47 protein-coding genes and 1 pseudogene (2 of these 48 running past the window's edge) are annotated in these 57,514 nt (G+C 60.7%); 27 read left to right on the forward strand and 21 right to left on the reverse strand.

Annotated features, from left to right (window positions below; all coding sequences use genetic code 11):
* The 6 genes from V5F23_RS27800 to V5F23_RS27825 form a co-directional block, all read left to right on the forward strand.
* Window positions 1-492, forward strand: partial view of an SURF1 family protein gene (locus tag V5F23_RS27800; RefSeq protein WP_047735715.1) — the 3' portion only. 246 nt of this gene lie to the left of the window's left edge; 492 of the gene's 738 nt are visible here — the last part of the coding sequence; the start codon falls outside the window, past its left edge; its stop codon occupies window positions 490-492.
* Window positions 458-1,051, forward strand: coding sequence for a hypothetical protein (locus V5F23_RS27805; protein ID WP_047735713.1), 594 nt, complete (start codon window positions 458-460; stop codon window positions 1,049-1,051). The genes V5F23_RS27800 and V5F23_RS27805 overlap by 35 nt, the downstream gene beginning before the upstream one ends.
* Before the next feature lie 10 nt (window positions 1,052-1,061).
* The gene (locus V5F23_RS27810) at window positions 1,062-2,141 is read left to right on the forward strand and encodes a COX15/CtaA family protein (RefSeq protein ID WP_123579253.1); all 1,080 of its coding nucleotides are present in this window, start codon (window positions 1,062-1,064) and stop codon (window positions 2,139-2,141) included.
* Window positions 2,129-3,028 carry a heme o synthase gene (gene cyoE, locus V5F23_RS27815; RefSeq protein ID WP_042730494.1) on the forward strand — a complete coding sequence of 300 codons (900 nt, stop codon included), beginning with the start codon at window positions 2,129-2,131 and terminating at the stop codon, window positions 3,026-3,028. The genes V5F23_RS27810 and cyoE overlap by 13 nt, the downstream gene beginning before the upstream one ends.
* Complete coding sequence (locus tag V5F23_RS27820; RefSeq protein WP_212803161.1) at window positions 3,025-3,660, forward strand: SCO family protein; 636 nt, start codon at window positions 3,025-3,027, stop codon at window positions 3,658-3,660. Before cyoE ends, V5F23_RS27820 begins: the two co-directional genes overlap by 4 nt.
* Window positions 3,661-4,427: 767 nt before the next feature.
* The gene (locus tag V5F23_RS27825) at window positions 4,428-4,790 is read left to right on the forward strand and encodes a DUF6124 family protein (RefSeq protein WP_047735707.1); all 363 of its coding nucleotides are present in this window, start codon (window positions 4,428-4,430) and stop codon (window positions 4,788-4,790) included.
* Between the two features lie 188 nt (window positions 4,791-4,978).
* Here V5F23_RS27825 and V5F23_RS27830 read toward each other — a convergent pair whose 3' ends face one another.
* From V5F23_RS27830 to V5F23_RS27860, 7 genes and pseudogenes are all read right to left on the reverse strand, one after another.
* Window positions 4,979-5,680 carry a DUF2290 domain-containing protein gene (locus V5F23_RS27830; RefSeq protein ID WP_338497109.1) on the reverse strand — a complete coding sequence of 234 codons (702 nt, stop codon included), beginning with the start codon at window positions 5,678-5,680 and terminating at the stop codon, window positions 4,979-4,981.
* Window positions 5,673-7,808, reverse strand: a complete 2,136-nt coding sequence (locus V5F23_RS27835) for an ATP-binding domain-containing protein (RefSeq protein WP_338497110.1) — start codon at window positions 7,806-7,808, stop codon at window positions 5,673-5,675. Before V5F23_RS27835 ends, V5F23_RS27830 begins: the two co-directional genes overlap by 8 nt.
* A 35-nt stretch (window positions 7,809-7,843) precedes the next feature.
* Complete coding sequence (hxsC, locus tag V5F23_RS27840) at window positions 7,844-9,040, reverse strand: His-Xaa-Ser system radical SAM maturase HxsC (RefSeq protein ID WP_338497112.1); 1,197 nt, start codon at window positions 9,038-9,040, stop codon at window positions 7,844-7,846.
* Complete coding sequence (hxsB, locus tag V5F23_RS27845) at window positions 9,034-10,491, reverse strand: His-Xaa-Ser system radical SAM maturase HxsB (RefSeq protein ID WP_338497114.1); 1,458 nt, start codon at window positions 10,489-10,491, stop codon at window positions 9,034-9,036. Before hxsB ends, hxsC begins: the two co-directional genes overlap by 7 nt.
* Window positions 10,484-10,789, reverse strand: coding sequence for a His-Xaa-Ser system protein HxsD (hxsD, locus tag V5F23_RS27850; RefSeq protein ID WP_338497115.1), 306 nt, complete (start codon window positions 10,787-10,789; stop codon window positions 10,484-10,486). Before hxsD ends, hxsB begins: the two co-directional genes overlap by 8 nt.
* Window positions 10,789-11,094 carry a His-Xaa-Ser repeat protein HxsA2 gene (hxsA2, locus tag V5F23_RS27855; protein WP_139641547.1) on the reverse strand — a complete coding sequence of 102 codons (306 nt, stop codon included), beginning with the start codon at window positions 11,092-11,094 and terminating at the stop codon, window positions 10,789-10,791. The genes hxsD and hxsA2 overlap by 1 nt, the downstream gene beginning before the upstream one ends.
* 251 nt (window positions 11,095-11,345) lie before the next feature.
* Window positions 11,346-11,713: pseudogene (locus V5F23_RS27860) on the reverse strand (KR domain-containing protein); the annotation flags it as partial.
* 151 nt (window positions 11,714-11,864) lie between these two features.
* Here V5F23_RS27860 and V5F23_RS27865 point away from each other — a divergent pair.
* The 5 genes from V5F23_RS27865 to V5F23_RS27885 all read left to right on the forward strand — a co-directional run bounded on the left by V5F23_RS27865 (window position 11,865) and on the right by V5F23_RS27885 (window position 16,143).
* A complete protein-coding gene (locus tag V5F23_RS27865) occupies window positions 11,865-12,227 on the forward strand; it encodes a metalloregulator ArsR/SmtB family transcription factor (protein WP_338497120.1) in 363 nt (120 codons plus the stop codon).
* A 67-nt stretch (window positions 12,228-12,294) separates the two neighbouring features.
* A complete protein-coding gene (locus V5F23_RS27870) occupies window positions 12,295-12,765 on the forward strand; it encodes an arsenate reductase ArsC (RefSeq protein ID WP_338497122.1) in 471 nt (156 codons plus the stop codon).
* Window positions 12,765-13,499 (forward strand): arsenical resistance protein ArsH, encoded by a 735-nt coding sequence (arsH, locus tag V5F23_RS27875; protein WP_053150441.1) that lies wholly within the window; start codon window positions 12,765-12,767, stop codon window positions 13,497-13,499. The genes V5F23_RS27870 and arsH overlap by 1 nt, the downstream gene beginning before the upstream one ends.
* A 500-nt stretch (window positions 13,500-13,999) precedes the next feature.
* Complete coding sequence (locus V5F23_RS27880; protein ID WP_047735700.1) at window positions 14,000-15,031, forward strand: histone deacetylase family protein; 1,032 nt, start codon at window positions 14,000-14,002, stop codon at window positions 15,029-15,031.
* 11 nt (window positions 15,032-15,042) lie between these two features.
* Complete coding sequence (locus tag V5F23_RS27885) at window positions 15,043-16,143, forward strand: polyamine ABC transporter substrate-binding protein (protein WP_123579259.1); 1,101 nt, start codon at window positions 15,043-15,045, stop codon at window positions 16,141-16,143.
* 278 nt (window positions 16,144-16,421) lie between these two features.
* On the opposite strand, the gene V5F23_RS27890 is transcribed toward V5F23_RS27885, so the two are convergent.
* Window positions 16,422-17,576 carry an IS481 family transposase gene (locus V5F23_RS27890; protein WP_338497125.1) on the reverse strand — a complete coding sequence of 385 codons (1,155 nt, stop codon included), beginning with the start codon at window positions 17,574-17,576 and terminating at the stop codon, window positions 16,422-16,424.
* Window positions 17,577-18,035: 459 nt separating this feature from the next.
* On the opposite strand from V5F23_RS27890, the gene V5F23_RS27895 reads away from it, so the two are divergent.
* Window positions 18,036-22,649 carry a DUF6543 domain-containing protein gene (locus V5F23_RS27895; RefSeq protein WP_042732555.1) on the forward strand — a complete coding sequence of 1,538 codons (4,614 nt, stop codon included), beginning with the start codon at window positions 18,036-18,038 and terminating at the stop codon, window positions 22,647-22,649.
* A 218-nt stretch (window positions 22,650-22,867) separates the two neighbouring features.
* Here the strand turns inward: V5F23_RS27895 and V5F23_RS27900 are convergent, their stop codons facing one another.
* The gene (locus V5F23_RS27900) at window positions 22,868-24,475 is read right to left on the reverse strand and encodes a PLP-dependent aminotransferase family protein (RefSeq protein ID WP_042730038.1); all 1,608 of its coding nucleotides are present in this window, start codon (window positions 24,473-24,475) and stop codon (window positions 22,868-22,870) included.
* Between the two features lie 99 nt (window positions 24,476-24,574).
* Here V5F23_RS27900 and V5F23_RS27905 point away from each other — a divergent pair, with 99 nt between their 5' ends.
* Genes V5F23_RS27905 through V5F23_RS27915 form a run of 3 tightly spaced genes read left to right on the forward strand, consistent with a single transcriptional unit; the run spans window position 24,575 to window position 26,350 of the window.
* Window positions 24,575-25,216 (forward strand): FMN-binding negative transcriptional regulator, encoded by a 642-nt coding sequence (locus V5F23_RS27905; RefSeq protein ID WP_042730037.1) that lies wholly within the window; start codon window positions 24,575-24,577, stop codon window positions 25,214-25,216.
* Window positions 25,217-25,218: 2 nt separating this feature from the next.
* Entirely contained in the window at window positions 25,219-25,665 is a 447-nt protein-coding gene (locus V5F23_RS27910) for a GNAT family N-acetyltransferase (RefSeq protein ID WP_042730036.1), read from the forward strand.
* 10 nt (window positions 25,666-25,675) lie between these two features.
* Complete coding sequence (locus V5F23_RS27915; RefSeq protein ID WP_042730035.1) at window positions 25,676-26,350, forward strand: GNAT family protein; 675 nt, start codon at window positions 25,676-25,678, stop codon at window positions 26,348-26,350.
* 58 nt (window positions 26,351-26,408) lie between these two features.
* On the opposite strand, the gene V5F23_RS27920 is transcribed toward V5F23_RS27915, so the two are convergent.
* Window positions 26,409-31,361, reverse strand: a complete 4,953-nt coding sequence (locus V5F23_RS27920; protein WP_237614153.1) for a hypothetical protein — start codon at window positions 31,359-31,361, stop codon at window positions 26,409-26,411.
* A gap of 237 nt (window positions 31,362-31,598) precedes the next feature.
* Complete coding sequence (locus tag V5F23_RS27925; RefSeq protein ID WP_042730033.1) at window positions 31,599-32,498, reverse strand: homocysteine S-methyltransferase family protein; 900 nt, start codon at window positions 32,496-32,498, stop codon at window positions 31,599-31,601.
* A gap of 112 nt (window positions 32,499-32,610) precedes the next feature.
* On the opposite strand from V5F23_RS27925, the gene V5F23_RS27930 reads away from it, so the two are divergent.
* The 3 genes from V5F23_RS27930 (at window position 32,611) to V5F23_RS27940 (ending at window position 36,603) form a co-directional block, all read left to right on the forward strand.
* Window positions 32,611-33,432 carry an ABC transporter substrate-binding protein gene (locus tag V5F23_RS27930; protein ID WP_042730032.1) on the forward strand — a complete coding sequence of 274 codons (822 nt, stop codon included), beginning with the start codon at window positions 32,611-32,613 and terminating at the stop codon, window positions 33,430-33,432.
* Window positions 33,429-34,265: an amino acid ABC transporter permease gene (locus tag V5F23_RS27935; protein WP_042730031.1), complete on the forward strand. Its 837-nt coding sequence runs from the start codon at window positions 33,429-33,431 to the stop codon at window positions 34,263-34,265. The genes V5F23_RS27930 and V5F23_RS27935 overlap by 4 nt, the downstream gene beginning before the upstream one ends.
* 208 nt (window positions 34,266-34,473) lie before the next feature.
* Window positions 34,474-36,603, forward strand: a complete 2,130-nt coding sequence (locus tag V5F23_RS27940) for an autotransporter outer membrane beta-barrel domain-containing protein (protein WP_042730030.1) — start codon at window positions 34,474-34,476, stop codon at window positions 36,601-36,603.
* Window positions 36,604-36,800: 197 nt separating this feature from the next.
* On the opposite strand, the gene oadA is transcribed toward V5F23_RS27940, so the two are convergent.
* Window positions 36,801-38,609 (reverse strand): sodium-extruding oxaloacetate decarboxylase subunit alpha, encoded by a 1,809-nt coding sequence (gene oadA / locus V5F23_RS27945; RefSeq protein ID WP_042730029.1) that lies wholly within the window; start codon window positions 38,607-38,609, stop codon window positions 36,801-36,803.
* 12 nt (window positions 38,610-38,621) lie between these two features.
* Window positions 38,622-40,037, reverse strand: a complete 1,416-nt coding sequence (locus tag V5F23_RS27950; protein ID WP_042730028.1) for an acetyl-CoA carboxylase biotin carboxylase subunit — start codon at window positions 40,035-40,037, stop codon at window positions 38,622-38,624.
* Between the two features lie 187 nt (window positions 40,038-40,224).
* Between V5F23_RS27950 and V5F23_RS27955 the strand changes: the two genes are divergently transcribed.
* Complete coding sequence (locus tag V5F23_RS27955; RefSeq protein ID WP_047735410.1) at window positions 40,225-41,187, forward strand: LysR family transcriptional regulator; 963 nt, start codon at window positions 40,225-40,227, stop codon at window positions 41,185-41,187.
* On the opposite strand, the gene V5F23_RS27960 is transcribed toward V5F23_RS27955, so the two are convergent.
* A complete protein-coding gene (locus V5F23_RS27960; RefSeq protein ID WP_018613928.1) occupies window positions 41,129-41,338 on the reverse strand; it encodes a hypothetical protein in 210 nt (69 codons plus the stop codon). The genes V5F23_RS27955 and V5F23_RS27960 overlap by 59 nt on opposite strands.
* Before the next feature lie 154 nt (window positions 41,339-41,492).
* Window positions 41,493-42,359 (reverse strand): transcriptional regulator HexR, encoded by an 867-nt coding sequence (gene hexR, locus V5F23_RS27965; RefSeq protein WP_003187110.1) that lies wholly within the window; start codon window positions 42,357-42,359, stop codon window positions 41,493-41,495.
* Window positions 42,360-42,750: 391 nt separating this feature from the next.
* Here hexR and V5F23_RS27970 point away from each other — a divergent pair, with 391 nt between their 5' ends.
* The gene (locus V5F23_RS27970) at window positions 42,751-43,065 is read left to right on the forward strand and encodes a hypothetical protein (RefSeq protein ID WP_042732062.1); all 315 of its coding nucleotides are present in this window, start codon (window positions 42,751-42,753) and stop codon (window positions 43,063-43,065) included.
* Between the two features lie 63 nt (window positions 43,066-43,128).
* Here V5F23_RS27970 and V5F23_RS27975 read toward each other — a convergent pair whose 3' ends face one another.
* On the reverse strand, window positions 43,129-45,993 hold the full coding sequence (locus V5F23_RS27975) for an EAL domain-containing protein (protein ID WP_042732061.1): 2,865 nt from the start codon (window positions 45,991-45,993) through the stop codon (window positions 43,129-43,131).
* Between the two features lie 261 nt (window positions 45,994-46,254).
* On the opposite strand from V5F23_RS27975, the gene uvrD reads away from it, so the two are divergent.
* The 3 genes from uvrD (at window position 46,255) to V5F23_RS27990 (ending at window position 50,100) form a co-directional block, all read left to right on the forward strand.
* Entirely contained in the window at window positions 46,255-48,435 is a 2,181-nt protein-coding gene (gene uvrD, locus V5F23_RS27980) for a DNA helicase II (RefSeq protein WP_042732060.1), read from the forward strand.
* 244 nt (window positions 48,436-48,679) lie between these two features.
* Window positions 48,680-49,552, forward strand: a complete 873-nt coding sequence (locus tag V5F23_RS27985; RefSeq protein WP_047735401.1) for a Tim44 domain-containing protein — start codon at window positions 48,680-48,682, stop codon at window positions 49,550-49,552.
* 140 nt (window positions 49,553-49,692) lie between these two features.
* Window positions 49,693-50,100: an SMI1/KNR4 family protein gene (locus V5F23_RS27990; protein WP_042731763.1), complete on the forward strand. Its 408-nt coding sequence runs from the start codon at window positions 49,693-49,695 to the stop codon at window positions 50,098-50,100.
* Window positions 50,101-50,120: 20 nt separating this feature from the next.
* Here the strand turns inward: V5F23_RS27990 and V5F23_RS27995 are convergent, their stop codons facing one another.
* Window positions 50,121-51,884 carry a cation:proton antiporter gene (locus V5F23_RS27995; RefSeq protein ID WP_338497129.1) on the reverse strand — a complete coding sequence of 588 codons (1,764 nt, stop codon included), beginning with the start codon at window positions 51,882-51,884 and terminating at the stop codon, window positions 50,121-50,123.
* A 274-nt stretch (window positions 51,885-52,158) separates the two neighbouring features.
* Here V5F23_RS27995 and V5F23_RS28000 point away from each other — a divergent pair, with 274 nt between their 5' ends.
* Window positions 52,159-52,644: an acyl-CoA thioesterase gene (locus tag V5F23_RS28000; protein ID WP_042731761.1), complete on the forward strand. Its 486-nt coding sequence runs from the start codon at window positions 52,159-52,161 to the stop codon at window positions 52,642-52,644.
* 67 nt (window positions 52,645-52,711) lie between these two features.
* On the opposite strand, the gene pdxY is transcribed toward V5F23_RS28000, so the two are convergent.
* Window positions 52,712-53,584, reverse strand: coding sequence for a pyridoxal kinase PdxY (pdxY, locus tag V5F23_RS28005; protein ID WP_042731760.1), 873 nt, complete (start codon window positions 53,582-53,584; stop codon window positions 52,712-52,714).
* 119 nt (window positions 53,585-53,703) lie between these two features.
* On the opposite strand from pdxY, the gene V5F23_RS28010 reads away from it, so the two are divergent.
* Window positions 53,704-54,126 carry a DUF3301 domain-containing protein gene (locus V5F23_RS28010; protein ID WP_338497131.1) on the forward strand — a complete coding sequence of 141 codons (423 nt, stop codon included), beginning with the start codon at window positions 53,704-53,706 and terminating at the stop codon, window positions 54,124-54,126.
* A gap of 12 nt (window positions 54,127-54,138) precedes the next feature.
* Here V5F23_RS28010 and V5F23_RS28015 read toward each other — a convergent pair whose 3' ends face one another.
* Window positions 54,139-55,104, reverse strand: coding sequence for a CobW-like GTP-binding protein (locus V5F23_RS28015; protein ID WP_338497132.1), 966 nt, complete (start codon window positions 55,102-55,104; stop codon window positions 54,139-54,141).
* A gap of 27 nt (window positions 55,105-55,131) precedes the next feature.
* On the opposite strand from V5F23_RS28015, the gene V5F23_RS28020 reads away from it, so the two are divergent.
* Complete coding sequence (locus tag V5F23_RS28020) at window positions 55,132-55,485, forward strand: NADH:ubiquinone oxidoreductase (RefSeq protein WP_338497133.1); 354 nt, start codon at window positions 55,132-55,134, stop codon at window positions 55,483-55,485.
* On the opposite strand, the gene V5F23_RS28025 is transcribed toward V5F23_RS28020, so the two are convergent.
* Both V5F23_RS28025 and zigA read right to left on the reverse strand, forming a co-directional pair.
* The gene (locus V5F23_RS28025) at window positions 55,482-56,129 is read right to left on the reverse strand and encodes a DUF1826 domain-containing protein (protein ID WP_042731756.1); all 648 of its coding nucleotides are present in this window, start codon (window positions 56,127-56,129) and stop codon (window positions 55,482-55,484) included. The two genes, V5F23_RS28020 and V5F23_RS28025, sit on opposite strands and share 4 nt — an antisense overlap.
* Window positions 56,129-57,337, reverse strand: a complete 1,209-nt coding sequence (gene zigA, locus V5F23_RS28030; RefSeq protein WP_338497135.1) for a zinc metallochaperone GTPase ZigA — start codon at window positions 57,335-57,337, stop codon at window positions 56,129-56,131. The genes V5F23_RS28025 and zigA overlap by 1 nt, the downstream gene beginning before the upstream one ends.
* A 144-nt stretch (window positions 57,338-57,481) precedes the next feature.
* On the opposite strand from zigA, the gene V5F23_RS28035 reads away from it, so the two are divergent.
* A protein-coding gene (locus V5F23_RS28035; RefSeq protein ID WP_080922143.1) for a glutamine synthetase crosses the window boundary here: on the forward strand, window positions 57,482-57,514 show its 5' end (the start). It continues 363 nt past the right edge of the window; only the first 33 of its 396 coding nucleotides appear in the window; it begins with the start codon at window positions 57,482-57,484; its stop codon lies off the right edge, out of view.

Below are 57,514 nucleotides of genomic sequence, written 5' to 3' on the forward strand. Positions count from 1 at the left end.
AACCGCCAGCACGACGGCCAGGTCGGCGTCGAACTGCTGCAACCGTTTCTCGACCGTGCAACCGGCGCATGGCTGCTGGTCAATCGCGGCTGGCTGCCATGGCCTGACCGCCGCACGCCCCCCGTCTTCAGCACCCCGGAGCAACCGGTGAGCGTTCAGGCCTGGGTCTATGTCGCACCGGGCGCCACCTTCCAGCTCCACGCCGACCCGGTGGCCGCTCCATGGCCGCGCCTGGTCACCGCCATCGAACCGGACAAGCTCTGGGCGGAACTGGGGCGCAGCGGTTTCAGCTATGAACTGCGCCAGCAAGGCGGCCCGGGCGCCTATCGGACCGACTGGCCGGTGGTGAGCATGGGCCCGGAAAAACACCTCGGTTATGCCGTGCAGTGGTTCGCCATGGCGGCGGCGCTGTTCGGCCTTTTTCTTTATCTCGGATGGCACAACGCAGGGAGACCGCATGGGAAGCACCATGAATCCAACCAACACGTCTGAGGCACCCGCCACGCCCAGCCGGCGCAAAGGGCGCCTGCAACTGCTGCTGATCGTGTTCGGCGTGATCGGGCCGATGATCCTCGCCACCGGCATGTACAAGTTCCAGTTCTGGGTGCCCGACAGCCGCAGCTACCACGGCGAGCTGATCGGCAACGGCCAGACCCGCGCCGAGATCGGCGTGCAGGCCGACGAGCAGCGCTGGCAGATCCTGGTCACCGCCCCGCAGGCGTGCTCGGTGGATTGCCGGCAACTGGTGTACCTGGCCCGGCAGGTGCAGATCGGCCTCGGTCGCGATGCGTCCCGCGCCAGCCATGCCCTGGCCATCGCCCAGCCGCTGGACGCCGAGTACGACGCCCAATTGCAGCGCGAGTATCCGCAACTGCAGCGCTACCCGCTGGACCTGCCGGCCTACCGCAAAGGTGCCCAGGACACGGGCGGCGCCCAGCTGTGGATCATCGACCCCCACAGCAACCTGGTGCTGCGCTACGACGCCCGCGTCAAGGGCAAGGACCTGCTCAACGACCTGCGTCACCTGCTGAAACTGTCGAACATCGGATGAGGGCATCGACATGGCCAAACCTGGATTTCGCCTTGCGCTGTTTGCCACGCTGCTGGCACTGATCGTCGTATTGCTGGGCGCCTACACCCGCCTGACCCACGCCGGCCTCGGTTGCCCGGACTGGCCCGGTTGCTACGGTTTCATCAGCGTGCCCAAGAGCGAAGCCCAACTGGCCCATGCCGAGCTGCATTTTCCCGACGCCCCGGTGGAAGCCCATAAAGGCTGGAACGAGATGGTCCACCGCTACTTTGCCGGGACCCTCGGGCTGCTGATCACCGTGCTCGCCGCCCGGGCCTGGATGAACCGTCGGCACCCCGGCCTGCCGTTGAAACTGCCGCTGTTCCTGCTGGCCGTGGTCTTCGCGCAAGCGGCGTTCGGCATGTGGACCGTGACCCTCAAGCTTTGGCCGCAGGTGGTCACCGGGCATTTGCTCGGCGGCTTTGCCACCCTGAGCCTGTTGTTTTTGCTGACCTTGCGCCTGTCCGGCGTGTTGCCGGCACTGACCGTGCCCAAGCGCCTGCAACACTGGGCCACCGCCGGGTTGTTGCTGGTGATCGGCCAGATAGCCCTGGGCGGTTGGGTCAGTTCCAACTACGCCGCGGTGGCCTGTATCGACTTCCCCACCTGCCACGGCCAATGGCTGCCGCCGGCGGATTTCGCCAACGGCTTTCACCTGACCCAACACATCGGCCCCAATTACCTGGGCGGGCAGCTCGACAGCGATGCCCGCACCGCCATCCACCTGACCCACCGCATTGGCGCGCTGCTGGTCACGGTGGTGCTGCTGGGGTTGGCCTGGCAGTTGAAGACGGTCGGCATGACCCGCCTCGCCGGCCTTGTGCTAGTGGCGCTGGCGGCGCAAATCACCCTGGGCATCAGCAACGTGCTGTTCCATTTGCCGCTGCCGGTGGCCGTCGCCCACAACGCCGGGGGCGCCGCGCTGCTGCTGACCCTGGTGCTGGTCAATTATCACGCCCGGACCAGCCTGGTCCGGGTCAGGCATCAGGTGCCGCTGCGCTGGCGGTTCACGCCGCATAAGCACGGCGCCAGCCCCATCACGATAAAAGGAGAGATGCCATGGCAACCCTGACCGGTGAACGCCACAGCCGGGCGATCTGGCGCGATTACCTGGAGCTGACCAAGCCCAAGGTGGTGGTGCTGATGCTGATCACCTCGCTGGTAGGCATGTTCCTCGCCACTCGCGCGGGCGTACCGTGGACGGTGCTGGTGTTCGGCAACCTGGGGATCGCCTTGTGCGCCGGTGGCGCGGCGGCGGTCAACCACGTGGTGGACCGGCGCATCGACGCGGTCATGGCCCGTACCCACAAACGGCCACTGGCCGAGGGCCGGGTGTCCCCTGCCGCCGCCCTGACCTTCGCCCTGGCCCTGGCCGTGGCCGGGCAAGCGCTGCTGCTGGCCTTCACCAACCCGCTGACCGCCTGGCTGACCCTGGCCTCCTTGCTGGGCTACGCGGTGGTCTACACCGGTTTCCTGAAACGGGCGACGCCGCAGAACATCGTCATCGGCGGCTTGGCCGGCGCCGCACCGCCGCTGTTGGGCTGGGTGGCCGCTACCGGTCACGTCAGCGCCGAACCGCTGCTGCTGGTGCTGATCATCTTCGCCTGGACCCCACCGCACTTCTGGGCCCTGGCCATCCACCGCAAGGAGGAATACGCCAAGGCCGACATCCCGATGCTGCCGGTGACCCACGGCGAGCACTACACCAAGGTGCATATCCTGCTGTACACCCTGGTGCTGCTGGCGGTGAGCCTGATGCCATTCGTGATCCAGATGAGCGGGATGCTCTACCTGGTGTGCGCACTGGTGCTCGGCGCGCGGTTCCTGCAATGGGCCGTGGTGTTGTACCGTGGCAGTCGGCCGCATGCGGCGATCAACACCTTCAAGTACTCTATTTACTACTTGTTCCTGCTGTTCATCGCCCTGCTTGTAGATCATTACTTACTGTTGAGCCTATGACTCGAACTCAGAAAACCGTCTTCGCCCTCGTGGCCGTGATCGCGCTGATCCTCGGCCTTACCGTCAACAAGGTGCTGTCCGGCAAGGGCGAAGGCGACCCGACGGGGCTGATCGACGCCGGCATCATCCTGCTGCCCCAGAGTCGCAACCTGCCGGACGTGAAAATGACCGACCAGGACGGCCAACCGGTGACCGTCAACGCATTGAAGGACAAGTGGAGCCTGCTGTTCTTCGGCTACACCTTCTGCCCGGACATCTGTCCGACCACCCTCGCCCAACTGCGCCAGATCAAGAGCGAACTGCCGCCCGCCGCGGTGGACAAACTGCAGATCGTGCTGGTGAGCGTCGACCCGAACCGCGACACGCCCAAGCAGCTCAAGCAATACCTGGGCTACTTCGACCCGCAGTTCAAAGGCCTCACCGCCTCTTCCATCGAAGACCTGCAAAAACTCGCCAATGCGGTGAGCATTCCGTTCATTCCAGCGGACACCAGCAAGCCCAACTACACCGTCGATCACAGCGGCAACCTCGCCGTGATTGGACCCGACGGCACCCAACGCGGGTTTATTCGTGCGCCGTTGAATAATCAGAAACTGGTGGTGCAGTTGCCGGAGATGTTGAAACGTAAATAACCCCACCAATCCCCTGTGGGAGCGAGCTTGCTCGCGATGAATTCAACACAATTCCCATGGCGAGGGAGCTTGCTCCCGCTCGACTGCGCAGCAGTCGCAAAACCAGAGAACGCGGTTTACCTGAAGAAACACCGGGGCCTGCTACGCAGGCCAGCGGGAGCAAGCTCCCTCGCCACAGGTGGTTGTGTCGAGCCGAATATCCAGCCCAACACCACCACTGTGGGAGCGGGCTTGCTCGCGAAAGCGGCGGGTCAGCTTGCATCGATACTGAATGTGCCACCTCTTCGCGAGCAAGCCCGCACACACTGGGCGGCGGTGAACACAGCATCCGCAACAGCCCGGTCCCCCTGTGGGAGCGAGCTTGCTCGCGATAAAAACGACACGGTTTCAGAACAGAACACCCCACCCGATTCGCTAAAAAACCTCTCTCCTACAGCCCCCACCTACACCCCTCCATCAAGCTACGCATCCTTGCGCCTTTACCTACAACTACGCCAGAATCCGCCCGCTTGTGCGCTTTGTTCCTGGGTTCTATTGTCGTTCCTGCCACTGCCCATCAGTGGTCGGGTTTAGTAGCCCGGTTAAGGATACGGTCGCATGAGTCTCATCAGTCGGGCATTGCCCGCACTCGATGGTGGCTGTGCGCATGGCGCCTTCGGGCGCGCCGGGTTTTCCGTTTTCCTACCGGTCTACTAACTTGCGCACAGCTGCCTCCCTTTCGTTTAGTAGCGAGACGGTAGCGGCCTACTAACAAAGGAAACGTGAAAATGTTCAAAGCAACTCCAAATCCCCCAGATTCGGCCCCTACCCCGCAATCCGCAAAATCCAAAGCCAAGAAGCAAGACGAAACCACCAAACGCGTGCTCGATCACTACTTGCTACCGAAGCCGGATCAACCCAAAGACGAGCCGAAACCTGGGCAGGTTTTTACCGTCGTGAAAGGCCTCGATAACGAGTGCATGCTCGCTAACCTCAGTGAAACGCTGGCTTCAGCCGATGCCATGGTTAGTGATCTGGCGTTTGACCTGGATGGCTCGCGGCGCCATTTGGCGCTGGGGATTCAGCAGTTGATTGAGCTGAGTTCGTTGTTGGCGAATCGGGTGTTGGATAATGTGGAGCCGGGGCGGTAGGTAGACGGTTCCCAATGGCAAAACCCGGCGCGTTGCGCCGGGTTTTGGTGCGTTCATCTATATATGTGGATGAACAATCTCTAAATAAGAAATTTTCCAACAGCAACCGTTCCTCACCTCCCACAGCCCTTTCAACAAAAAGCTGCAACGACTAATGGCGGACGCTCGAAGCGTTCTATGACAAAAGGCTAGGAAAAGAAAAATGCCTGTTCTTCTATTTTTTCGAATAAATCATCAGGAACGATGTGGCAGTTTTGGCGCTCCCGGATCAATGCTCTCTCAAATGAGTTGCCAATTTCAGGATCGTCGTCATCACCGAACGCCCTCCAAGCTTCTCCGTAATATTGTTTGAAAACCAACATCGAGAAGGCTAGAGGGGTAAGAGTTCTCTTTAGTGGCCAGCGATTTTCAGAATGGAATCCAATATGAAAATGTGAGCATGGATGAAAAAAACGCTTGCGTTGATCAGGAGCGTTCTCGTATCTCCACATAGGCTTTCCGTTCAAGCTCTTCTTGCTGTCTAAGAGGCTAAGATACTGCTCATGGGAAATAAACTCGTTTTCTAAAAGCTCAGTGAGCTTTTTGAAAGACGTGGTGTCTGATTCTTTTCCTGAAATAAAAGGATTGGGATAATAGGCGTAGCGCACGTAACCGTCACGTTCCATACTAAATTGAAAGTATGAATAGTCAGACAAAATAATATTGTGATGAGATAAGTTCATCGCTACGAGATAGACGTCGATGTACGTGCAATCTGCCGAAAGAATCGCGTCTCGAAATACGGTATTTAGTGGTAGTAGGTTTGGATTACTAAATGCTGCAGCCAGTCCAAGCTTATCCGCTAAATTCCAACTTTTGTGGATTCCTGACTGAATATCCTGTCTATTCATCATCGTAGTCCAAGTCGGCGTCTTCTTCAGACAACCCTTCACGACGAAGACTTTCTAAATACTCAGCTCTTAATTTTTTGGCTTTGATAGAGCGCTGACCGAGATCTCGCTGGATCATATCGAGCTTGGAAAGATCAGGCATAGTGAAACGTAAAGCAGGGAAGTTTTTCTCTGCCTCATGCATCTCATGAATAATTTGACTAGTAGACCCCTGCATTCCAGAGACACGAAGCCACGCTTTCGTACGGGTAAGCGCTGTAAATAACTTGTTACGATCTCCTCTCGTTTTGAGTGAGATGGCGTCGGCGCCAATAACGAATACTACAGCTGCCTCATTGCCTTTGGCACGATAAATTGTGGAGAGAGTAACCCTATTGGGTATAGTAAAGGGTGGGTCCGAATATGGATCTGCGTGAATATTATTCGACGCGATCCCAAGGCGCGCCAACTTCGAAGACAATTCTTTAAAGTAGCCCTTCATATGACGATCATCCAGAGCAACAATCATAATATCTTCCGGGTTTAAGCCTTGCTCTAAAAAGTCAGATATCGAGGTTACGACCCAGTCTGTTTCATCATCCATTGACTGTGCGTTGTACTGCTTTATCAGCTCGGGTAGTTTTTCTCCGCTCAATGTAACTGGGCTGTTTTCAGCAGGGCGCACCACTTCTACTTGAGCGTTGGCATCATAGTTAGGAGAAATTACTTCGTAGCCGACGTCTTTCCAATGGTCAGCACTTTCAAGTAATTGCACGATGTTAGAATAGATTCCAAATCCAAGCGCGTGAGCAGTGACGAGGACCTCTCTCTGGTTACGATAGCATTTGCTAAGTACAGTGTCGTTAGTAAATTTAAACGGTAGGCCTATTGCTGCCCGCTCAAGTGATATACGCGGCTCACCATCTTGATCTATCCCAAACAATTCAACGGCACTTCGCATTCGCACCTTCATGATGTTTTGAAGGTCGTCGTACGCCCAAACAATATTTTTTTTGTCTCGATGGCCTTTCGCAAGCCGAAAACTTAACTCATAAAATGCAGCGGGAAAGTCTTGGCCTTCATCAATGAGAATATGGTCATAGTACTCTTCTATATTACTTTTCTGCATCAGGTCTTGGCATGCAAATTCAAATGGGTCCATACCACCAGGTGCCCCCGAGCGGGCGGTACCAAAGGTAAGAGGGGTTCTCCCTGCGCGTAAACAGGCATCGGAGTAGGCGCCGCTGGTATTTGAACCACCCCAACCATGCAATATGTGGATGTTGTTCCAGTCTGGATCAACTTCTTTATAGTGCCTGTAAAACTTGGTAACCAAATTTTTTATTGAAGATTTCAAGCTCTTTGTATAAAAAGTCAGGAGAATTTTATCATTTGGTCTGTTCATATGAAGGTGTGCGGCCTTCATCGCCAAAATGATAGTTTTCCCGGAGCCGGCAAGTCCCCGTATCCGTTGAGGACCATTAATAGTTATCAAGGCTGCAGAGCGCTGCTTTTGGTCAAAGTTTGCAATTTCAGATTCAAGTTCAGCTAACGCACTGGCCGCACGCTGGAGCTCTGGGTTTTCTACTAAGCGCTTGTTTGATCGGGTGAGAGCTTTAGCACCTTCAATTACTGAGCGGGCCTCGTCATATGCATCTGTATCTAAAAGTCCTCCTTCAAGATTCTGAATTAGTTCTGTCAGCGACTCCATTGAAGAGACAATTTCAGAGTCGCTAGAATCAAAAATCCTGCTTGCTAATTTACTGTCGCAAAATATTATTGGCGTGACATTCAGTGAAAGCTGTGAACGCGACTTTCTTAATACCTTACTCTTTAATAGCCGCCCTATTAGGATGCTACAAAATTGATTAAGCGAATCATCTACGGCTAATAGGCTGCTGGTGCTATCACGATCGGCCTGGATTTCAGTAATCACCTGGATGGCAAGAATCCCGCAACTGCGGCTAAGTACCAAAATATCCGGCTTGTGATCTACGCCGTCATAGTCTGAATAAACAGGAAAATCGTAGTAGAGCGCCGAAGGTGAGGAATTGATAGCGCTTTCAGAATTTTTTAGCGATTCAATAAGGTCTCTGCCAAGGGGATCGTCTTGCAGTCTTTCTGTCGTGACTAGGATATCTACTGCCATGCCAGATGGTCCTTTGGATAGGAAAAGGGACAGAATTATTTCAGATAGTAAATCGGGTCCTTGCACCCGTCATCGGAAAAAGGAGTGATACCTCTGCTGTACCCATTACGTACACCAGAAGAAAAAAAGCCACCGCATTCAGTCTTACGTGCGCAACCATCACACTCTGGCACGTACTCATTCTTCCAATCGCTGATGGATTTTCGGTAGTAGGGAAGCACGTCGTCGTTCACCAGGCACAACTGGTGGTTATAGACGGACACATTCATTCGATAGGCTGCCAAAATGCCTACAGCTTCGCTCAGAACGTCTCGGTAGTCTGCGGGGTCGATCCACAAGACGTCCAGATTGGCCCGCGTGAAGCCGATCATTTCCAATCCCATCAGCGTCACGTGATCAACGAATAGTAGATTTCGTGCGATGTATTCGCACAGTTGCGGCAGGCGGCTGATCGACTGCTTGTGCAGGACGATGCGAACTTCAACCTTCTGATTGAGCCGCTTGAGGTTGAGGATCCCCTGGACTGTTTCGTGAAATGCTCCAGGCGCCTGCACGATGTAGTCATGCAAGTCTGGATCATCAGAGTAAAGCGGGATCCCGATCATGATGTCGGGATGATCGACCTCTGCGTATTGGCGAGCAAAAGACTCATCGGCAAACGTGCGCCCGTTTGAGAGTACGTGCACGACAGTGCTGGGGAGGTAGGACTTCATCATCCGGATGAGATTGATGAATCGAGCCCCGGCCAGCGTTGGTTCTCCACCTGAGAACCCTACCTCGGGCGTTTCCCTGGGGATCAGGGGAATCAGTGCTTCGAGTTCATCGAGGATCCAGCTGTCGTCAATGTTCTTGGGTGGTTGAGAACACATGAGGCAATAGTGGTTGCACTGCTCGGTCACTAACAACGAGTTATGTCCTGAATTAGCCCTGAAGAGCACCCGAATCGCCTGACCTTCCAGGCGAATGATGTCCCCGTGCCCCAGGTAGTGATAGTCGTTGGGCAGCAAGGTAAATGAGCTCTTCCCTTCCAGCTCTTGCACGCGACCTTCAAGACCTTCGGGAATCAAATAATGCAGGTAGCCTTCAGGCAATTCCTGTTCAGAAACCAAAAACGCTCGCGTCGCCCGCAGCACCATTGGGATCGCCGGATTGGTGCTTACCTGCAGTAGCAATGGACGATCCTGGACTTCGACCAGTTGGATTCGCCCAACTTTCCCAGCGAGTTTCAGCATGCGTTAGCCCATTGCATGAAGAGGCGGCGAGTAGAGGCGTCTGAGTTCATCAGGCCGATAAGGTGTTTGAAGATCGACATGTTTCGCTTGCAGAACGAGGACTCAGCCTTTCTGCCTAGAACGTCCTTGAATATGGCGTGATGGAACACTGGTTCGGCGCCACAGTAGGGTTCAAAAGCGCAGTCGGAACACATTGGCGCGCTCAGCGTGAAAGATTGTTCCAAGGCATCGAGCAGTACATCGGAAAGAATTATGTCTTCGTAGCTGTCAGTCAGGATATTGCCCAATCGAAACGTCTGATCCCCCATCTCCGCAAGCATTCGACTCTCGTCAGAGGCATAGACTGAACCGTCATAGTTGAAGACGATCGCTGCGATGCCGGCACCTGCAGGATTCATCAGGTCGACGTAGCCCGGGTCATTGCTGGTCAGCATTTTCTTGAGAATCAAGGATGCATAGTGCTCGACGAAAGGGATGCCGGCTTTGTTGAGTTCAAGGATGTAAGCGAGCCCTTCCTTGTAGAACTCCAGCCACCGCTCCGTATCGTAAGTCATGAATTTACGTGTTTTTATGGCGAAGCCATACGGAGAAAGAGCCCGCAGGAAAATACCGTTGAAGCCCAGTCGAACGTACTCGTCAATAATCTCCCGGACACGAGGCAGGCTCTTGTCAGTGGTTGTCATTAGAGCGCTAACTCTGTCCACGCCTAGGACATTGCGAGCCTTGGCCAAGCCTGCTTCGAAGCGTTCGAAACTATCACGACCTACGCGTGGCCGATTTGCATTGTGTAGGTCTGTTGGGCCATCGAGTGACGTCGAAAGGATAATGTCGTGCTCGTGGCAGAACGCGAGGACATCGTCGGTGAGCAGCGACAACGTGGTAGCAATGACGAACTCAAGATCACGCTTTTCCTCCAGGTTCCGTCGCTTTGCAGCCTCTACTACGTAGCGCACCATTTCGAAATTCAAAAGTGGTTCGCCGCCCTGGAACTCGATCTTGATCGCAGGATTGGGAGATCGGAAGACGAAATCCAAAGCCTTTTCCGCCATATCGGGCGTCATGTCGAAGGAAGTTTCGTCATCCATTTGCCGCGAAACCTGACAATAGGGGCAGCTGTGGTCACAGCGCAGTGTCACCACAAAGATGTGCAAGCTGGTGAACCCTGTCAGTCGCGAGAGTCTCGTACGCAGTTTCAATGCGAGCAGATCAAGGGGAGCCTGCTCGTCGGCATAGCGAATGAAATGCTTGGCGCGCAGCGATGCGAAAAGCGGATGCTCCGTTGCAAGATCTTTGGCGAGAAGAACGTGCAACTCTGGCTTTGCCACCTCTAGGTACTCGCCGGTCATGTTGGTAATGACGTAGTTATCACCTTCAAGACGGTCGAACTTGAACGGCAGCAGTTCGTATTTGGCGCTCCGGGTATAGGCATCCAGCGCCTGAAATTTACTCACTTTGGTTCAGCCTGGCGTTGGAGAAAGCCAGCCCTATTATGAGGTTGCGAATAGGGGCGGTTTCAGCCTGAAGCTGGGCACGCAACTGATAGTCGAGCACGTCCTTTCGGAACTCTTCAACGGCACGCTCAAAGGCTTCCTGCTCAGTTGTGATATTGCCAACCAGCGTGCAGAGAATGTTATCGCCGTCGACTTTCAGGTCGAGTGTGAAGGCGTGCATAGCACGGTATGCCGCCTTCTGGATTGCTTCGGCTCCGTACAGCTGACCATCGAAGGTCAGCTCCGCGAGGCCAGCCATCAGCGGCTCGAATAATGCGAGCTGTGAGAACTGTGGGACGCGTGTGAGCTATGCGAATAGTGGGCAGCGACCATCTGGCCGTCTTCACCACGCTTTAGGATAAAACTGAAGAGGTTATCGCCTTGGCGACCGGTGACCATCTGCTCGCCAACATTGACGATTGGCAGTGCCGCGACTTGGTTCTCAAGGGCGGTGCTTTCATCTGCTTTATCGGTGCTGGTCATCGCAACGGAAGCCGATGCTTGGTTGGCGGTTACAGCGGCAGTCAGAGTGGCAAGGGGCAGCAGAAAATCACGCTTTTTCATTTCAACATCCCTGTGAATGGTGTGGTTATACATCACTATAGAGCCGTTTCGCTTTAAGGCAAAGTGCCATTAATCGAATTTAGCACCCACATCTTCAAAAAGACCGTTACCCCACAGCTGTGAAGCCCATAGAAAACGGAGACAAGTTCACTTTGTCTCCGACGTAGCGACATCAGACCTATCCTCCGTCAGCGCTGTGGAGCGGTCGATCTCGACCGGCCAGTGACGCCGCTCTCCTGCCTTCTAATTGGCTACTTAACCCAAAGACTCCGCAACCGGCGTAGTCCCCGCCCAATCAACCGCCCCAACACCCCATTCTCATCAAACAACGCCCCTTTCGCCGCCGCCACATAAGAATCCGCCAGCAATGCCGCCAACCCCGCCGGCAGCCCGACACTGATCAACACTGCCTCAAACTCAGCCTGCGGCAGGTTCTGATAAACCACCGACTTACCGGTTTTCTCGCTGATCAACGCAGCCAGTTCAATCAAGGTGTAGCTGCTATCCCCCCCAGTCCATAGACTTTGCCCGCCTGCCCTTCAGTGGTCAGCACCACCGCTGCGGCTTGGGCGTAGTCGGCACGGGGCGCGGAGCTGATGCGGCCCTCGCCGGCGCGGCCAGCGGGAGCAAGCTCCCTCGCCACAAAGGTTTCATCCGACTGAAGTGAACGGCATCAGGCGTTCTACGCCAGGCCTTTCATCAACTATCGCCTTGCACGAAACATATGGAAATACGTATATTCGATTTTCCATATGTTACGAGCGCGCAACATGATCACGCCCCTCGATGTATTCAAGAGCCTGGCCGACGAGACTCGCGTCCGCGCCATCCTGCTGATTGCCGAACAAGGCGAGCTCTGCGTTTGCGAGTTGATGTGCGCACTCAACGACAGCCAGCCAAAGATCAGCCGCCACCTTGCCCTACTGCGCAGCAACGGCTTGCTGCTTGATCGCCGTCAGGGCCAATGGGTCTACTACCGTCTTAATCCGGCGCTTCCCGATTGGGTGCGTGACATCCTGCAACGGACTTCGAAGGCCAATATCGGCTGGCTCAAGGACAACACCTCCCGCCTACAGCATATGAACGGACGTCCCGTGCGCGAAACAGCCTGCTGCCCAGCCCTTATCGAGTGATTCACCCTTTCTGCTCTGGCGTTGCGCCTTAGCCTCTGACAACCGCCGAAAGCGGCAGGAGTACCCCATGCGAATCCTTTTCATGTGTACCGCCAACAGCTGCCGGAGCGTGCTGAGCGAAGGGTTGTTCAACCACATGGCACCCGAGGGAATGAGCGCGATCAGTTCAGGAAGCGTCCCCAGTGGGCGTCTCAATCCACGCGCAGTCAGCACCTTGCAAAACCTCGGCATCGACACCTCAAGGCTCTACAGCAAGGGCTCTGAAAGCTTCGCCGATAACCCGCCAGACATAGTGATCACGGTATGTGATAAGGCCAGGGGCGAGCCTTGCCCTGTCTACTTCGGACCGGCGATCAAGAGTCACTGGGGCTTGGCTGATCCATCGGATGTGCTAGGCAGTGATGAGGAGATCCAAGCGGCATTCGACGCGACGGTTGCGAAGATTCGCCAGCGCTTTGCGGCATTCCTCGCTCTCGACATCAGCGCCCTCGGCAAGACCGAACTGAAACAGGCGCTGGACGCCGTGGGAGCGCTGTGATGACCGAATTCACCCGCGACACCGCTAATGAGTTCCCGAATCTCGACCTGTCATTGCTTGACGTCCCGACCCCGGAGAAACTGTCGGAACGAGCAGTGCCACCCCATAAACCGCGCATCCTTTTACTGTATGGGTCAACCCGTGAACGTTCCTTCAGCCAGTTACTGACACGAGAGGCTGCGCGCCTTCTGGAGCTCATGGGCGCTGAGACGGTTGTCTTCGATCCCTCCGGGTTGCCGTTGCCAGACGACGCACCGGTTGACCACCCCAAGGTGCAGGAGCTCCGTGACCTGGTGATGTGGTCGGAGGGACAGGTTTGGTGCTCGCCAGAACGTCACGGCTCCATGTCTGCCGTATTCAAGGCACAGATCGACTGGATCCCCCTCGCACTCGGGGCGGTTCGTCCCTCGCAGGGCAAGACCCTGGCAGTGATGCAGGTTTGTGGCGGATCTCAATCGTTCAACACGGTGAACCAGCTTCGCGTGCTGGGCCGTTGGATGCGCATGGTCACGATCCCCAATCAATCATCGGTGCCGAAAGCCTTTCTCGAGTTCGATGAAGCAGGGCGCATGAAACCATCGCCCTACTACGACCGCGTTGTGGATGTGATGGAGGAGCTGATGAAGTTCACTCTGCTCGTGCGAGGCCGCGAACATTACTTGGTGGATCGTTATTCCGAACGCAAGGAAAGCGCCGAAGCGCTCTCCAAGCGCGTGAACCAACGGTCTATTTAAGCGATTCGTTTTTCCATGTAACGGGCGGTAGCGGGGCACAGACTGCGTAGGCCGTCCAAGCGATCCACGCGCCGTTCGTTGGCTCCCTCCCATCTGCGTTGAAGATCTCCGTCAAATTCCTCCACGCACCGGCGGCGATATTAAATCCGTCCCCTTTTCCTCTGTGGGAGCGGGCTTGCTCGCGATGAAATCAACGCGGTTCCCAGCGAAAACCGAGCCCCTGCATCACCCAAGATCCCTTCTCCTACAGCCTCAGAATGTCGGCTGACTAGGCAGCCAGATAGACCGCGTTGAGTTTTTGGGGCTGCTTCGCACCCCAACGGGGATAAATCCCCTCGCCACAGAGAGAGTGCCGGGCTCTCCTTGGCCCCTCACAAAGAGCCATTTACGGTCAAACCTTTTGGCCATTTCGATCCCCTTTTGGCCGCTCCTGCCGTTCTCTCCAACAGCGCATCCCGCAAGACTGTCAGTTACCGGAACAGCCTTGCGGAGAACAATAAATGCTGACGATCTATTCCGACGATCACCACCTGCATCACGGCCGCTGTGAGTTGATGGATGGGCAGTTGATGCCCTGTTTCGAGATGCCTTCGCGGGCCGATCACGTGCTGGAGCGGGTCAAGGCGCGGGCATTGGGCCCGGTCGAGGCACCACGGGATTTTGGTCTCGGGCCGATCCAGCGTATCCACAGCGCGGCGTATCTGGCGTTTTTCAAAGGGGCCTGGGAGCGCTGGGCCGCGTTCAATCGCGAGGGGGATCTGTTGCCCTATACCTGGCCGGCGCGGACGTTGCGCACGGTCATGCCGACCAGCCTGCACGGCCAGCTCGGCTATTACAGTTTCGATGGCGGCGCGCCGATCACTGCCGGCACCTGGCAAGCGGCCTACAGCGCCGCCCAGGTGGCCCTGACCGCCCAGGCCGACATCCAGGCCGGCGCCCGCAGTGCGTTTGCGTTGTGCCGCCCGCCGGGGCATCACGCCGCCGGTGACTTGATGGGCGGTTATTGCTACCTCAACAACGCCGCCATCGCCGCCCAGGCCTTTCTAGACCAGGGTCATCGCAAGGTCGCCATCCTCGATGTGGATTACCACCACGGCAATGGCACCCAGTCGATTTTCTACGGGCGCAGCGACGTGTTGTTCGCCTCGATCCACGGCCATCCAGAGGCGGAGTTTCCGTTTTTCCTGGGTTACGCCGACGAGCACGGCGAGGGCGACGGTGAAGGTTTCAACTTCAACTATCCTTTGCCGGCCGGCTCGGGCTGGGACACCTGGAGCGCGGCGCTGGAGCAGGCCTGTGGCGAAATCCGTGGCTACGACGCCGATGTGATTGTCGTGTCCCTGGGTGTGGACACGTTCAAGGACGACCCGATCTCCCAATTCAAGCTCGACAGCCCGGATTACCTGGCGATGGGCAAACGCATCGCCGCACTCGGCAAGCCGACCCTGTTCGTGATGGAAGGCGGGTACGCGGTGGCAGAAATCGGCATCAATGCCGTGAACGTCCTTGAAGGTTTCCAAAGCGCCCAATGAGGAAGAAAAGCATGAGCAGACTCAAGCGTTTGATGGTTCCAGCCCTGTGTGCTGCGCTGTTCGGCGGCGCGGTACACGCCGAAGAGCGGACCCTGCGGGTCTACAACTGGTTCGACTACATCACGCCCAAGGCGCTGGAGGATTTCAAGGCGCAGCACAGCCAGGTCAAGCTGGTCTATGACATCTTCGACACCAACGAGGCCCTGGAGGCCAAGCTGCTGACCGGTAACTCGGGCTACGACGTGGTGGTGCCGTCCAATGTTTTCCTGGCCAAGCAGATCGAAGCCGGGGTGTTCCAGCCCCTGGACCGCAACAAGCTGCCGAACTGGAATCACCTCGATCCCAAGCTGATGAAGCTGATCGAAGCCAACGACCCGGGCAACCAATTCGCCGTGCCCTACATGTACGGCACCATTCTGATCGGCTTCAACCCGGACAAGGTCAAGGCCGCCCTGGGTGACAGCGCGCCGGTGAACAGTTGGGACCTGATCTTCAAGGAAGAGAACATCAGCAAGCTCAAGCAATGTGGCGTGGCGCTGCTCGATTCGCCATCGGAAATCCTGCCCCTGGCCTTGCAGCACCTGGGACTGGACCCCAACAGCAAGAAGCCGGCGGACTACGCCAAGGCCGAAGCGCTGTTGATGAAGATCCGTCCTTACATCACCTATTTCCACTCGTCCAAGTACATGGCCGACATCGCCAATGGCGATATCTGCGTGGCGGTCGGTTACTCCGGCAGCTTCTCCCAGGCGGCCAACCGGGCCAAGGATGCCAAGAACGGCGTTGTCGTGGACATGCGCTTGCCCAAGGAAGGCGCGCCGATCTGGTTCGACATGCTCGCCATCCCCAAGGGGGCGAAGAACCCGGAAGATGCCTACACCTTCATCAACTATCTGCTGCAACCACAGGTAATCGCCCCGGTCAGCGACTTCGTCGGTTACCCGAACCCGAACAAGGACGCCACGGAAATGGTCGACCCGGCGATCCGCCAAAACCCCAACCTGTACCCGACCGAAGCGGCCATGGCCACGCTGTATACGTTGCAACCCTTGCCACGGGACGCCGAACGGGCGCGCACGCGGGCTTGGACGAGGATCAAGTCGGGTCAATAGAACGGTGAGGTCGTCCCTGGCCTGAGGGTGTGAAAGCTGGGTATACCCGTGATTCCAGTGTGGGAGCGAGCTTGCTCGCGATGGCGGTGTCAGGCGCCGCCGTGTTGAATGGGCTGGCGCCTTCGCGGGCAAGCCCGCTCCCACAGGGTCGGTGGGGTTTGTAGTCCCGGGTACACCCGTGATTGCAGTGTGGGAGCGAGCTTGCTCGCGATGGCGGTGTCAGGCACCGCCGTGTTGAATGGGCTGGCGCCTTCGCGGTGTAGAAACGGACACATCCTTTACAATTGAAACCGGGGACATCGTTTACGTTTCTGTTGGCTTGAAAGGCGGCTTTCGCCGCTTTTCAGCCTACCTAAAAGGTAGCTGCAGAGGTAAATATCCCACACATCATCGTCCACTTCTTTGAGTCCTAGCGCCTCACCGGCCAGAGATTCGCTGACGAAAATCATCTTGCCTTTCCATTTCATCGACCCGTTCTGCCTAACCATACGGATCGTCATGTCCGCCGCGTAATCCGCCTCAGGCACGCGCCCATCGTACTGCCGCTTTGATGGCTCATAGAGGTCCGCAGGAACTTTCATCTCTAGGGCCTTGTGAGGTCGCACGTAATTGAATTCCTGTCGAAACTGTTCGAATGCCAGCTGTTGCTCCACCAGGTTACGTTCAGGTGCATGAAGCAAAGCAGCCTTGAGTGTTCGATGCATGCGTTCGTGACGGCCATTCTGGTCAGGCCGCCCCGGCTGGATTCGCTCCGGATGAATCCCTAAACGTATCCACCACGCGGCCAGACTGGATATGCGTGAAATGCCGGTAGAGGCAAAAGGAGAGCCGTTATCTGTGCGGATTACGTCAGGTAAACCGTACTCCCGAAACGCCCAGTCAAATCCTTCGCGGGCACCGGCAACGCTGCCTTGTGCTCTGCACAGCAATAGAAATCGGCTGACGTGATCGGTAATGGTCAGAGGGTAACAACGTTGGCCGTTCTGAAGCGCGAAGTCACCTTTGAAGTCTGCGGCCCATGTCTGATTAGGCCCAGTGGCGTCACGCAGCGGATTTTTTCCTGCTGGCGGTCGATTGAGGAAACGGCGCTTTTGCACCAGACCTGCTCGCTTAAGCCACTCGCCTGCCGTGCTGACTGTGGGCCAAGACAAGTCTGGATGGTCGATCTTAAGGTTATGCACCAACTTCTCAGGCCCCCAGCTGTGATGCTCGCGCTTGTACGCGATCAGCAGCTCAAGCACCTCGTCGCTGATTTTGAAAGGGCTCGTATGCGGGCGCCGTGACAGCTCCTTTAGCCCATCAATGCCGTGCGCCTCGTAGCGTGCAAGCCATTTGTCCAAAGTGGGTCGGCTGAGCCCGTAGTGACGGGCCAGCTCGCTCTTGGAGTAGCTGCCTTGTAGCCAGTCACCTATGAGTTTGATTCGTTGATCCATCGGGGACTCTCGATTCCAGGGCATGGTCAGGCACCTCCTGACCGTATTTATGCACCTGTAAACGATGTCTCCGGTTTAAAACGTAAAGGATGTCCCCGGTTTCTACCCGGGCAAGCCCGCTCCCACAGGGTCGGTGGGGTTTGTAGTCCCGGGTATACCCGTGATTCCAATGTGGGAGCGAGCTTGCTCGCGATGGCGGTGTGTCAGGCGCCGCCGTGTTGAATGGGCTGGCGCCTTCGCGGGCAAGCCCGCTCCCACAGGGTCGGTGGGGTTTATAGGCCTGGGTACACCCGTGACTCCAGTGTGGGAGCGAGCTTGCTCGCGATGGCGATCCCCCAGCCACCTCCCCCAAAAGCCCCATACATAGTTACCGCCGCCCCTGTTTTCCGCGCCGCTAGCATGGAAATCCCGAAGCGCTCGGCTTCGCCATTACATACGTCGCGAGACAGGGAGACTCAGATGACACCCACAGCCACCCCCACGATACCCAGGGCCGATGCCAATCCCAAGGATGCGATCCTGAATCAGTTGCTCGCCGGGCCCACGTATCCGGAGGTCGCGTCGATTCTCCTGCGCGATGGCCTCAGGAAGCTCTACCCCACGCTGAACCTCGATCCGCACAACACCGTGGTAGGCGAGCCGGACTGGGACATTGTCGAGGACCAAATCGTGCGACGGCCGACGCGCTACGAAACCCTCAGCGAAATGCTCGCCGGCCTGGTGAATGAAAATGGCGATTCGATGCTGCTGATCGAAGGCCTGCACTTCCTGACCCAGTTGCCACTCACCTCCCCCGATGTGCATTTGCCGGTGCGGATCGACCAGATCGGGCGCCTGCTCAATGAGCTGGTGCCGGCCATGCGGACGGCCTGCCAGGAGCAGCAACTGACGTATTGGAATGAATCACTCGGCGAATCCGGCCCTCGCTGGCACCAACTCTCCAGCGCGCTGCGCCAGGCCTGGAACGTCGGGCGCGTCAAGGGCTGGACGGCGGCCGAGTGCGAGATGGCCCGGCAATTGTTCCACTACCCCGACCACAAGGATCGCAAGGCGAAGGACCCGTACGACACCCACGCGTACCTGATCGACATCGACAACGTCGACGGCCCTGAAGTGAAGCGCCTGAGCGACAACTCGATCGTCGTGCTGATCGGCACCCTCGACAAGAAGGAGGTCATCCTCAAGTACTCGATCGCCAGCGGTTACCAGAAATTCGACTCACAGCACGCCCTGGGGCAATCCCTGCCCGCCCATTTCGGGGCGTCCAGCTACCGCAAGCTCCAGTGGCGGCTGTACGAGCCGCAGGGCAATATCTTCGATCACAAGGCCTGCGGGATGATCGCCGAGCAGGTCAGGATCATCGGTTCCTCCCCGCAGACCTGGGCAACCTACGAGCCCCCTGCCAGCGATGGAGAAGGCGACGAGGACGGCCTCGTGGCCTGGTTCCAGAAGCAGATGCCCCACTGGTTGCTGGACGCCTCGCCGTCCGATCAGATCCTGTTTGCCCAGCACATGAAGAACCTGTCGATCCTGAATCAGGAGCATGTCGGCAAGACCTACCTGGACGGCATCGAGCCGCTCAAGGACTTCACGCTGAACCTGCTGAAAAAACAGATGGTCGCGGACCATGCCGACGCCTCGCGGCTTGATTTGGAGGCCATCGAGATCGAGGTGCGCAGCCCGGTGATCTGGGGAAGCTTCGTGGTACCCGGCCAGATCGAGACCACCCGCTTGAGCCTCGTCGAGTTGGCCCTGCAGAACCTGATCGCCCTGCCCGTCGGCGACAAGATCGTCAAGTTGCGGGACGACACGCCAGCGCCCGGATGGCTGACCGTCGAATACGTCGGGAACCTCATCACCCAGGTCGATATCGGTCGCGTCTACCCCGAACTGATCAAGCAGACGCTGCTCGACGACCCGGCCGAATCGAGCCGCCGCGAGCAGCTGTACACCTCTCAACTGCGCATCCAACTGCCGATGCTGGCGCTCGAATACAAGATCCGCGGCCAGGGTCACCTCGATGACACCGGCTACCGCTACGTCGCCGCGCTGATGGCACCTGCGCCAGCTGATCGCAAGGTCGACGGCAAAACCATCGTCCTGCGCCCACTGGCCTTCGTGCCAGAGCTGCAACTGGGCGACGCGCAAGACGTGGTGAGCAACATGTTCATCATCGGCCCCGAGGACTCCAGCGCCGGGCCCTGCCTGCTGTACCGGCCGCTGTTGGAACCGCAGTTGGGCCAGTACCCCTCCTTCAGCAACCTGTTGTACGCCATCCGGCAAACCCCTTCGTTACGCCAATCGGTGCTGGCCTGGTTGCCCGATGGGGTACGCGATGATTACGGCCGGTTTGTCTTCCCGGACCTTTTGCCCTCCCCCTGGAGCATCGTAGCGTTCGTCGCCGACCCGTTGAGTTCCCTGGCCAACAGCGGTCCCGTCAGCTTGACCGACAAGGCCCTGGGGACGAATTTCCTGCCGCAGTTGTTCAAGGCCAATGCCAACGCCCTGGTCGACCTGGCCGATCGTCAATCGGTGTCCAACCGGGAAAACCGCTGGGAGACCTTCAAGCGGGCGGGCTGGCTGCTGCTCAACCTCGCCCTGCCCTACCTGGGCACCGCCGTCGGCACCGCCGGCTGGCTCTGGCAGATCCTGGACGACATCGACAAGCTCACCCAGGGCAAGGACGCGGCCGACCGACCGGCCAAGTGGGAGGCGTTCACTGACCTGCTGCTGAACATCGCGCTGGCGATCATCACCCATGCCATCGACCGCGCCCGATCGGCCAGAGGTCCGCGCCCGCTCCAGGCCCCGCAGGAAGTGAGCGAGCTGCAAAACCTGCCCAAGCCGCCCCATGAGCTGGTGATCGAACGACTCGCGCCGCTGGCGAGTGCTTCACTCCCGACCGAACACTACGATGCCATCCGCTCCAGCGGCGCATTGATGGGCACGTCGAAGGACAGCGCACGGTTTCTCGACAGCTTCAGCACCGACGAGCCGGCAAACCCCGGGCCATACCAAAGCGACGGCGCCCTCAAGGGCCTCTACGAACAGGACGGGGTCTGGCACGCGAAAATGGCCGGCAAGTGGTTCAAGGTGCAGGTCGAAGGCGAGCTGGTGTCTATCGTCGACGCCCAGGACCCTGCGCGCGAAGGCCCCCCGCTGATCAGCGATGGCCACGGCAAATGGCACATCGATACACGCTTGCGCGTGCGCGGTAGCGGGTCCAGGGGCATCCGGCAGAAAGTCATCGCCGATGCGCAGCGGCGCCGGATCGACCTGCTGGCTTCGCTGAATCAGTTCGAAGCCAAGAAACCGCAGAACCAGAAACTGTTGACCATGTACGCCGTGGAAATGGACGAGGCGTCGGGCACCGCCAGGGAGGTCAAGCGCGATACCTACATCGCAACGCTGAAGGCCCAGCGGGAAAACTACGAACAAGCGCTGAAAACCCTGATGGAATGGCCGCTGTTCCAGTCCCGGCCCGACTACCCCCGCACACGGCTCGGCTACCTGAATGCGCAGATCAACTTCACCTTCGCCGAGATGGAGGCCCTGGGGGAACGGTTCGTCCCGGCCCTGGACAAGGCCAAAAGCATGGTCACCTCCGGGGTCAGGGTGTTGGAGCAACAGCACATTGACGCGGCCGAAAGCATGATCAGCGTCGGCGACGATATGATCGAGCGCCTGGACTACATGGAGACGCGGTTCATCGAACTGAAGAGCGTCGGCTATGAGGGCTTCGAGTTCATCCGCCGGCACCGCAAGAAAATGCCACTCTATACCAGCGCCGACCTGCGCCTGATCAAGCTGGATATGTTCCGCCACCTGTGCCTGACACTCGACAGCGTCGAATCGATGCCCGAAGGCTGGGAAGCGATCAACCAGATCGTCGATAACGCCACGGTCGCGTTCCAGAGCCTGCGCGACGCCATCGACGAACGCAGCGTGATTCGCCTCGATGAACGCATCGACGCGTTCGGCAGCCTGGCCGAGCAGTTCGCCGCCATTGACGAACACCTGCACTACCTGGGCAACGAGTACACGGGCAGTGTGCGGTCGCCCCAGCTCGCTCGTCTGCGCAAGGGGATTGCCACGCTGGAACAAACCACGATGCAGCACTTGGCGGCGGCCCTCGATGAGCGTCGGGATAGGCGCAACGCCGGTTCCCCGTACGAGCAACGCCCCCGGCCGAGGAAAAAATTCATCCGGGCGCGCTTCTGGGGCCTGGTCAGCGGTGAGCCGCGCTTGTCCCGGTTGATGGAGGAAACCGATTGGGTCGATGTGAAGAACCCGTTCTCGGGGGAGATCATCGTCACGTTCCACCGCAAGGAAACCGGCGAGTGGATCCCCCATGTCAAACCCGACGCGACGCCGCCGGCCGTTCCGTCCCTGGACGTCAGCGTCACCAAGGGCCAGGACCTGATCAACGGGCTGACAGCGTTCAAGGCGCAGATGCAAGCCGCGGTCACACAGCCCGACAAGACGCCCGCCGGGATCGGGATGATCCTCAATGCCCACGCCGGCAGGATGGAGAAAGTCAGCGCGGCCATCCAAAAGGCCCTCGACCAGGCCCAAGGCGTGGCTTCGAACGAAACGTTCGAGCTGCCAGACGCACAACGGCGCTCGGCGCAAGCCTTGCGCACGCAGCTTGAACGCGAGGCCAGCGCGTTGTACGTCCTGGGTTTCGACACTGTGTTGAATGTCATCAAGCAACGCCCGCCGACCATGAGCAGCATCGTGTGGCTTAAAAGCCGAAACCAGATCTCCATCACCAAACAGAAGAGCCGGCAGCGCATCAAGACGCCGCCCTACGGCTACCTCGACCGGTATGAGATCAAGGACGTGAAAACCGGCAAGACGCTCTGGTTCGCCGACTTCCGCTATTCGACCAACTGGGTGCCCGCCTACGCGTTCCTTTCGGCGCGCTTGAAAACCATTGAGCAAGCCAGCCAGCAGGCCGTTGCCACCGACGCCAGCCAAGCCCTCAGCCAGCGCCAGTTGATCGACCGTTACCGCAGCGAAATTGCCGTGGACCAGGCCAAGGAGGTGTTCTTTCAAAAAGCTCGGCCATGAACCGTAATGCCGTTCACTCAAGACGTGCTGGTTCATTGTGGCGAGGGGATTTATCCCCGCTGGGCTGCGAAGCGGCCCTAAAGCCCTGCGACTCGGTTTATCAGGTGGATTGAGTCGCCTTGGTTGGGGCTGCTGCGCAGCCCAGCGGGGATAAATCCCCTCGCCACAGATTCAGCTACTTCCTTGGGTTAACGGTATTACGAACATGAACCGAGGCCTCAGGGCTTCCAGGCTTGCGCCAGGCTCGCCAGGGCGGTTGCGATGGCCGCCGGTGGGACCGCGGCGAAGCCCAGCACCAGCCCGCCGTGGATGGGCGTGGTGCTGCTGGGCAGCCAATAGCTGCTCAGGCCATTGACTTCGACCCCCGCCGCCGTCGCCTGGGCGATCAGCTCGCGCTCACGGGCCAGACTCTCCACCGGCACCGTGACATGCAGCCCGGCCACGACGGTTGGCAGGGTGCCGACCCCCGGAATGCCTTTGGGCCAACCGGCCAGCAACGCGTCACGCCGAGCCAGCGCGGCCCGGCGCATCCGCCTGATGTGACGCTGAAAATGCCCGGCCGCCATGAACTCGGCCATCACCGCCTGGGTGCTGACTTCCGAATGACGCACGTCCACGGCCCGACGCCGGGCGAAGGCATCGACCAAACCCGCAGGTAGCACCAGATAACCGAGGCGCAGGGCCGGGAACGCCACTTTGCCGAACGTCCCGACATAGAGCACGCGCCCTTGGCGATCCAGGGCCGCCAACGGCGCCAGCGGCGCGCCGCTGTAGCGGTACTCGCCGTCATAGTCGTCCTCGACGATCCAGCCGTCGTTGCGTTCGGCCCAAGCCAACAGCTCCAGGCGCCGCGCAAGGCTCATGACGACCCCGGTCGGGTATTGATGGGACGGCGTCACGTAGGCCAGCCGGCAATGGCTCAACGCACTGAGCGCCGTGCAATCCAGGCCATCGCCATCCACTGCTACGCCCCTCACATCGGCACCGGCCACGGAGAACGCATGCCCGGCCGCACGATAGCCCGGATTTTCCACCGCCACGACGTCGCCAGGGTCCACCAGCAACTGTGCACAAAGGCTGATCCCCTGCTGCGCGCCACTGGTGATCACAATTTGTTCAGCGGTGCACGACAAGCCGCGAGAGCTGCGCAGGTAGGCCGCGATCAGGCCACGCAAGCGCGCATCCCCCTGGGAGTCGCCGTAGCACAGCTGTTGCAGGTCGGGCTTGCGCCAGAAAGCCGCGTTCAGCTTGGCCCAAACGTCGAACGGGAACAGGTCGAACGCCGGGACTCCCACCCGAAAGGCCCGCGGCGGACCGCTGGGAGGCTGGGCCAGATGGTGCTTTTCGACCCGCTCCAATCCACCACTGTGGATAACTTTACTGGATGGAAGCACAGGTAAATCCAGCCAATCTGTGGATAAACCCGTGGATAAGCCTGTTGACAACCCTGTGGATACTTTTGTGGATATGTTTTTCGGCGCGGGCTCTTTCTCGAAGGCACGCGTTCCATTGTGGGAGCGAGCTTGCTCGCGAAGCGGCCATCCCAATTCCGGCGAGGACAACTGCGCCACATAGGTACCGTCCCCCACCCGCCCCTCGATGAATCCCTCGGCGTACAACTGATCGTAGGCCCGTACCACGCTGTTGCGGGAAATCGACAAGGCCGCCGCCAGGTCGCGACTGGCCGGCAGGCGCGTGCCGCTGGCCAGGCGTCCGTCCAGCACCCGCGCCCGCAACGCCTGGTAGAGCTGGCGGCTGAGCCCCTGGCGGCGGTCCAGCTCGATGCCGGCCGGATTGAACGACAGCGGCGGTACGGCGTGGCTCATGACAACCCTCGCAATGGACCTATCGAATTGGTCTGAAGTGGCTCTTACAACAGACCAATAGCCTGCCTAGGATGCTCCCATTCGCCAAGGAAAATCATCATGTACAACCCCAAAGCCTTTGCCGTCGAAGACCTGCCCCAATTGCACGGGATGATGGCCGAATGTCGCCTGGCCTTGCTGGTCACCCACGGCGAGCAGGGCCTGCAGGCCAGCCACCTGCCGTTGCTGCTGGAACCGCAGCAAGGGCCCAACGGCAGCCTCTACGGGCACATGGCCCGGGCCAACCCGCAATGGCGCGACCTCGAAGCCGGCGCCGAAGCGCTGGTGATCTTCGCTGGAGCCGATGCCTACGTCAGCCCGGCGTTCTACCCAGGCAAACACGAGCACGGCAAGGTCGTGCCCACCTGGAACTACCAGGCCGTGCACGCTTATGGCCGCGCCGAGGTGTTCAGCGACGCGACGCGGCTGCGCAAACTGGTCAGCGACCTCACCGACCGCCATGAATCGGGGCGCACGCAACCATGGCGCATCGACGATGCACCGGCCGAGTACATCGACAGCATGCTCAAGGCCATCGTCGGCTTCGCCCTGCCCCTCCAGCGCCTGGAAGGCAAGCGCAAGCTCAGCCAGAACCGCAGCCCGGCGGATGCCGCCGGGGTACGCCAGGGGCTCGCCGCCAGCCCCGATCCACAGGACCAGAATGTCGCCCGCCTGATGTCCGTCTTTTCGCCCAAGGAGTGAACATGAGCCTCATCCAGATCCGCCCCGTGACCGCTGACGACCACGCCGCCTGGCTGCCGCTGTGGCAGGCCTACCTGACGTTCTACAACACACAGCTGCCGGAGGCGGTCAGCCACAGCACCTGGCAACGCCTGCTCGATGAGCGCGAGCCGACCCACGGGGCCCTGGCCTGGCGCGACGACACCGCCATCGGCCTGGTGCACTTCATTTATCACCGCTCGAACTGGAGCATCGAGAATTCCTGCTACCTGCAAGACCTGCTGGTAACCCAGCAGAGCCGTGGCACCGGCGTCGGTCGGCAGTTGATCGAGTTCGTCTACACCACCGCCAAGGCCGATGGCTGCTGCAAGGTGCATTGGCTGACCCATGAAACCAACGCCACCGCGATCCAGCTCTACGAGCGCATCGCCGAACGTCCCGGTTTCATCCAATTTCGCAAAGCCTTGTAAGGAGCGCCGCATGTTGACTTCACTGGCCGACTGGAAAGGCGCCCCGACGCCGTCCACCCAACTGATCGAAGGGCGTTTCATCCGCCTGGAAAAACTTGACCCGGCGCGCCATGCCGACGGTTTGTGGCAGGCGCTCGAAGGCCCGGGCGCCGATCCGAAGCTCTGGGACTACCTGCCCTACGGTCCCTTTTCCGAGCGCCAGGCGTTCGATGCCTGGCTGGACAACCATGCCGCCCACCTCGACCCTTACTTCTTCACGGTGATCGACCGCGCCAACGAGCAGGTGCAAGGCATTCTCAGCCTGATGTCCATCGTTCCAGCACAAGGCCGCATCGAGATCGGCCATGTGACATTCGGCGCCGCGATGCAGCGCTCGCCGAAAAGCACCGAGGCGGTCTACCTGCTGGCCAGGGAAGCCTTCGCCCTGGGTTATCGGCGCCTGGAATGGAAATGCAACAACGCCAACGCCCGCTCCCGGTATGCCGCCGAACGGCTGGGGTTCACGTTTGAAGGGGTGTTCCGTCAGCACATGGTGGTCAAGGGGCAGAACCGCGACACCGCGTGGTACTCCATGCTGGATTCGGAGTGGCCGATGATCGGCGCGGCGTTCGAACAATGGCTCAGCGACGAAAATCAGCGCGAAGGCGGCCAGGTGCGCAGCTTGGCGCAATGTCGCTCGGCGTGATGAGTGAACGAGGATCGCCACCGCGCCTCGGTTCGCGGTGGCGATCCATCAAGGACAATCAGGACTCAGGCGGCTTCCTCGTGGCCAGGAACGGCTTGAGCACCTCGGGCGTCACGCCGCTTCGGGCGTACGGCCAGGCCCATTGCGGGATGGTCCCGTGGGCACTCACATAACTGGCGAAATCCAGCCGGCTTTGCCCCGCAGGGCTCGCCGAAAAATCGAAGTTGTGGAGCAAGTACCGGGCTTGCCGGTCGCTCATGGCATAGGCCTCCGTGATCAGCCGGTGCGCCCGGGCCTCATCATTGGCCAGACCGTCAATCAAGGCGTCGGAGAGCGCCGACTCGCTGTCGAGCGAACCTGGCCGTCCCAGCGCGAAACGGATGTTGTCGTCGCTGAACTGCGGCCCGATCAAGTCATGCCAGATAGCCCTGGCGCCATCACGGGTAATCCCGCGCATCGAGCGAATGGAGACCCACAGGTTCGGCCGGTTGAACAGGATCGCCACCCGGCTGTTGGACAGCGGCTGCCCTGGCATCGCGAACAACCTGGCGACCGCCGACAGGTCACTGTCCTTGAAGTACCGCACCTCCTGGAGAAAGCCGAAAAAGTCCAGCAAAGCCTGCCGATGCGTGAACAGACTGTGCAGGTTCCAATCATCGAACGGCCGCATCCAGTTGATATCGATGGCACCGTACCTCGTCAGCTCGTCATAGTGACCACTGGCGTAATCGCCGATCAGCTGAAGGCGCGTGTTGGAAATGCTCGGGGTGCGTATCCATTGTGAAAGCAGGCTCACGGGGAACAGACCGCCCAGGTTGGAGGCGATCACCGGGGATTTGAGAAGAATATTTGCCCGCGCCTGCAACACAGGAAATCGCTCGAGCGCCACGGTGAGCAGGTCGACCAGGTCGTCGGCGCGGTCGTAGTAAATGTGTTGCTCCAGCAGGTCCGCGTCGTCATCCATGGGGTTGCCGGTCTCTTGCTCGTAGCGCCGCTTGGCCTTCTTCAAGTCTTCGCTATCCACCAGGTAGGCACCGTTGAGCGCCTCGTCGAGTTGCGTCTCGTTGAGGTGGCCATGCAGCGCCTCGTCATAGCGCACATAGGCCAGGCTGTTACGAGGGTGATGATCGGTCAGTTCCCGAGCCTTGATCCCGTATTCGAGCATGATGTGCACCACATCCTGGGAGAACATCAGGTACTCATTGTTGAGCAGTTCGACAATCGCCGCGCGCTCGATGGGCGGCAGTAGTGTGTCCTCGAAGAAGGTCCGCAGGGCCTGATCGGTTTGCGTGTAGTACGGAACGCTGCTCAGTATCGGACGACCCGGCGCCCGCGGGGACAGGTAGCTGCCGATGTGTCGCAGCACCTCCGGTGGCAGGTCGGCGTTCCAGGCGTTGTTCAATGTTCGACGCGCCACGTCGTCGGCATACAGCTTGAGAAAATTCACCAGCGGTTGAAACAGGTTATGCGGGTTACCCGTGCCGTAGACAATCTGGCTCACATCAAAGACCGCGGCCTTGCCCATCAGATGTTCCAGCGAACGGGCATTGTCAGCGAGCGCTTGCTGCAGGCCGGTGGGCGGCGCTATCAGGTACTGGCCCATCTCCGGGTGGCGTTCGATGTAAGCGGCGGTTTCATTGCGCAGGCGCTGCATCGAGAAGGTTTGTGGCGACTGGCCCTCGTTCAACCCCCGGGCAACGGCATTGAAGAAGCAGTTGCCGTCCGGATCGAAGGTGACGTCGGTGTCGCCCGCCAATCGCAGCGAGTAGTGGTTTTCACCGGTGCGGATCAGCACGACGTCCGTGTCGGACCGCAGCGGATGCGTGCCAGTCGGATAGCCGCTTTCAACCTGGCCTGGGGTAAAGCGGATCGACCAGTCCCGTTGCCCTGGTCGTTGATCGATGATCAACAGGCTGCGATTTTGTGGCCAGCTTGGAAGGCGGGTGATGAGTGACGGGACCAGGTCCATGATCTCCACGTCCCACGCGTTGGGCGTGCGGATCAGGTTGGCCACGGCGCGAAGCGATGTCGAAGGTTGCTTAGGGGCTGACGGGCCCGGTTGGGGAGGTCCTCCGCTAGGGCGTTTGCCCCCTCCGCCCAGGCCAAAGCCCACGGCATGCCACTGCCCATCAGGCGCGCGGGCCACCGTGCTTCTCATCACGCCACTGGCGCGGATGTTCGACCCTGAAACCGGGTCGACGATGGTCGCCTCGATGGCCCCGAGCGGCGTATGGTCGTGCACCCGGAACACCACGCCGTCGGGTTGCTGCACATACACCCGGCGCGCGACGCTCCCCGTGGCGCTGTCGGTGATCGCGGGGCGATAGAAGCCCCGGGCATCGGCGGAAACCCCGCGCAGCACCGTGGTGTCCGCCACCGCATAGCGACGATAAAGCGCTGTTTCGAGGGGCAGGCCAAACGGCGCGCCAGCCTGGTTCTGACGGGCCGTAACTGCCAGGAACGAGGAGCCCCCTCGCACATTGAAGCTCACGCCACCGAGGCCGGTTGTCTTACGGGTGTTGGCCACCGCATGGACAAACGCCAGCGTCGTAGTGTTGGTGGGCACGGCACCGGTCTTGAGCACCAGCAAGCCGGTCCTGACGGCACGGGCCAGCATCTGAAAACCGGGGATCAACAGCAGGCCGGCCAGGTCCATGACGATTTCAACCGCCATCATCACCAGCCGCGCAGTGGTTTGCAGCCCGATGTCCCGGTTGCTGTTGGAGCGGTGGTCCGCATAGGCGCTTTGGAAATTGACGTGGGCGCGGTGAAAGTTCTCAAGCCAGTCACCGCTGATCAGCCAGCCACGGATCAGGGGCCGACCGCGGTGCTGCCCCAAGGCGCGCTTGACCTGCTCTTGATCGAGGGCGGAGATGCGCGAGCGGAAATAGGTGCGCCATTCTTCCTGTTGCAGCAGCCCGGTAATGCCATCGCTCAGATCGGCAAACTCATGCAGGTCATTGCCCTCGGGGCTGTCTGGCAAATACACGCCCACGGTGCCCTTGATGTCAGGCCCGGCCTGGTCTGAAAAGATCAGCGCACCGTCGATGCTCAGGGCATTGCGCGGCGCGTTGCCCTGCCCATCAACGCTGCCACCCAGGAGCAGCCCATGGACATGAACCCTGCGTCCACCCACCCAGGCCCGCTCGGCAACCGTGGGTGATTGCAGGACCGCCTCCAGCCAACTGGCCAGCAACTTTCGCGGATGGGCGGGCTTGGCGACCGGGTCGATCACCTTGGCCTTGAACACGGCGTCGCCCTGAAGCGATGCCTCATAGCCCTTGAACGCCAGGCTGGCCCGGTACGCCGCCTGCCAGGCCGCCTTGTAGCGTGGTTCATTCATGCGCTGGCGCAACAGGATTTCATAGTTGCCACCGGCGTCGATGCTCGTCGCCATGCTGGCCAGCTCGGGCCCGGTCACGGTGATCGAGAAGCCGCTGTCCGGGTGTCGGATGCGCTGGCCATGGCGGTCGATCAGGTAGACCGCCAGCACTTCGCGCATGGCGTTCGGGTATTGCGGCGCTCGCAGATTGTCGAGCATCAACTGAGTCAGACTGCTGGTGCGCGACTGCCTCGGGTTGGCCTTGTCGCCATAAGACAGCCTGACCTGCGTCCGGTCCGGGTCCACGTCGATGCGCGGGTGGAGGGTTTGCCGCAGGTACTGCTTGATCTTCTGTCGCGTGAATTGCACCAACGTCGGCACATCGCTGCCCAAGGCGTAGACGGCGTCGAACACCTGGGTTTCGAGACGACGATAGTGGGCCTGCTCGGCCGGTGTCGCGCGCTTGTAGAAAGCGGGACGCTGCCTCTCTATCAAGGCTTCCTGGCGGGCCGCCAGTGGCCCGGCCAACGACAACGATGGCAGGCCAAGGGCATCTTCGGTGAGCCGTGCAAAGTCACTCACCGCCACCGTGGCGTTCGCCGGCGCGTCCAAAACCTTTTCCAGCGCTGCGCCTTGCATCTGCAACAGGTCCGCGGCCGCCACCTCGAAAACGTGCCCGGACAGTTCGGTGGAAATGTCCTGGATCCTGCGTTCCTGGCCGTCAAGAAAGGGACGTACGCGGCTGACCAGGTCCTGGAATGCCTCGAAGCGCTGAAGCCCTCGCTCCAGGGAATACAGGAACAGCGATGGTCGGTCGGTAAACCTGATCACCATCGCCGCCGGCCACTTTTTCGGCTGCGCCGCGCCGTGGTCGAGCATGACCGCGTAGACATGAGGCACGGGGGCTCGCGACAAGCGGCTTCTGTCGGCCTGGGACGGGTGGGTGATGATGAGGTCCAGCAAACGGTCGTCATCGCTTTGCTGGATTCGCGCACTGTGGCTGGGCTGGGCGACAGGATCCCGATCGGCCTTGTACAGGTCGAACAGGTGCAGGAAACGTCGGCACAACAATTGCGCCAGGGCGGCTTGCGTGGTGGACGAGGCCGTCACGCCCAGGGACGCTTCCCAGTTCTGGCGCTGGCGAAAGCGCGCCAGTTCGTCACGGAACTCACGTTTCACCTGCTCGTTCGTGGGCGGGTGGGCGATATGGAACACCGTCTCCAGGGCCCGCAGCGTAGGCCCGTCCAGTGCGCCGGCAAAGAGGCTGTCGCCCTCCTCAAGGGAACCGGGGCGGGTGAAAAAACCGACGCCACCGTTGGCGAAGGCAGGTGCCGTGTCGGTCAGCAGGCTGTTGCGCAGCACCTGGGTGAAACGCTCTGATGACGTGAGGGTGCGCTCACCGCTCGGGCTCGTGGTGAAGCGGTTCACATAGCAGTGATCCGGCTCCAGGTTCGCCAGCAACGAGGGGCGAAAGGTCTGTGGGGCAATCCTGGCCTTGAGCAAGCTGACCAGCAGGTTTGCGATGACAGTGTCGAAGGTGGGAACGGCGGCGAACAAACGGGCCAGCTGTATTTGGTGGGTGTCCAGCAGGTCCAACTGCCTGAGTTGCTCCCTTGCCTGGGCGTCGGTCGCGTCCGACCGGGGGCCAGGCGACGCACTGCCCGGCTCATCGTTGGGAAAAATCGACATCTGAAGGATCCGGTTCTGATTGAAGAGTCCGGACCCTATCGCGCTGTTCGAGCCGCCATGGCGTACATATGTATGGGGGGCGGCTGAACCGGGAGGCAAGCGTAAGCTGATATGACCTTTGCAAGACCCACTGTGGGTGCAGGCTTGCTCGCGAAGCGGCCGGCGCGGCCTGACAAAGGCTGCGCGTTATTGTTCTTCGCGAGCAAGCTCGCTCCCACAGAGGATGGGGGGCAAAGCTCAGGCCAGCTTTTGCGCCAACACCGCAATGTGCTCCGGGCCGATCCCGCAGCAGCCGCCCAGATGACTGGCCCCACGTTTCTGCCAGTCTGCCGCCCATTGCAGGTAGCCCGGCGGATCGAGGTCGTCGCGCAGCGGGTCCAGACCGTCATTGGCGGTGGCTTCTTTCGGTTGCGGCGGAAAGGCGTTGGCGTAGGCACCCATGTTGATCGCCACCCCGAGGCGCTCGAAGGTCTCACGGGCGGCATCGATCGCCGCCCCGATCACTTCCGGCTGGCTGCAGTTGAACAGCAGTGCCTGGACACCCAGTTCGGCCGCGACCGCCGCGGCCTCCGCCACCGGCTCACCGGAACGCAGGCGCGGCACTTCGTCGGTGTCTTCATCTTTCAAGGTAAACGACAGCCAGAACGGCTTGCCGTCCTTCGGCAGCCCGGCGTGGATCGCCCGCGCCTCGACCGTGGAACTCTGGGTCTCGGCCAGCCACAGGTCGACATGGGGCGCCAGACCGGTGACCAGGGGCGTCAGCAGCTCGCTGGCACGGGAGGCGTCGAACAGGTCGGGCCGATAGGAACCGAACAACGGTGGCAGCGAGCCGGCCACCCGCACCGCTTTGCCGGATGCCAGCACGGCCCGTTGCGCCAACGCCCCCGCCAACGCGGCCAACGCCTGGCCTTCGGCGGCGAAACGCGCCTCGCCGATGTGAAACGGCACCACCGCGTAGCTGTTACTGGTGATCACGTTGGCGCCGCTGGCGATGTAGGCCGCGTGCACGGCCTCCACGGCCTCGGGTGCTTCGCTCAAGGCCAGCGCCGACCACTCCGGCTGGCGGAACGGTGCGCCCCGGCGTTGCAGTTCGCGGCCCATGCCGCCATCGAGAATGACTGTCGTTGCTGCGCCCATATGCGATTCACTCATAAGCTTATGAAAAATACTCACTACCGGAGTTGTTCTTATAACTATTTAATACGCAGCCATCGGCTGACCACAACTTATTTTTTACCCGGGACTGCACATGAAACTTCAACCTTTGTTGGCCCTGGGCCTGACCTTACTGGCCGCTTCATCGCAGGCGTTCGCCGGCGCCACCCTGGACCGCATCGAACAGAAAAAAGAGCTGGTCGGCGTGTTGATGGAAAGCTATCCACCCTTCTCGTTCCTGAACGAACAGAACCAGCTCGACGGTTTCGACGTGGACGTCGCCAAGGCCGTGGCCGAGAAACTGGGCGTGAAGCTGCGCCTGGAAACACCGTCCTGGGACGTGATCGCGGCCGGACACTGGAGCGGCCGGTATGACATCTGCATCTGCTCCATGACCCCGAGCAAGGCGCGCGCCGAAGTGTTCGACTTCCCGGTGCAGTACTACGCTTCGCCGGCGGTGATCGTGGTCAACGCCAAGGACGACAGCATCCATGGCGCCAAGGACCTGAGCGGCAAGAAAGTCGGCCTCACCAGCGCCTCCAGCTACGAAAGCTACCTAAACAAGAACCTGGTGATCGAAGGCGCCGAAGACACCCAGTTGAGCTACCCCTTCGACAATGTCCAGATCGCCCCGTACGACACCGACAACGTCGCGTTCCAGGACCTGGGCCTGGGTGCCGGCGTGCGCTTGGACGCGGTGCTGACCAACCTGGTGACCGCACAGCCACGCCTGACGCAGGACAAGCGCTTCAAACTGGCCGGCGAAGCGCTGTACGCCGAACCGAACTCGGTGGCCATCGAAAAAGGCGATGCCCAGTGGGACGCCAAGGTGCGTGAAGTCTTCACCCAGTTGAAACAGGACGGCACCTTGAGCAAACTCTCGCAGAAATGGATCGGCGCCGACATCACTCAATGACCTCTTTCCCGTCCCCTTCTCGGCCACCGCAACCGGTGGCCGAGTCGCGTCTGCAGAAAATCTTCGGTTTCCGCACCCGGCTATACCTGACCTGGGCCACGATGCTGGTGCTGTTCGCAAGCTTCTTCCTGAGCTTCGACCTGAAGTTTTCCATCATCCTCGACAAACTGCCGAACCTGCTGGGGCTGCACCTGGCCCCCAACGGTTTCCTGCAAGGGGCGGTGCTGACGCTGTTTCTGTGCCTGTGTTCGATCGTCGCCTCGTCGTTGCTCGGCTTCATCACCGCCCTGGCGCGCCTGTCCAGCAGTGCGGTGGCGTTCGGCATCGCCAGTTTCTATGCGTCGTTCTTTCGTGGCACGCCGCTGCTGATCCAGATCCTGCTGATTTACCTGGGCCTGCCACAACTGGGCGTGGTGCCCGGCGCCGTCACCGCCGGGATCATCGCCCTGTCGCTGAACTACGGCGCCTACCTGAGCGAAATCTTCCGCGCCGGCATCGTGGGCGTTCCCCACGGCCAGCGCGAAGCGTCCCTGGCGCTGGGCTTGAGTGAAACCGTGATGTTCTGGCGCGTCACCCTGCCCCAAGCCATGCGCACCATCATCCCGCCCACCACCAACCAGTTCATCTCCATGCTCAAGGACTCCTCCCTGATCTCGGTGATGGGCGTCTGGGAAGTGATGTTCCTGGCGCAGTCCTACGGGCGCTCCAGTTATCGCTACATCGAAATGCTCACCACGGCAGCGATCATCTACTGGCTGATGTCCATCGCGCTGGAACTGATCCAGGCGCGGATGGAACGGCATTATGGGAAGGCGTATCTCAAGCGCGGTTGACGTTGCGCGGCGGGTCAAACCGATGGATCCGAGGATGCTGTAGGGCAAAGCTGCGGATCCTGGAGGCCAATGCGCAAATGCGTAAATGGCTTTATGAGTGGCCTACAGATTTCATCCGGTGTGTCTTGCTCCTGACTCGGAGTTGGCTGGCATCACGCTTCGGGCTGCGTTTTTACAGTGTGGACTCTGTTCATGAGGGTCCACACCGATGCCTATCCAACCTTTGTACGCTCCCCACTGCCTTGCGCTGGCGATTGCCCTGGCGCTCGGCCACGCCGACGTTTCAATGGCTCAATCAACCGCCAAAGGCGTTGCGTCGCCAGCCTCAGAAACCGCCGCCCAGATGCAGGCTCGCCTCAAGGCCTTCGCCCATGCGCCGCTCATCCAGCGCGACAAGATCACCCAGGATGTCACACTGGAAAAAGGCGACGACGACGATCTGGTCATCGTGAGCGACGGCGGCAAACTCATCGGCCCGATCGAGGGTGGAGGCGGCATCAACGTCTTGCAACTGGATACCGGCGCGGGTGGCCTGCTGGACGAAGTCCGAAACTTCCAGGACTTGCATGCCAGACAAGGGGAATGGACGAACGCCGTGAGGTTCGACGGCAAAAGCCTGATCGAGCCGAAAGCCAGCCTGATCAACACCGGGCATATGGGCGGCGAGGTACAGGTGCTGGGCAAGTTTGATAACTCAGGCACTGTGGAGGGGCCTGTGTTCGTGAAGGCCAAAGGCAGGTTCAGCGGCGCCGGAACGGTCGAATCGCTGAACGTAGCGGGTGAGCTGGTGGTCAACCCGCAGAACGGCGCCCCAACGGTTACCAGGAACCTGGCGCTGTCGAAGAGCGCAACCCTGGTCTATGGCGTCAACACCGAGGGTGGCAGCGCCACGATCAAGGTCGGTGGTGTCGCGACACTGGGCAACGCGACCCTGAAGGTCGTCACCGCACCGGGCGAATACGTGGGCAGCAGCCAGCATGTGGTGATCGATGCGAAGCAGGTCGTGGGGAAATTCGCAAAGGTAGACAGCGACCTGGCATTCATGACGGTGACACCTGACTACTCTGCCGAAACCCAAGTCAGCCTGACCTATGCCCGCAACGACGTACCGGTCACGCAGGTGGTGACGACTGAAAACGGGCAATCGTTTGTGGAGGCTATTGAAGACCTGCAGCAGGTCAAACCGACAGCACCCGAGCCTACCGCAGTGCCCAGCGTTGCCCAGGCGGCGGTCCAGCCGGAAACAGCAACAACGGCAGATCCGCTTGTCGCCCCCCTGCAACCCATCGCTCAAGCCTCCGTCGACCCAGCACAGACAGACACCCCGGAGTCAAAACTCAACACCGCCATCAACGCCCTGCTCGGTACCAACCTGACGATCGCTGCCGACGCCATCGATCAGTTGGCGGGCTATGACGCGGCCGACCTGGGCAGCGCCACCCTGAGCAGCATCGCTCCCATCAGCACCGGGATGCTCGCGGCCATGGGCCAGAACACTCTGCAAGGCACCGATGGCAACGGTCAGGTCTGGATCCAGGCCATTGGCAACAGCGGGCGCATTGGCAAGCACCTGGATGACTTCGCCCTGAAGCATTCGACTACAGGCGTGCTGTTGGGGACCGATTGGGCAATCAGCCCGACTTGGCGGCTGGGAATCGCCGGTGGCAAGAGCGAGACGCGGCTGGACGGTCATCGATTCGATGGCCGGCTCGACAGCTGGCACGTGGGCGCCTACGCCCTGCGTCAGGACGGACCGCTGGCGCTGCGCCTGGGCGCGGTGTATGGCAGCCACGACGGCGGCACCAAGCGCCATGTTGACTTCAACGGTTTCAGCGATCGCCTCAAGGGGCGTTACGATGCCACGACACAGCAGGTCTTTGGGCAAGTCGGCTACAACCTGGATGTCGGCCATTTCGATGTCGAGCCCTATGTCCAAGTGGGCTACCAGCGCTACCAACGCGATGACTTCAGGGAGAAAGGTGGTGATGCCGCGCTGCATTACGAGCGCCAGGCCCAAGACCATTACAACAGTGACCTGGGCCTGCACCTGACCCGCCCCTTCGTGCTTGACCAGGGCGCGCGACTGACACCCCGCCTGAGCGTCGGCTGGAAGCACACCTATGGCGACCTGCGCGGCCACTCCCGCCAACGCCTGGTCGGTGGCGGCAAGACCTACACCGTCGACGGCATCGAGCTGGACCGCGATAGCCTGCTCCTGGAAGCAGGGCTGGACCTGACGGTTTCGCCACGCCACACAGTGGGGCTCAGCTACAAGGGTGAAACCGGCCAGGACAACCGCAACGGTGCAGTAATGGGGCAATGGCGAATGATGTTCTGACTAGCTTAGTGACAGCGCCGCAATCTTTGTGGGAGCGGGCTTGCTCGCGAAAGCGTCGGTACATCCGACATTTGTGGTGGCTGTCACACCGCCTTCGCGAGCAAGCTCGCTCCCACAGGGGGCCGCGAAAAATCCAGGCAAAAAAAAGGGGAGCCCATGCCCCCCCGAGGTTAAAACGCTGGATCGAGGCTGTTAACTCAGCCTTCGATCTCGATCAGGATCTCGCCCGGATTGACCCGGTCGCCCTTGGCCACATGAATGGCGGTGACCTTGCCGGCGATGGCCGCCTGCACTTCGGTTTCCATTTTCATGGCTTCGGTGATCAGTACGGCTTGACCGGCCTTGACCACATCACCTTCCTTGACCAGCACATCGACGATGTTGCCCGGCATGGTGGTGCTGACGTGGCCTGGCGCGGTGACTTGATTGCGCTTGCTGCCGCCACCGCCGACAAACTCGTTGAGCGGTTCGAACACAACTTCTTCCGGCATGCCGTCGATGGACAGGTAGAAGTGGCGCTTGCCTTCGGCCTTCACGCCGACACCGGTGATGTCCACACGGTAGGTTTCGCCGTGGACGTCGATGACGAACTCGGTCGGTACGCCTTCGCCGCCGACCGAGCCCACGCTGCCCGCTTCAGGAATGGGCAGCAGGACCTCGGGCGTCAGACTGCCGGCTTCGCGCTCTTCGAGGAACTTGCGGCCGATGTCCGGGAACATGGCGTAGGTCAGCACGTCCTCTTCGGACTTGGCCAGCGCGCCGATCTCGCCCCGCAGCTTGGTCATTTCCGGCTTGAGCAGGTCGGCCGGGCGCACATCGATCACGTCTTCGCTGCCGATGGCCTGGCGGCGCAACTTCTCGTTCACCGCCCCCGGTGCCTTGCCGTAGCCGCCCTGCAGGTACAGCTTCACTTCGTTGGTGATGGTCTTGTAGCGCTCACCGGCCAACACGTTGAAGAACGCCTGGGTACCGACGATCTGCGAGGTCGGGGTCACCAGCGGCGGGAAGCCAAGGTCTTCACGCACCCGCGGGATCTCCGCCAGCACTTCGTTCATACGGTTCAACGCGCCTTGCTCTTTCAACTGGTTGGCCAGGTTGGAAATCATCCCGCCCGGCACCTGGTTGACCTGCACGCGAGTGTCCACGGCGGTGAACTCGCTTTCGAACTGGTGGTACTTCTTGCGCACGGCGTAGAAGTACAGACCGATCTCCTGCAACAGCTCCAGGTCCAGGCCGGTGTCGAATTCGCTGCCCTTAAGGGCCGCGACCATCGATTCGGTGCCCGGATGGCTGGTGCCCCAGGCGAAGCTGGAGATCGCGGTATCGATATGGTCGGCGCCGTTTTCCACCGCCTTGAGCTGGCACATCGCAGCCAGGCCGGCGGTGTCGTGGGAGTGGATGAACACTGGCAACGACTGCTCGCTCTTGAGCGCCTTGACCAGCTCGCCGGTGGCGAACGGGGTCAGCAGACCGGCCATGTCCTTGATCGCCACCGAGTCGCAACCCATGGCTTCCATTTGCTTGGCCTGGGCCACGAAGGCCTCGATGGTGTGCACCGGGCTGGTGGTGTAGGCGATGGTGCCCTGGGCGTGCTTGCCAGCGGCTTTCACCGCCTCGATGGCCACCCGCAGGTTACGCACGTCGTTCATCGCGTCGAAAATGCGGAACACATCGATGCCGTTGACGGCGGCCTTGGCAACGAACGCCTTGACCACGTCATCGCTGTAATGGCGGTAACCCAGCAGGTTCTGGCCGCGCAGCAGCATTTGCAGGCGGGTGTTGGGCAAGGCCGCGCGCAATTGGCGCAGGCGCTCCCACGGGTCTTCCTTGAGGAAGCGTACGCAGGCGTCGAAGGTGGCACCGCCCCAGACTTCCAGCGACCAATAGCCGACTTTGTCGAGCTTGTCGCAGATCGGCAGCATGTCTTCGGTGCGCATGCGGGTGGCAAGCAGCGATTGGTGAGCGTCGCGCAGGATTGTGTCGGTAACGTGGATCTTCTTGGACATTGTCATGATTCCTTACAGGCCTGCGTGGGCGGCAATGGCGGCGGCGATGGCCAGGGCCAGCTCTTCGGGTTTGCGCTTGATCGAGTAGTTGGTCAGTTCAGGATGGCTTTCGACGAAGCTGGTATTGAACTGGCCGCTGCGGAATTCCGGATTGCGCAGGATCTCCTGGTAGTACGCCGCGGTGGTCTTGACCCCCTGCAGACGCATGTCATCCAGGGCCCGCAGGCCTCGGTCCATCGCTTCTTCCCAGGTCAATGCCCAGACCACCAGTTTCAGGCACATCGAATCGTAGAACGGCGGAATGGTGTAGCCGGTATAGATCGCCGTGTCGGTGCGCACGCCGGGGCCGCCGGGGGCGTAGTAACGGGTGATCTTGCCGAAGCTGGGCAGGAAGTTGTTCTTCGGGTCCTCGGCATTGATACGAAACTGCAACGCAAAGCCGCGGTGCTGGATGTCTTCCTGCTTGACCGACAGCGGCAACCCGGACGCGATGCGGATCTGCTCGCGCACGATGTCGATGCCGGTGATCTCTTCGGTGATGGTGTGTTCGACCTGCACCCGGGTGTTCATCTCCATGAAGTACACCTCGCCCTCGGCGAGCAGGAACTCCACGGTGCCGGCATTCTCGTAGCCTACGGCCTTGGCGGCGCGTACCGACAGGTCGCCGATGTAGGCGCGCTGCTCGGGGGTCAGTTGCGGGCTCGGGGCGATTTCGATCAGCTTCTGGTTGCGGCGCTGGATCGAGCAGTCACGCTCGAACAGGTGCACCACGTTGCCGAAGCTGTCACCGAGGATCTGCGCCTCGATGTGCTTGGGGTTGACGATGCACTTTTCCAGGAACACTTCCGCCGATCCGAACGCCTTGGTGGCTTCGGAGATCACCCGCGGGAACGCCTGTTCGAGTTCTTCGCGGCTGTTGCAACGACGGATACCGCGCCCGCCGCCACCGGACGTGGCCTTGAGCATCACCGGGTAACCGATGCGGTCTCCTTCGCTGAGCGCTTCCTCGATGCCCGACACGTTGCCTTCGGTGCCTGGCGTGACCGGCACACCGGCCTTGATCATGCTGCGGCGTGCTTCGGTCTTGTCGCCCATGCGGCGAATGACTTCCGCCGCCGGGCCGATGAATTTGATTCCGCGTTCGGCGCAGATGTCTGCCAGTTCGGCGTTTTCCGAGAGAAAACCGTAGCCGGGGTGCAGCGCATCGCAGCCGGTTTCCACCGCCAGGTTCACCAACTTGCGCGGGTTGAGGTAACCGGCCAGCGGATCGGCGCCGATGCTGTGGGCCTCGTCCGCACGCTTGACGTGCAACGCATGGCGGTCTGCGTCGGAGTAGACCGCGACCGAGCGAATGCCCATCTCGGCGCAAGCGCGCACGATTCGGACGGCAATCTCACCACGGTTGGCGATCAGGATCTTTGTTATCAATTGGAGGTTCCCTTGAGCCGGTGATACCACGGCCTGGGTCCCAGGCCGACGCGTGACCAGATGTAACAATTGGTCGCAGCTCCACACTAGTCCCGAGCGTTGATTAACAAAAATGAATATTTATTGGGTCACGCATAAGCAAAGACTTATAGTTGCACTATCCGCCTTGCCCCCGAGTATTTAGAAAATGCGTAAGTCATTGATGCGTATGACATTGCGTCAGTTGCAGATTTTCAATGAGGTGTGCGACCTGAGGTCCTACAGCCGGGCTGCCGACGAAATGTCTCTCACACAACCGGCCGTCAGCCTACAGATTCGATCCCTGGAAGAGCTGATCGGCCAGCCGCTGTTCGAGTACGTCGGCAAAAAACTCTACATGACCGAAGCCGCCGAAGCCTTGCAACGCGCCAGCCGGGACATCTTCGGGCGCCTGGAAAACCTCGACATGCAGCTGTCGGACATGCAGGGTTCGCTGCAAGGCCAGTTGAAGCTGGCGGTGGAGTCCAGCGCCAAATACTTCGTCCCGCACCTGTTCGCCGCGTTCAAGCGCCAGCACCCGGAGGTCAACCTGAGCCTCACGGTAGTCAATCGCGGCCAGGTCATCCGGCGGCTTTCAGACAACCGCGACGACGTGGTGATCATGTCCATGGTGCCCCAGGACATGGGCCTGGAGTTCCTGCCGTTCCTCAACAACCCGATTGTCGCCGTCGCGCCCCCGGACCATCCGCTGTGCCACATGGGCCCCCTGCGCCTGCAGGACCTGGAGCCCTACACACTGCTGCTGCGCGAGCCGGGCTCAGGCACACGGCTGGCTTGCGAGGAATACTTCAAGGAAAAGCGGGTGCATTTCACCCAGACGCTGGAGGTCGCTTCGGCCGAGGCTCAGCGCGAATGCGTGGTGGCCGGGCTGGGCGTGGCGCTGTTGACGCGCCACGCCGTGAGCCGGGAACTGTCGTCCGGCGCACTCGTCGAGCTGCCGGTGGAGGAACTGCCGCTGTACCGCAGTTGGTGCCTGGTGCAGGCCCGGGCTAAACGCCTGTCACCCGTGGCGCACGCCTTCCTGGCGTTCGTGCGCGGCGAACGCGCTCAGATCAGCGCCCTGGTTGAGCGTTTCGACGGGAAGCCGCCGGCGTTGCCTGCCAGTAATTGAATTCTGCGGCGTCAGGGAATTCGCTGATTTCAGCCAGGAGCTGGCGCTGTTCGTAGCGGTCTTCGATCGCACGACGAAACGCCATGCGGCGCTGGTCTTCTTGCTGACGACGGGTTTTGACGGCGCTGCGTTCTTCGTAGGACTGGGTCATATCGAGACTCCCAAGACGTATACGGGAGCTTTACGATGCAGGCACGGGATGACCGTTTGGCGGCGCGTGGATGACAGAACAATGAATTCGGAGCGACCACCGCCCTGTGGTGAGCACGCCTGCGCCTGGCCACAGAAGCTTCGGCCCTCAGAACTCAGTCATCCAGCGCCTTCACCGACTTGGGCGACAAACGCAGGCTGCGCAAACTGCGCTTCACGCTCTTGAGATGGTTGACCAGGCTCGGCCCGCGGGCCATGGCAACGCCCATCGCCAACACGTCGATCACCACCAGGTGGGCGATGCGCGAGGTCAACGGGGTGTAGATTTCGGTGTCTTCGTGCACGTCGATTGCCAGGTTCACCGTGGAGAGTTCCGCCAGGGGCGTCTGGCTCGGGCACAAGGTGATCAGCGAAGCGCCGCTCTCGCGCACCAGGTTGGCGGTGATCAGCAAGTCCTTGGAGCGTCCCGACTGCGAGATGCAGATAGCAACGTCGGTGGGTTTCAAGGTCACGGCCGACATCGCCTGCATGTGCGGATCGGAATAGGCCGCCGCCGTCAGCAGCAGCCGGAAAAACTTGTGCTGGGCATCGGCGGCCACCGCGCCTGACGCGCCGAAGCCATAAAACTCCACGCGCTGGGCCTGGGACATCGCCGTGACGGCTTTCTGCAAGGCCACAGGGTCGAGCTTCTCGCGCACCTCCATCAAGGTGTGGAGGGTGGTGTCGAAGATTTTCAGGCTGTAGTCGGCGACCGAATCGTCTTCGTGGATCGCAAACTGGCCGAAGCTGGCACCGGCCGCGAGGCTTTGCGCCAGCTTCAGTTTCAGGTCCTGGAACCCCGAGCAGCCGATGGCCCGGCAGAAGCGCACGATGGTCGGTTCGCTGATGCCTACGCTGTGGGCAAGGTCTGCCATGGAGCTGTGCATGACGGCCGCAGGGTCGAGCAGCACGTGATCGGCGACCTTCAGCTCCGATTTGCGCAGCAGGTGGCGTGACTGGGCGATGTGTTGCAACAGGTTCAAAGGGCTGGACTCTTGTTATTGGCAGGTGCCGGGATGTAGCAAGCTTGTAGTTATACTACAAGAATCGGCTTTTTGCCTGCCCTAAACGTAACTGAATCACCGCGCTGCGCCTTTGTTTTAGCCGAAGATCCCTGATGTAGCCACCTGCGCGTGGCGCCGTGCGATCGCCTGGCGGCGGTTCCGCCCGCCCCTGCGCTGCCGACCGTCGCTCACGCGGTTAACGGTCAACTGTCTAGTTGCAAGTTACTGTATTGGCCTGGAAGTTTACTGCGTCGATTAAACCCCGAATAAATCAACTTACAAATGAAACAGCCTGGGTGATTTCTCATTCTTGGTCGGATGGTTATATTGAGTCCGCAGGAAGCCAATACATTCTCAAAGGAGTGACACCATGAACATTAAAACCAAAGACTGGACCGCACACATCAACCGCATGCCCGGCGACGCTTTCTTCCGTACCAACGGCACCGTTACCGTGCCCCACGCCGGCGTTACACCGAAGCTGGAGCGCAGCCTGGTACAAGACAAGTCCTTCGACCTGCGCCTGGAGTTAAAACTTGAAACTTCTGACGGCATGCACTTGCAAGTCATTACCGACAAACCTGTCGAATATAAAGTCAGTGGCAATTCCAATGTAACCGGCGTCAGTATTTTCTACGAAGGCGAATTATTGCACCATATCGATAACGTTCTGATTACCGATTAAAAAACAGCGCTTCCTGACTTCCCGCCAACTTAATAAAGGGTTGGTGGGAAGTTCCCCGTACAATCAGTGCTGAGCCCTCAACAAGTCCCCAAGCCCTTGCGCCTCGATCGGCTGGCTGATCAGGTAGCCCTGCACCTCATCGCACTGCTCGTTCCTGAGAAACGCCAACTGATCTTCCCGCTCCACGCCTTCGGCCACTACCTTCAACGACAAGCCATGTGCCATGGCGATGATTGCCCGGGTGATCGCCGCATCCTCACTGCCCTCCCCCAACCCGCGAATGAAGGCCTGATCGATCTTCACGTAGTCCACGGGAATCCGCTTGAGATAGCTTAAGGACGAATAGCCCGTGCCAAAGTCGTCGATCGCCAGCGTCACGCCCAGGTCGCGCAGTTGCTGGAACGTAGCGATGATATGTTCGACGCTGTCGAGCAATTGGCTCTCGGTCAGTTCCAGCTCCAGATACCGAGGCTCCAGCCCGGTTTCCTCCAGCACCTGCCGTACCAGGCTGACCAACTTGCCCTGGCGCAACTGATGCACCGACAGGTTGACCGATACCCTGATCGGCGCGAGCCCCTGGCGCTGCCATTCACACGCCTGCCAGCACGCCTGGCGCAACACGAACTCGCCAATCGGCCCGATCAGCCCGGTTTCCTCGGCCAGCCCGATGAAGTCGCCCGGCGGGACCCGCCCCATGGCTGGATGGTCCCAGCGCACCAACGCCTCCGCGGCATTCAGGCGGCCGGTGGCCAGGCACAATTTGGGTTGATAGAAGACCTTCAGTTGCTGCTCTTCAAGGGCCTTGCGCAGCTGGTTCTCCAACTGCAGGCGCTCCAGGGTGCTGGCCTGGAGGCTGTCGGTGTAGAACTGGAAGTTGTTGCCGCCCAAGTGCTTGGCATGTTGCATGGCCATGTTCGCCTGGCTGACCAGTGCGGAGACTTCCCGCGCATTGTCGGGCAGCAGGCTGATGCCAATGGACGCGCTGACCACCAGCTCATGGCCTTCGATGGTCAGCGGCAAGCGCAACTTGGCCGACAGCCGCGTGGCGACCCGCGCCAGGCTGGAGAGATTGCCATAGGCATCGAACAGTACGCCGAACTCATCGCCGGACAAGCGGGCAATGGTGTCGGCCTCGGGCAGCGCATTGATCAGGCGACGGGCCATTTTCTGCAGCAACTGGTCGGCGATGTCGTGACCCAGGCTGTCGTTGAGCAATTTGAAGCGGTCCAGATCGATGTGCAGCAGCGCCAGGCTGCGCCGTCCACCCTGGCGTACCCGCTGATGCGCTTCCTGCAAGCGTTCGCGAAACAGTGAACGGTTCGCCAGCCCGGTCAATTCGTCGTAGTGAGTCAGGTAGCGCATCCGCTCTTCGGATTCGCGCCGCGCTGAAAGATCGGCAAAGAAGCCGACGATATGGCTGACATTGCCCCGGGCATCACGCACCACGTTCAGGTGCAGCCACTGCGGATACAGCTCGCCGTTGGCCCGCGCTTCCACCAGTTCGCCCTGCCAGGTGCCATGTTGCTTGAGCGACTGGCGGATGACCGGGTAGTGCCGGCGTGCGTCGCGACTGCATGGCAGATCCACCACATTGCGGCCGAGTATGTCGTCGATGCTGAAGCCGGTCACCCGGGTGAAGGCCTGGTTCGCGGCCAGCAGCACGAAGCCCGGATCGAAAATCACGATGCCTTCGCTGGCGGCCTCGAACACCGTGGCCGCCAGTTGCCGCTGTTGCTCCTGCTCCTTGGTAGCGCTGATGTTTCGCCGCGTGCCGACCATGCGCAACACCCGACCGCCAGCGCTGCGCTCCACGGCCCGGCCACGGTCTTCGATCCAGACCCAGTGACCGTCGCCGTGACGCACGCGGTACTCGATCTGGTAATCCTCGCTGCGGCCCTTGAGGTGCTCGACGAGGGCCCGCTTGAGGGCCGGCAGGTCCTGGGGATGCAAGCGCGGGGTGAGATGGCTGAGCATTGCCGTGACGTACTCGGGCTCCAGGCCGAACAATTCCTTGAGCTGGGTGTGGTGGACTTCGTCGGTTTGCAGATTCCAGTCCCACAACCCCAGCTCACTGGCCTTGAGCGCGAGGGCCAGGCGCGCCTCGCTCTTGCTCAGGGCCTGGCTGGCCAGCTCCAGCTCGTGGCTGCGTTGCGCGACCCGTGCCTCCAGGCCAACCTGGGCGGCCCGCAATTTGTCTTCCGCCGTGCGACGTTGCTCGACCTCGCGGGCCAGTGCCTCGTTGAGCTGCCCGCCGCGGGCTTGCGCCTGTTGCAAGTGTTCGATCAGCGCCTGGTTCTGGAACCGCCGCAGCAGGCCGTTCTGGATCAGCCGATTGACCTGCCAGGCCACGACACTCAGCGAAACCAGCACCACCAGTCCAAGCCAACCCCAGCCGTGCTGCTGCTCATCACCGCCCCAGAAGAGATAGCCGATGGCCGGCAACAGGCACGGCAGGGTAAATGACAGGAAGGCTGGAAGGCTCACGGCATAGGCGACACTGGCCGAGAGCGTGGCGGCGCCGATCAGGCCGAATACCCAGGCCTGCTGCTGGAAGCTGTCGGCCGGCACCAACGCGATGCCAGCACCGGCCAGGGTCAGGCCGGTCATCGCCGAGCCCAGCAGGAACATGCGCAACCAGATCGGGTGTGCCTGGCGGCTGGGTATCGCCGAGTCGAACGCGGCGACCTGGATCACCCGCAACGCGACCAGCGACAGCAACCAGACCAGCCAGACGCTGACCAGGAAATAGCGCCGGGGCTCCCACAGCAGCGCGGCGCAGACCAGGCCATTGATCAACATGAACAGCGTAGGCAGCAGCGAGCCCTGGTACAGCAACCGTGTACGCTCTACCGCCATCTCCGTGGCGTACTGCTTGCGAATGACCCGCGGCTCCACACAAGGGCCCGCCAGATCGGAATTAAGGGTCATAGGCACTGTTCTTGTTCTTATTCAGAGGGCACGGAGAACCCGAAAACGAGCACCGAGCATACACAAGCCCGAGGCCATCCCACACTGCTCCAGCTCATAAAAATACGGAAAATACTCGCCTGTTCCTCACCCCGCGGCCTCTGCAAGCGAGCACTGACAACGGCTGCAGCCCATGACCAACCGGTCATCCTCAAACGATCTTTCATCGGCTCAGGCGAAGCGGAGTTTGCCCGGGGTGGCGCCGCACCCTAGAATGCCCCGATGCGCGATGATCTCTCCCTTCTGCTGAATTCCCTCAACGATGCCCAACGCCAGGCCGTAGCCGCCTCCGTGGGTCGTCAGTTGGTCCTGGCCGGTGCTGGCTCCGGTAAAACCCGAGTGCTGGTGCACCGTATCGCCTGGTTGATCCAGGTCGAGAACGCCTCGCCTCATTCGATCCTGTCGGTGACCTTTACCAACAAGGCCGCGGCCGAGATGCGGCATCGCATCGAGCAGTTGATGGGCATCAACCCCGCCGGCATGTGGGTCGGTACCTTCCACGGCCTGGCGCACCGCTTGCTGCGGGCCCATTGGCAGGAAGCCGGCCTGAGCCAGACCTTCCAGATCCTGGACAGTGACGACCAGCAACGCCTGGTCAAACGCGTGATCCGCGAACTGGGCCTGGACGAGCAGCGCTGGCCGGCCCGCCAGGCCCAGTGGTTCATCAACGGCCAGAAGGACGAAGGCCTGCGCCCGCAACACATCCAGGCCAGCGGCGACCTGTTCCTGGCGACCATGCGCAGCATCTACGAAGCCTACGAGGCGGCCTGCCAGCGCGCCGGGGTCATCGACTTCTCCGAGCTGCTGCTGCGGGCGCTGGACCTGTGGCGTGATCATCCCGGCCTGCTGGAGCACTACCAGAAGCGTTTCCGCCATGTGCTGGTGGACGAGTTCCAGGACACCAACGCCGTGCAATACGCGTGGTTGCGCCTGCTCGCCAAGGGTGGAGACAGCCTGATGGTGGTGGGCGACGACGACCAGTCCATCTACGGCTGGCGCGGTGCCAAGATCGAGAACATCCACCAGTACTCGGCGGACTTCCCGGACGCCGAAGTCATCCGCCTGGAACAGAACTACCGCTCCACCGCCGGTATCCTCAAGGCCGCCAACGCCCTGATCGCCAATAACACCGGGCGCCTGGGCAAGGAACTGTGGACCGACGGCGGCGAAGGCGAGGCCATCAACCTCTATGCCGCCTTCAACGAACACGATGAAGCCCGCTATGTGGTGGAAACCATCGAGAGCGCGTTGAAAACCGGGCTGGCGCGCAGCGACATCGCCATCCTGTACCGCTCCAACGCCCAGTCGCGGGTGCTGGAAGAGGCCTTGCTGCGCGAACGGATCCCGTACCGCATCTATGGCGGCCAGCGCTTCTTCGAACGCGCCGAAATCAAGAACGCCATGGCCTACCTGCGCCTGATCGAAGGCCGCGGCAACGACGCGGCCCTGGAGCGGGTGATCAACGTGCCGACGCGAGGCATTGGCGAAAAGACCGTCGAAGCGATTCGCGATCACGCACGCCACAGCCATGTGTCCATGTGGGAGGCCATGCGCCAGTTGGTGGCCAACAAGGGCGTCACCGGGCGCGCGGCCGGCGCACTGAAGGCGTTCATGGACCTGATCGAAGACCTTGCCGCCAAGTGCGTGGAGATGCCGCTGCACCTGATGACCCAGACCGTCATCGAACAGTCCGGCCTGATCGCCTACCACGAAGCGGAAAAAGGCGAGAAAGGCCAGGCTCGGGTGGAAAACCTTGAGGAACTGGTCAGCGCGGCACGCAACTTCGAGAACACCGAGGAAGACGCGGAGCTATCACCCCTGGCGGCGTTCCTCGGGCATGCCTCCCTGGAAGCCGGCGACACCCAGGCCGACGAGCACGAAGACAGCATCCAGTTGATGACCCTGCACAGCGCCAAGGGCCTGGAATTCCCCTACGTGTTCCTGGTGGGCATGGAGGAAGGCTTGTTTCCCCACAAGATGAGCCTGGAAGAACCCGGACGCCTGGAAGAGGAACGGCGTCTTGCCTACGTCGGCATCACCCGGGCCATGCAGAACTTGGTCATGACCTATGCCGAGACCCGACGCTTGTATGGCAGCGAGACCTACAACAAGGTGTCGCGCTTCGTACGTGAAGTGCCCAAGGGCCTGATCCAGGAAGTGCGCCTGTCCAACAGCGTCAGCCGGCCGTTCGGCGGCCAGTCGCAAGGCACCAGCAGCCTGTTCGGTGGCAGCGATATCCCGGAAACCGGCTTCAGCCTCGGCCAGGCCGTACGGCATTCGGTGTTCGGCGATGGAGTGATCCTCAACTTCGAAGGCGCCGGCGCCCAGGCCCGGGTGCAGGTGAACTTCAGCGAAGGCAGCAAATGGCTGATGCTGGGGTATGCCAAGCTCGAAGCGATCTGAACCGGCCACAAAGCGGGTCTTTCCCTGTAGGAGCGAGCAGGCTCGTTCCTACAGCAAGGTTGCCTTCAGTTCTCCGACAGAACTTATGCATCTTTCCTACAGCCAAAAGCGAACAAGCCCTCTTGCGCGATTGAAGCTGAACCTCACCTGTCGCGCAAAAGCCCGAAACACTCTGCCGCTAGCCAGCACCACTTCACCTGTGCAACATGGCGCGTGTGCTATTCACAAATGGGAATGCCTTTATATGAAACGTTTTCTTAGCATCGCCATGGCGCTGTGCATTGGCCTGACGATGGCCATCGATGCCAACGCCGCCAAGCGCTTTGGCGGTGGTAAAAGCTCGGGGGCCGCTCCGACTCACCAAACCAGCCAGATGGCGCCTTCTTCGGCAGCCGGTTCCACGGCGGCCACCGCCGGTGCGGCCGGTGCCGCTGGCGCTGCCACCAAGGCCAGCGGCGCTTCGCGCTGGCTCGGCCCATTGGCCGGCATCGCCGCCGGTGGCCTGCTCGCCTCCATGTTCATGGGCGACGGCTTCCAGGGTATGCAGATCTTCGACATCCTGATCATGGCGGTCATCGCCTTCCTGGTGTTCCGCTTCATCGCCGCCCGCCGTCGCAAGCAGCAGGAGCAGTTCGCTCCGGCCGGCGCGCCGATGCAGCGTGAAGTGTTCAACCAGCAACCCGCTGGCGGTTCGATCTTCGGTGGTTCGGCAGCGCCCGTGGCGGCCCGTCCGGTCATCAACGCACCCGCCTGGTTCAACGAACAGCGTTTCGTCGAAGCTGCCCGCAGCCACTTCCAGGCCCTGCAGGAGCATTGGGACGCGAACGAAATGGACAAGATCGCCGAATTCGTGACCCCACAGCTGCTGGAGTTCCTCAAGCGCGAGCGTGCCGAGTTGGGTGACGGCTTCCAGTCCACTCACATCGACAACCTGCACGTGCAGTTGGACGGCGTCGATGATCGTGCCGACAAGACCATCGCCACCCTGACCTTCAGCGGCGTGTCGAAAAACTCCCGCTTCGACCAGGGCGAAGCGTTCAGCGAAAGCTGGAACATGGAACGTGCCCAGGGCGATGACCAGCCTTGGCTGGTAGCCGGTATCCGCCAGAACAGTTGAACCTTGGCGCGTTTTGCATGTTGAAATAAAAGAACCCCGGCCCCGGCCGGGGTTTTCTATTTCGCGGTTGCATCTATAGCGAGCTACTGTATAAACCGCTCCATACAAAACCGCGCCATCGAGAAAGAGGATCCCCGGACGTGGAAGAAATCATCGAACAATTGCGTGAAGCCAACGAACCCGTGCCGGTTCCGCTGGAGTTGCCCGACGAAGACCTGCTGGTAGAGATCGAAGAGCAGCTGTTCATCGATATCCCGTTCGTCTTCAGGGAGTTTTTGCTGACCGTCAGCGATGTCGTCTACGGCAGCCTGGAGCCGGTCACCGTTACCGACCCACAGTCACACACCTACCTGCCGGAAGTGGCTGCCAATGCCTGGGACGCCGGCGTCGACCGCAGCCTGATTCCGATCTGCCAGGATGGCGACGATTACTACTGCGTCGAAGAAGACGGCACCGTGGTGCTGTGGCAAGCCGAAGAAGAACTGATCGCCGAGGAAACCTGGGAATCGGTCTGGCACTGGGCCCGGGACGTCTGGCTGGAAAGCTGATCGACGCTCGCCGCGGCCAATCAATGCCCGGACGACTCCTTGTGATTGTCCAGGGTTTCGAGCAAGGCCACCTGCATCCGTGTGTGCAGGCGCACGAACCAGCGCCAGAGCAGCGCGGCCACGCCGATGGCCACCACGGCGATCAGAACCAGTAGCTTGTTGGTCGGCAAAATGCTGGCCGACAAGGCTGCCAATAGCAGGAAAATCATCAGCAACGAAAGAATCGGGATCACTTCGGCGATCACCCGACGCACGCGCTGGGTGTGACGGCCGGCCATCTCCGGCTTCACGCCCAGCTCTGCCAGCAGCATCGACAGCGCCTTGAGCTTGCGGTACGCGGCAATCAGGAACGGCAGCGACAACAGCAACGCCCCTCCCCAGATCAACGCTTTTTGCCAGCTTGGGTCACTGATCCAAGCTTGCAGGTAAGCCGACATGCCTTCGGCAAAATAACCACCCGAGACAAAGATCGCGATCACCAGCGCCAGATTGACGCCCACCTGGAGCAGAATCCGTCGGATCATCGAAGCCACCATCGCCCCCTCGCCTTGGGGCTGGATGCTGCGCAACCACTCACCGTACATCCCCAGTACCCGCGTCAGACGTTTCGGCATGACGGTCGCCAACCTTACGGACAGCGGGTCGGCGGCTCGGATCAGGTAAGGCGTCATCAGCGTGGTCAGGACCGAAACGGCGACCGCGACCGGATAGAGGAAATCGCTGGTGACCTGCAGGGTCATCCCCAACGAAGCGATGATGAAAGAAAATTCGCCGATCTGTGAAAGCCCCATCCCAACTCGCAACGAGGTACGCCCGTCGTTCCCGGCGATAAAGGCGCCGAGCCCGCAGGACAGCATCTTGCCCAGCACCACTGCGGCGGTGATCACGGCAATCGGCCAGGCGTACTGCAGCAATATGGCCGGATCGAGCATCAAGCCAATGGCCACAAAGAAAATCGCACTGAAGAGATCGCGCACCGGCTCTACCAGCCGCTCGATTTTCAGCAACTGCCGCGACTCGGCCATGATCGCGCCGATCAGGAAGGCCCCGAGCACCATGCTGTATTCCAGCTTCACCACCAGCAGGCAGAAGCCGAAACACAGGCCCAGCACGGTAATCAACAGCATCTCGTTGCTGTCGAACTTTGCCACATAGGCCAGCAGCCTCGGCACCAGCAGGATGCCGATCACCAGCGCGACAATCATGAACAACGACAACTTGCCGACCGTGGAAAACACCTCGCCAGAGCTCACCGTGCCGCTGACGGCAATACTCGAGAGCAAGGCAATGATGCCGATGCCCAGGATGTCCTCGACGATCAGGACGCCGAAGATCAGCTGGGCGAAACGTTCATTCTTCATCTTCAGGTCGTTGAGGGCCTTGACGATGATGGTCGTCGAGGAAATGGCCAGGATCGCGCCCAGGAACAGCGAGTCCATGGTGCCCCAGTCAAACCAGCGCCCTATTTCGTAGCCGATCCAGATCATCAGTACAATTTCGAGGAATGCCGCGATGAACGCGGTAGCCCCAACCTTGAACAGCTTGCGCAGGCTGAACTCCAGGCCCAGGCAAAACATGAGGAAGATCACCCCCAGCTCCGCCAGGGTCTTGATCGTGTCTTCGTCGTGGATGAAGCCGAATGGCGGCGTGTGCGGGCCGATGATGAAACCGGCGACGATGTAGCCCAGCACTACCGGTTGCTTGAAACGGTGGAAGAGTACAGTCACCACCCCCGCTACCATCATGATGATCGCCAGATCCTGGATAAAACTGATGGCATGCATGGCGCGGCTCCCTGTTCCCAATGACCCAACGCAGGGCTGGATAAGTCCGTTTCAGTTGTAGGAAATGCCCTCACATGGGCTTTTTGAAGGGTAACACCGCGACTTCCGACAAAAAGACGGTGCAATATAAGGAAACAGATCCATCGGCGCGTGACGGCAAACACAGGCCCAGCGTCCCGATATCGGTGGTATGCAAAGTGTGTCGCCTGCAGCCTCCCCATGAGCGCCCGTAGAGGTGCCTTCCTACATCGCTGCCTTGAACCGTGAGTACGTTATGGAACCCGGAAACGCCCAACTGTCGATGACGGTGTTGATGACCCCTGATATGGCCAACTTCTCTGGCAATGTCCATGGCGGTACCCTGCTCAAATACCTCGACGAAGTCGCCTACGCCTGTGCCAGCCGCTACGCCGGGCGCTATGTAGTGACGCTGTCGGTTGACCAGGTGATTTTCCGTGAGCCGATTCATGTCGGCGAGCTGGTGACCTTCCTCGCGTCGGTGAACTACACCGGTAACACGTCGATGGAAGTCGGCATCAAGGTCGTGACCGAGAACATTCGTGAACGCTCGGTGCGCCATACCAACAGCTGCTTCTTCACCATGGTCGCGGTGGACGATCAGCGCAAACCCGCTGCCGTCCCGCCACTGCAACCGCAGAACAGCGAGGAGAAACGCCGCTTCGAACAGGCCAAACAACGTCGCCAGATCCGCCAGGAACTGGAAAAACGTTATCAGGAGATCAAGGCCGACGGGCCGTAACGGCACCGCAGAAAAGATGGGAGCGGGCTTGTCCGCTCCCACAAAGCACGCAGCAGCCTGGGGGTGATCAGAGGCTGATCGGCACCGCCTCGAAGCGCACTCGCGGATGGGCGATGCGGTCCTGGGCGCGAACCAGCTCCAGCTCGTAACTGGCGCATGCCTGGGTTTCCAGCAGCACCTCATGAACAGCGGCGGCGGTGAATTCGAAGGCCGCCACCAGGCTGTCCCCCAACAGTATCCGCGCCAGGAACAGCCCCGACGTCAGGTCACCCACGCCCACCGGCTGACGCGGGAAGGCCAGCAGCGGCCGGCGCAGGTGCCAACTGCCATCGGCGGTCACCAGCAGCATTTCAAAACTGTCTTCAGGCTTGCCAGGGTAGGCTAGGTGCTTGACCAGCACCGCCTTAGGCCCACGGATCAGCAACGCCCGGGCCATGGCCAGACAATCGAGTAATGACTGCGCCTTGCGTCCCGAGAAACTGTCCAGCTCCAGTTGGTTCGGGCACATGAGGTCCGCCACGGCAGCGGCTTCTTCCAGCAGAAACGCGCTCACCTCGGGCGCCACGATGCAGCCCTTCTCAGGATGCCCCATGACCGGATCGCACAGGTACAACGCCTTCGGATTGGCCGCCTTGATCCGCGCGACACCGGTCAGAATCGCCCGCCCCTGGGCGGCGCTGCCCAGGTAGCCAGACAGCACCGCGTCGCATTGACCCAACTCACCGATGGCCGCGATGCCCTCCACCAGGGCCGGGATCTGCTGCGGCGCCAGCACCTCTCCGGCCCATTGGCCGTACTGGGTGTGATTGGAAAACTGCACGGTGTTGAGCGGCCAGACATTGACCCCGACCCGCTGCATCGGAAACACGGCGGCGCTGTTGCCGGCATGACCGAATACCACATGAGACTGGATGGCAAGCAGATGAGGTGTACGTTTCATGCGGGAGGTTTCCGTAAAACGATTGAAATTCAAGCCGCGCAGTATGCGACTAAACGCAGCCTGTACGACAGACCGGCGACACAGTTAAGCTGACGGCAACTTGTTGGAGCACTTCGTTCATGCTGACCCTTGGAAACATCTTCGTGCTGATGCTGCTGGCCACCGGCGGCGCCTGGCTGTGGCACAACCATGGTTTGCGTGAACGGGCGCTGGCAAGGGTCATGCAGCATTGCGCCCAGCTCAAGATCGAATTGCTCGACGGCAACGTGGCACTGAAGAAGATCGGGTTCGTGAAGGACGCCAACGGCCGACGACGCTTGGCGCGTATTTATAACTTCGAATTCACTGTCACGGGCGAAACCCGCCACTCGGGCACCATTACCCAGCTCGGCGCCCACAGTGCCCACATCGAACTGGCGCCCTACCCGATGCCATTCGAAGAAACCCCACCCGCACCGATCGAACCGGTCCAGACCCGGCCCAGGGCCGAAGTCATTGAACTGAGCCAGTGGCGACAGGAACACAACAAGTGGAAGCCCTGAACCAGTGCAGGTTCAGAGGCACCGGCATGTCGCCAGACCGGCCTGCAACATAGCCACGTCTTGCGGCCTGTCAAAGATCAGCTCGACCCGTGAATCCTGTCGCCATTCGCTGGGTTGCCAGTCCGGCGTCGCCCCTTCCACCGCGTTGGCCGACCACCAACCGTCGGCGCCGTGGATCACCATCTTCGCCCGCTTCCAGGCGCAGCTTTGCAGCCACTGGATCACCGCCGCCGTATCGAACCGTTGGCTGGGGTGCCAACGCCACCCGATGCTCCAGGCAGTCTCTTGCTGTTGGAACAGGCAAATCGGCAGGGAGGAGTCGCTCCAGACTGCCGGCAGCGCGCCCACGCCCTGGGGCAGTTTCAGATGAGCCACGGCCTCGCGCCCTCGAGCGGCCAGCCCCGGCAATCGATCAAGGGGCAACGCCGCGTGTTGGGTCCAGTGCAGCGCGCGCCCAGGCAATTGCCCGGCCACACGTTCGCGATCAGCTTGTGTGAGGGTCTCGGACTTGTTCAGTACCAGTAATCCCGCATCCGCCAGGGTTTCCAACTGGGCGTCGGGCACTGGCCTACCGTCCGCCAGCGCCCGCGCATCGAGCACCAACACGCAGGGTTGCACCGCCAGCACGCCGAGCCATGGCGCCTCGTTCAATTGCTGCATCAACTGCATGGGATGGCCCAGGCCCGAGGGCTCGATGAATAGCCGGTCGGGCCGCGCCTTGCGCAGCAGTCGACCCAGGCCGATCTGGAACGGCACGCCGTTGACGCAACACAGGCAACCCCCGGCCACCTCGCCCAGTGCGATACCATCGGCAGCTCGGGTCAGCAGCGCGGCGTCCAGGCCGATCTGGCCGAACTCGTTGATCAGCACCGCCCAGCGCTCGTTGGCCGGACGCTGGGCCAGCAACTGCTGGATCAGGCTGGTCTTGCCGGCGCCCAAGGGGCCGGCGATGACATGGGTGGGAATGTGCTGCAACATAATCGACGGCTTTCGATGGAGGTGAAGATGCGGATGATGAGCGGGTTGTTGCTGGCGCTGGCGTCAAGCCAGGTGCTGGCCCAGGCTTGCGTGGTCCACAGCCAGGCGGAACGGCTGGATGTGAAAGTCTGCCAGCAGAACCGCAACATCCCAGCGAAGCTGTTCGCCGACGGTTTCTGCCAACCCAACCTTGCCGGCCAGAAAGTCGACGTGCAGTACGTTGATCAATGCCCTGGCGGCGCGTTCGGCATTTGCAGCAACGCCCAAGTCGCCAATATGCCTTATCGCCAGGATATTCACTATTACGGCGTGGCCACCGATGCCGCGTACCTCAAGCCATTTTGCCAGGGGCAGAACCAGGGCACCTGGCTCGCCCCTTAAGCCAGCCAATCCAGCGTGAGGATCAGCCGGCGCTGCCCCGGGGCAAGCGCCGGCGAGCGATGAATCAGGCCCCGGCCTTCGTTGCCGTGCCATTTCTCACCCTTCAGCAAGCCCACGTCACCGCTGCGAAACTGCTGGATGAGGCGTGGATCGCCAGGCTCCGCCGCGGGCTCGGCAAGCCTTCGCCGATCCATTGCGCCTTCCTCAAGCCACTGGCTGCCAACGCCCGCATACGTGGTCAACAATCGCACCGGCACGTGATCCACGTGAAAGCGCGGGCACATGGCCTTGTCCAATGTCCGCAGGCGCAGGCCGACACGCCGCGCGCCCAGCAAGCACGCAAACGCACTGACCAGCCAGGCGACGTCAGCGATGAACCCATCGTGGCCTTGCAGATCCACGAAGCCTGCGGCCAGGCCGGCCAGGTTTGGCGCGGTCTCGTCGTCCGGTATTTCAAGCACCCGTGATTCGGCGAGAGGTTGGTCCATCGACAGCACCATCGCCGCAAAATCGCTGATGTGCGCGGGAAGCTGGCGCTGCCACACCGCCAGGTTGGTGTCGTCGGCCAAGACCTGGGCCAGCGTCTGCGGGGTATCACCCTGCACCTGGCGCGTCACGACGCAGTGCAGCAGTGGCGCCGCCATCACGCTGCAACCTCGTCATGCCAGGTGCCGAACGGGTCCGGCAACCGACGCCACGCCTCGACACCGAGGGCCATTTCCGCATCGGTCAGCAGACAGGCGTCCAGTTCGGCGGTGAGTCGGGCAAAATCGAGGCCCTGGCCGATGAAGACCAGTTCCTGGCGACAGTCGCCCGTGGCGGCGAGCCAATGGTTCATGATCGCCGCGGTGCTTTCCGGGTCCTGTGGCCACTGGTCCTTGGGGACGAAGCGCCACCAGCGTCCGGCAAAGCCATGCCGCATCAAACCGCCCGCCTGGGACCAACTGCCCGCCTCCTCAGGTTTGCTGGCCAACCAGAAGAAGCCCTTCGAACGTAGGAGTTTACCCTGGGTCCATGGCCGGTCGATGAAGTCGAAAAAGCGCTGGGGATGAAACGGCCGGCGCGCCCGGTAGGCTGTCGAGGCAATGCCGTACGCCTCGGTTTCCGACACATGTTCGCCACGCATTTCTCGGAGCCAGCCGGGGGCCTGGGCGGCGCGCTCAAAGTCGAACAGGCCGGTGTCGAGGATTCGCCCCAAAGGCACCTGCCCCATCGTCATGGGAATGACCTGCGCCTGGGCATTGAGGCGTTGCAGGATCGCCATCAGTTCTTCCCGCTCGTCACGACTGATCAGGTCGATCTTGCTGATCAGAATCACATCGGCAAACTCGACCTGCTCAATCAGCAGGTCGGTGATGGAGCGTTCGTCCTCCTCCCCCAATGTTTCTCCTCGGGATGCGAGGCTCTCGGCGGCTTGATAATCCAGTAGGAAATTCACCCCATCCACCACCGTTACCAGGGTGTCGAGCCGGGCAACATCGGCCAGGCTCCGACCTTGGTCATCACGGAAGGTGAAGGTTTCAGCCACCGGCAACGGTTCGGAGATACCGGTGGATTCGATCAGCAGATAATCGAAACGCCCTTCCCTGGCGAGGCGGCCAACCTCCTCCAACAAATCCTCGCGAAGGGTGCAGCAAATGCAGCCATTGCTCATTTCCACGAGTTTTTCCTCAGCGCGGTTAAGTGTCACATCGCGCTGGACTTCGCTGCCATCGATGTTGATCTCGCTCATATCGTTGACGATCACCGCGACTCGCAGATTATCTCGATTGTGCAGGACATGGTTGAGCAAGGTACTTTTTCCGGCGCCGAGAAATCCGGAGAGCACAGTGACGGGAAGGCGATTGGGCATGGGGTCTATCCTCATCGGGCAACCCGCCTGGGTCACGACGGACGCGCGCAACGGCCCGTCCTCGGACCCAGGCGAGTCTTAGGTATATTTATGTTATAGTATAACGATATCCTCCTGCCACCCCCCGTCTTCCGAGAACGCGCCATGGTTAAACCTCTGCGATTCGTCGTAGCGAGC

The organism is Pseudomonas sp. WP18 (assembly GCF_036689585.1).
Taxonomy (GTDB): Bacteria; Pseudomonadota; Gammaproteobacteria; order Pseudomonadales; family Pseudomonadaceae; genus Aquipseudomonas; species Aquipseudomonas chlororaphis_E.

Excerpts from the sequence above, each read along its gene's own strand:
- V5F23_RS28020 (WP_338497133.1), top strand. The coding sequence starts at position 55,132 with ATGCGGATGATGAGCGGGTTGTTGCTGGCGCTGGCGTCAAGCCAGGTG.
- V5F23_RS27880 (WP_047735700.1), top strand. The coding sequence starts at position 14,000 with ATGCTGACGATCTATTCCGACGATCACCACCTGCATCACGGCCGCTGT.
- V5F23_RS27830 (WP_338497109.1), bottom strand. The coding sequence starts at position 5,680 with ATGAATAGACAGGATATTCAGTCAGGAATCCACAAAAGTTGGAATTTA.
- V5F23_RS27825 (WP_047735707.1), top strand. The coding sequence starts at position 4,428 with ATGTTCAAAGCAACTCCAAATCCCCCAGATTCGGCCCCTACCCCGCAA.
- hxsA2 (WP_139641547.1), bottom strand. The coding sequence starts at position 11,094 with ATGAAAAAGCGTGATTTTCTGCTGCCCCTTGCCACTCTGACTGCCGCT.
- V5F23_RS27995 (WP_338497129.1), bottom strand. The coding sequence starts at position 51,884 with ATGCATGCCATCAGTTTTATCCAGGATCTGGCGATCATCATGATGGTA.
- oadA (WP_042730029.1), bottom strand. The coding sequence starts at position 38,609 with ATGTCCAAGAAGATCCACGTTACCGACACAATCCTGCGCGACGCTCAC.
- hxsD (WP_338497115.1), bottom strand. The coding sequence starts at position 10,789 with ATGGCTGGCCTCGCGGAGCTGACCTTCGATGGTCAGCTGTACGGAGCC.
- V5F23_RS27915 (WP_042730035.1), top strand. The coding sequence starts at position 25,676 with ATGTTGACTTCACTGGCCGACTGGAAAGGCGCCCCGACGCCGTCCACC.
- V5F23_RS27970 (WP_042732062.1), top strand. The coding sequence starts at position 42,751 with ATGAACATTAAAACCAAAGACTGGACCGCACACATCAACCGCATGCCC.
- V5F23_RS28010 (WP_338497131.1), top strand. The coding sequence starts at position 53,704 with ATGCTGACCCTTGGAAACATCTTCGTGCTGATGCTGCTGGCCACCGGC.
- V5F23_RS27920 (WP_237614153.1), bottom strand. The coding sequence starts at position 31,361 with ATGTCGATTTTTCCCAACGATGAGCCGGGCAGTGCGTCGCCTGGCCCC.
- pdxY (WP_042731760.1), bottom strand. The coding sequence starts at position 53,584 with ATGAAACGTACACCTCATCTGCTTGCCATCCAGTCTCATGTGGTATTC.
- V5F23_RS27865 (WP_338497120.1), top strand. The coding sequence starts at position 11,865 with ATGATCACGCCCCTCGATGTATTCAAGAGCCTGGCCGACGAGACTCGC.
- V5F23_RS27810 (WP_123579253.1), top strand. The coding sequence starts at position 1,062 with ATGGCCAAACCTGGATTTCGCCTTGCGCTGTTTGCCACGCTGCTGGCA.
- V5F23_RS27975 (WP_042732061.1), bottom strand. The coding sequence starts at position 45,993 with ATGACCCTTAATTCCGATCTGGCGGGCCCTTGTGTGGAGCCGCGGGTC.
- V5F23_RS27900 (WP_042730038.1), bottom strand. The coding sequence starts at position 24,475 with ATGAGCCACGCCGTACCGCCGCTGTCGTTCAATCCGGCCGGCATCGAG.
- V5F23_RS27870 (WP_338497122.1), top strand. The coding sequence starts at position 12,295 with ATGCGAATCCTTTTCATGTGTACCGCCAACAGCTGCCGGAGCGTGCTG.
- V5F23_RS28000 (WP_042731761.1), top strand. The coding sequence starts at position 52,159 with ATGGAACCCGGAAACGCCCAACTGTCGATGACGGTGTTGATGACCCCT.
- V5F23_RS27930 (WP_042730032.1), top strand. The coding sequence starts at position 32,611 with ATGAAACTTCAACCTTTGTTGGCCCTGGGCCTGACCTTACTGGCCGCT.
- V5F23_RS27895 (WP_042732555.1), top strand. The coding sequence starts at position 18,036 with ATGACACCCACAGCCACCCCCACGATACCCAGGGCCGATGCCAATCCC.
- V5F23_RS27885 (WP_123579259.1), top strand. The coding sequence starts at position 15,043 with ATGAGCAGACTCAAGCGTTTGATGGTTCCAGCCCTGTGTGCTGCGCTG.
- V5F23_RS27925 (WP_042730033.1), bottom strand. The coding sequence starts at position 32,498 with ATGGGCGCAGCAACGACAGTCATTCTCGATGGCGGCATGGGCCGCGAA.
- V5F23_RS27960 (WP_018613928.1), bottom strand. The coding sequence starts at position 41,338 with ATGACCCAGTCCTACGAAGAACGCAGCGCCGTCAAAACCCGTCGTCAG.
- V5F23_RS27910 (WP_042730036.1), top strand. The coding sequence starts at position 25,219 with ATGAGCCTCATCCAGATCCGCCCCGTGACCGCTGACGACCACGCCGCC.
- hxsC (WP_338497112.1), bottom strand. The coding sequence starts at position 9,040 with ATGCTGAAACTCGCTGGGAAAGTTGGGCGAATCCAACTGGTCGAAGTC.
- V5F23_RS27940 (WP_042730030.1), top strand. The coding sequence starts at position 34,474 with ATGCCTATCCAACCTTTGTACGCTCCCCACTGCCTTGCGCTGGCGATT.
- cyoE (WP_042730494.1), top strand. The coding sequence starts at position 2,129 with ATGGCAACCCTGACCGGTGAACGCCACAGCCGGGCGATCTGGCGCGAT.
- V5F23_RS27890 (WP_338497125.1), bottom strand. The coding sequence starts at position 17,576 with ATGGATCAACGAATCAAACTCATAGGTGACTGGCTACAAGGCAGCTAC.
- V5F23_RS27820 (WP_212803161.1), top strand. The coding sequence starts at position 3,025 with ATGACTCGAACTCAGAAAACCGTCTTCGCCCTCGTGGCCGTGATCGCG.
- V5F23_RS28015 (WP_338497132.1), bottom strand. The coding sequence starts at position 55,104 with ATGTTGCAGCACATTCCCACCCATGTCATCGCCGGCCCCTTGGGCGCC.
- arsH (WP_053150441.1), top strand. The coding sequence starts at position 12,765 with ATGACCGAATTCACCCGCGACACCGCTAATGAGTTCCCGAATCTCGAC.
- V5F23_RS27835 (WP_338497110.1), bottom strand. The coding sequence starts at position 7,808 with ATGGCAGTAGATATCCTAGTCACGACAGAAAGACTGCAAGACGATCCC.
- V5F23_RS27805 (WP_047735713.1), top strand. The coding sequence starts at position 458 with ATGGGAAGCACCATGAATCCAACCAACACGTCTGAGGCACCCGCCACG.
- V5F23_RS28025 (WP_042731756.1), bottom strand. The coding sequence starts at position 56,129 with ATGGCGGCGCCACTGCTGCACTGCGTCGTGACGCGCCAGGTGCAGGGT.
- V5F23_RS27985 (WP_047735401.1), top strand. The coding sequence starts at position 48,680 with ATGAAACGTTTTCTTAGCATCGCCATGGCGCTGTGCATTGGCCTGACG.
- V5F23_RS27905 (WP_042730037.1), top strand. The coding sequence starts at position 24,575 with ATGTACAACCCCAAAGCCTTTGCCGTCGAAGACCTGCCCCAATTGCAC.
- V5F23_RS27935 (WP_042730031.1), top strand. The coding sequence starts at position 33,429 with ATGACCTCTTTCCCGTCCCCTTCTCGGCCACCGCAACCGGTGGCCGAG.
- V5F23_RS27955 (WP_047735410.1), top strand. The coding sequence starts at position 40,225 with ATGCGTAAGTCATTGATGCGTATGACATTGCGTCAGTTGCAGATTTTC.
- uvrD (WP_042732060.1), top strand. The coding sequence starts at position 46,255 with ATGCGCGATGATCTCTCCCTTCTGCTGAATTCCCTCAACGATGCCCAA.
- zigA (WP_338497135.1), bottom strand. The coding sequence starts at position 57,337 with ATGCCCAATCGCCTTCCCGTCACTGTGCTCTCCGGATTTCTCGGCGCC.